Genomic DNA, 55,855 nt, shown 5'->3' on the forward strand with positions numbered 1-55,855 from the left:
GTACTGCACACGGGAGTGTGTGGGAGAGTAGGACACCGCCGGACACACATTGAAAGAAGAGCCGAGACAGTTGGATCAATGACGATTCAGCAGTCTCGGCTCTTCTGCATGCCCAAACGGTTCTCCGCAGCGCCCGGGGAGCCCAAGTATCCTAGTCCGGTGACGAATCGAGAAGGCCCTATGAATCAGCGCAGCTCCAGCGACCGTCCGCAGCGCGGACGCCCTGCCCGTGATCGTAACGCGTCAGAGCGTTCACCCCGTGGTGGGAGTCCTCGTGAGCGTGCGGGCAAGCCGGCACAGCGCGGTGGCTCCGAGTGGGACCGCTCAGGTCGGGACAGCGCCCCCCGTGGGCGTCCTGAGCGCAATCCCCGAGACCTTCGGCGGTCCAACCTTGAGGAGCGGGGTCGTTCGCCGGAGATCGACGAGGACGTCACCGGCAAGGAGCTCGATCGCGAAGCGGCGCGTCAGTTAGGCACGCTCAACGATACGAATCGGAAATGGGTGGCCAAGCATCTTGTCATGGCCGGCCGGCTGATTGATATTGAACCCAAGCTGGCCTTCGAGCATGCTCTAGCGGCCTCCCGTCGCGGAGGGCGTCTCGCGGTGGTGCGTGAGGCGGTGGGTTTGACCGCCTATGCCGCGGGTAACTACGACGAGGCGCTACGCGAACTGCGCACTTATCGCCGGATCAGCGGCGATCACACGCACTTGCCAGTGCAGGCGGACTGCCTCCGCGGACTGGGGAAGCCGGAGAAGGCGGTGGAGCTCGCAGAGGACGCCGAGGCAAAGAAGCTGACCGGTGCCGCTCGCGCGGAGATGGCCATGGTCGTAGCAGGAGCACATCAAGACCTTGGTGATCCAGCATCCGCAGCATCCGCACTGGAGATTCCTGAGCTGAGTCTTGAACGTGCCTTCAGCTTCTCTCCGCGTCTCTACGCGGCGTACGCCGGTGTCCTTGAACAACTGGGACGTACTGAGGAGGCACGGCGCTGGCAGGCACATGTGGCCGTTGCTGAGCGTGCGCTGGGCGTGGGCGCCTTCGAGGAGCCTGAGATCATGGACTTTGATGATGACGAGGACGGCGGCGAGCCGCTTCCCAAGGTCAAGGACGTGCTGTGACGTCTTCCGCCGCCCATTCCCCGATGCCCACTGTGCCGTTGGTCGAGGAACATGACGGTTTCCTCTTCGACCTCGATGGTGTCCTCTACGCCGGTCCAGCAGCTGTGCCCGGGGCTCCCGAAGCACTGAAGAGGTTGAAACAGCGTGGCTTTCCCGTGGCCTTCGTGACGAACAATGCCTCGCGTTCCCTCGCCGAGATCGCCTCGCACCTGCGGGAACTCGGCATCCCTGCCGAGGAGCATGAGGTCTACAGCTCCGTGTCAGCAGGGGTGACGCTGCTGGCCGAGCACGTCCCGGCTCCGGCAGCCGTGCTGGTGACGGGAAGTGAGTACCTGAAGGAGCAGGTCGCGGCCGCCGGCTACACCGTCGCGGCTAGCGCCAGCGACCAACCTGCGGCAGTCATCCAGGGGTTCGAGCCGACGCTGGGTTGGCCAGACCTTGCGGAGGCGTCCTACGCGGTCAATCAGGGGGCCCTCTGGTTCGCCACCAACCTCGATCACAGCGTGCCCCGGGATCGCGGCATCGCTCCGGGTAACGGTGCGCTCGTGGAGGCGGTTGGTCGCGCCACGGGGACTCGCCCCCTGGCGGCGGGGAAACCGCAGCCGGTCATGTTCGCCCAGGCGGCACAGGCACTGGACCTGAGATCTCCATTGGTCATCGGTGACCGGATCGATACCGACATTATCGGCGGCAATCGTGCTGGCTTTACCACTGCGCTGGTGCTCACCGGCATAGGCACCGCGCAGCAGGCGGCCGCGGCCACCGGGGAAGAGCGTCCGGAGTGGGTACTGAGAACCCTTGACGATCTCTTCAGCGGAGACCACCGGAGCCCAGCTGATGTCTGAACAGCCTGCGGCGGAAGGCCGTAAGGCCTCGGTGGAGCCGCCCGTGGAGCCCGAGCTGCTCACTCTCGAGGCACTGGAGGAGCAAGTGCGTGCGTCCGAGCAGTTGCACCGCGAGCTGAGCAGTCGTCTCGAGAAGACCGCGCGCGAGTAGGGCCCATGTCCGGACAGCGACTCGATAAGGAACTAGTCTCACGAGGCCTCGTCTCCAGCCGAACCCGGGCAGCCCAGCTGATCTCCGCGGGGCAGGTCCGTGTCAACGGCGCCGCAGTGACAAAGCCCTCCGCAAGCGTTTCTGCCGACGCACAGATCAGCGTGCAGGACCAGGACCCCTGGGTGAGTCGTGCTGCGCACAAACTGCTCGGCGCGTTGGAGGCTTTCGACGACGTCGTCGTCGCCGGACGGCGCTGCCTGGACGCGGGTGCCTCCACAGGGGGCTTTACTCAGGTGCTCCTGAGCGCAGGCGCGGCCGAGGTCACCGCCGTGGACGTCGGCCACGGGCAGCTCGTGGACTCGCTGCGGCAGGATCCTCGGGTCACCGACAGGGAGGGCCTGAACCTGCGCCATATTGCTCCTGGGGACCTGGGGGAGCCGTTCTCCCTGATCGTGGCCGATCTGTCCTTCATCTCCCTGCGGCTCGTGCTGGGGCCTCTGCGGGACCAGGCAGCTGCGAGTGCCGACCTGTTGCTCATGGTCAAGCCGCAGTTCGAGATCGGGCGAGAGAGACTCAGCCGCACCGGAGTCGTCACCAGTGCGCAGCTGCGCCAGGAGGCGGTGTTCGGCGTCGTCACCGAAGCACTGGACCTCGGTCTTGAATTCCGGGGCGCCGTCCGTTCCCCTCTGCCCGGTCAGGACGGCAACGCCGAGTTCTTCCTGCACCTGCGCGCTCCCGAGACCCCGCAGGCCGAGGCCGCGACACCCAGGCCTCGGGCAGCTGAGAAGAAGTCAGCCCTTCCGTCCCACGTGAGCGATAGGCTGGAGGCGGTCCGCTACGCAGACTGAGCCGGAGCGGCGGCACAATGTGCCTGCTGCGCCTCACCGTTCGACCTCGATTCGCACCACGACTGCCAAGGAGGCGCCGATGACACGGAAGGTTCTCGTGCTGGCCCATACCGGGCGCCGGGATGCTGTGGAGGCCGCGGTGACGGTGGCCGAGCGGCTGCACTCTGCAGGACTGCGACCGGTGATGCTGGCTCGTGATATCGCATCCATCGCTGCCGTTGACTCTGCACAGCTCGCTCACATCCCTGTGGCCGTCGCGGAGGACGAGGTGCCGCTGGAGGACTGCGAAGTCGGCATGGTCCTGGGCGGCGACGGCTCCATCCTGCGTGCGGCAGACCTTGTGCGCGAGGCAGATCTGCCCCTCATGGGCGTCAACCTCGGGCACGTCGGCTTCCTCGCCGAGTCCGAGCGCACAGAGCTCGATGCCTCTGTGCAGTGGGTCGTGGAGCAGAACTACATCGTGGAACGCCGCATGGCGCTGGACGTTCAGGTCTGGCAGGGAGCGCAGCACGTAGGCTCCAGCTGGGCGCTGAACGAGGCGAGCATCGAGAAGGACTCCCGTGAGCGCATGATCGAGCTCGTCATCGAGATCGACGGCGCCCCCGTGTCGACCTTCGGCTGCGACGGCGTGGTGATGGCCACCCCGACCGGGTCCACCGCCTATGCCTTCTCCGCCGGAGGGCCCGTCGTGTGGCCTGAAGTCCAGGCCCTGGTGATGGTGCCGATCTCTGCCCATGCGCTCTTTGCCCGACCGCTTGTGGTGGATCCGGACTCCATCATGGGCGTGGAAGTCCTCCAGCGCGACGACGAAGAAGGCGTCCTCTGGTGCGATGGACGCCGCTCCATGCAGCTTCCCGCCGGCTCCCGCGTGGAGGTCACCCGTTCCGACAGGCCAGTGCTGCTGGCCCGGGTCAACCAGACTCCTTTCTCCCAGCGCCTGGTCGACAAGTTCAACCTCCCCACCACCGGATGGCGAGGCCCCGTCGATGCCTCCAACCGTGTGCCGCAGCACCACAGCAGCGTGGGTCAGGAACTGGACCGCGGAGAGGAGGACGCATGATTGAGCATGTCACCATCAGTGACCTGGGCGTCATTGAGCGCGCTGACCTTGAACTGGCCTCCGGATTCAACGTGGTCACCGGTGAAACAGGTGCCGGCAAAACCATGGTCGTGACGGCGTTCGGGCTGCTGCTGGGAGCCCGCGCCGAGGCTTCTGCAATCCGAGCCGGTGCCTCCAAGGCCACCGTGGACGCGGAAGTGGCGGTGCGTCCCGGCCATCGGGCCCTGCGACTCGCCGAGGAGGCCGGCGCCCTCCTGGAGGACGAGCAGGAGAACGACGACGACGCCGAGGCCCCCGCCACCCTCTTGCTGGGCCGGGCTTTGAGCAGCAAGGGCCGCAGCCGTGCCAGCGTCTCTGGCCGCGCCGTGCCCGTCTCCGTGCTGGGCGGCATCGGTGCTGAACTGGTGACGGTTCACGGGCAGAGCGACCAGCTGAGGCTGAAGTCCGCCAGCGCCCAGCGCCGCGCGCTGGACTCCTACGCGGGGACGGAGTTTCGGCAGCGTTTGGACCGCTACCGTGAGCTCTTTGCGCAGTGGCAGCAGCTCTCCGCGGAGCTGCAGGAGATCACCACCAACGAGCGGGAGCGTCGCCGCGAAGCGGAGCAACTGCAGCAGGCCCTGGAGCAGATCGATGAGATCAGCCCCACCCCCGGTGAGGATGATCAGCTCAAGGCCGAGGCCCTGAAGCTGGAGAACATCGAAGCTCTGCGGGAGGCCGCGCGCACCGCCCAGTCCGCGCTGGCGGGGGCAGACGCCGCTGAGGTGGTCGAGCCCGGTCCTAATGCTGTGGAGCTTGCGGAGGCGGCGGCATCGGCGCTGAACGCTCAGACGGACCAGGATGAGGAGCTCGCCGCCATTGCGTCCCAGGTGGCGCAGGCCTCTACTCTGCTCAGCGACGCTGCTGGTCAGCTGGGTCTGTACGCGGCGGGACTTGACGAGTCGGGACCCGAGCGGCTGGCGCAGGTCCATCAGCGCCGCGCGGACATCGACCGGCTGCTCCGGCTCTATGGTCCTGATATCGACACTGTCCTGCGCTGGGCCGAAGACTCCCGGACTCGGCTGATGACGCTGCAGAGCGACGAGGACCGCATCGAAGAGCTCACCGGTCAGGTGCAGGCTCTGGAGTCCCAGCTTTGGGAGCAGGCCGATGAGCTGCGTGAGGCGCGGCTGGCGGCGGCCGAGCGGCTGGCCGAAGCGGTGGGGGAGGAGCTGGCTGCCCTGGCGATGCCCCATGCCCGGCTGGTCGTCGACGTCGTCGCCGCCTCGGAGTTGACCCGTCACGGGGCAGATGACGTCGCGTTCCTGCTGGCACCCCACGCGGGGGCGCAGCCGCTGCCGCTGGGGAAGGGTGCCTCAGGCGGTGAGCTCTCCCGCGTCATGCTCGCCCTGGAGGTCGTGCTGGCCGAGAAAGCTCCGGCGACCACGTTCATCTTCGACGAAGTGGATGCCGGGGTCGGCGGCAAGGCAGCGGTCCAGATCGGCCGCCGCCTGGCGATGCTGGCCCGTCACGCCCAGGTGATTGTGGTCACCCACCTTCCCCAGGTCGCCGCCTATGCTGATCAACACATTCGTGTCTACAAGAATTCTGACCAATCCGCCGCCGACGGGGCAGGCTTCACCGCCTCCGACGTGCGGCCCCTGACCCACCAGGAGCGCATCGGTGAACTGGCCCGTATGTTGGCCGGCCACGAGGACTCCGACACCGCCCGTGCCCACGCCGCCGAGCTCCTTGAGGCGGCGCGAGCAGAGACCCGCGAATGATAGGCTTGAACCCCGTGGTGCAGCGCAATTCATCCAGGAACCAGAACAGCCCCTTCACAACTCGACAGATCTTTGTCACAGGGGGTGTGGTCTCCTCGCTCGGCAAGGGTCTGACGGCCTCCTCTCTGGGGCACCTTCTGCGGTCCCGCGGACTCTCCGTGGTCATGCAGAAACTTGATCCCTACCTCAATGTGGACCCGGGGACCATGAACCCCTTCCAGCACGGTGAGGTCTTCGTCACCGAGGACGGCGCAGAGACCGATCTGGACATCGGTCACTACGAGCGCTTCCTTGACGAGAACCTCGACGGCGTCAATAACGTTACGACCGGTCAGATCTACTCCTCCGTCATCGAGAAGGAGCGGCGGGGAGACTACCTCGGCGACACCGTCCAGGTCATCCCTCACATCACCGATGAGATCAAGCGCCGCATGCGCCTGCCCGCAGAGTCAGCCGGTGGCACTCCGGATATCATCATCACCGAAATCGGCGGCACCGTCGGGGACATTGAGTCCCAGCCCTTCCTCGAGGCCGCTCGGCAGATCCGCCAGGACATCGGCCGTGAGAATGTCTTCTTCCTTCACGTCTCGCTGGTGCCCTACATCGGTCCCAGCCAGGAGTTGAAGACCAAGCCGACCCAGCACTCGGTAGCGGCCCTGCGTTCGATCGGCATCCAGCCCGACGGCATCGTGCTGCGCAGCGACCGGGAGCTCCCCGCGGACATCCGCGGCAAGATCTCCCGTATGTGCGACGTCGACGCCGACGCCGTCATCAACTGCGCCGATGCGCCGAGCATCTATGACATCCCGCGAATTCTGCACAAGCAGGCCATCGATGCCTATGTCGTCCAGGCACTGGACCTGAAGTTCAAGGACGTGGACTGGTCCAAGTGGAACCGTCTGCTCAACGTGGTGCACAACCCCGACCATGAGGTCGAGGTAGCGCTGGTCGGCAAGTACATCGATCTCCCCGACGCCTACCTCTCGGTCACCGAGGCGCTGCGCGCCGGCGGTTTCGCGCACAACGCCCGCACCAAGATCCGCTGGGTGGCCTCGGACCTGTGCTCCTCCGAGGAGGGCGCGGCCAAGGCCCTCGCCGGTGTCGATGCGATCTGCGTGCCCGGGGGCTTCGGAGTTCGCGGCCTTGACGGGAAAATCGGTGCCCTGCGCTATGCCCGCGAGAACGGCATCCCCACCCTGGGCCTGTGCCTGGGTCTGCAGACCATGGTGATGGAGTACGCCCGCAACGTACTCGGACTCGCAGAGGCGAACTCCACAGAGTTCGACCCCGAGACCAAGTTCCCCGTCATCGCGACGATGGCCGAGCAGAAGGACATCGTTTCCGGCGAGGGCGACCTGGGCGGCACCATGCGACTGGGCGCCTACGACGCTTCGCTGCTGGAAGGATCGGTGGTGGCCGAGGCCTACGGCTCCACCGCGATCTCCGAGCGGCACCGTCACCGCTACGAGGTCAACAACGCCTACCGCGAGCAGCTCTCGGAGGCGGGGCTCGTGTTCTCCGGAACCAGCCCCGACGGGAAACTGGTCGAGTTCGTGGAGCTTCCTCGTGACGTCCATCCCTACTACGTCTCCACCCAGGCGCATCCTGAGCTGAAGTCCCGGCCCACCAACCCGCACCCGCTGTTCGCCGGGCTCATCAAGGCAGGTCTGGACCGTCAAGAGGCTCGGTGAGCCTGACGTCGCTGGCGGGTGAGATCGGCTCCTACCTGGACCATCTGCGGGTTGAGCGGGGCTCCAGTCCCAACACGCTGGCGGCCTATCAGCGCGATCTGCGCCGCTATGAGCAGTATCTGGGCAGCAGGGGATTAACCTCACCCGCCGCGATTGAGACCGGACACATCGCTGACTTCCTCCGTCTGCTCAGTGACGGCAGTGACGGCAGCATCCCGCTTTCCGAACGGTCGGCGGCACGAGTGCTCGCCTCGGTGCGCGGCCTGCATCGCTATTGGGCACAGGAGGGCCGGACCACGCACGACCCGGCCCGGGAGCTCAGCGCCCCCAAACTGGCTCAGACGCTGCCCAAGGCACTCACCAGCCAGCAGGTCGCAGACCTGCTGGAGGCTCCGAGTCCCGCGACCCCCCTGGGGTTGCGGGACCGGGCTCTGCTGGAGTTCCTCTATGCCACCGGAGCCCGCATCAGCGAAGCGGTCTCCCTGGACGTGGACGATCTTCATGATCTCGCCGGCAACGACTCCGACGAGGAGGTGATGCTTGTCCGAGTCACCGGCAAGGGGAACAAGCAGCGCATGGTGCCGCTGGGCCGCTACGCGCGGCGGGCCGTCGGTGACTACCTCACCGCGGGCAGGCCGTCCCTTGCCGAGGCCGCCGCCCGAGGTGCCCGTACAGCCCGGCGCAGCAGCCCCGCGCTATTCCTGAACAAGCTCGGCGGAAGACTCTCACGCCAGTCGGCGTGGACCGTCCTTCAGAAGAGCGCAGCGGCAGCAGGGATTGAGACCGATGTTTCGCCCCATACGCTCAGGCACTCCTGTGCGACCCACATGCTCGAAGGCGGTGCGGATGTGCGCACGGTCCAGGAGATGCTGGGCCACGCCTCTGTGACCACCACACAGATCTATACGAAGGTGACGGCGGAAAGCCTGTGGGAGCAGTACCTCACTGCACATCCCCGCGCCCAGCATGCCTGATCAGCTGGTGCGCTCAGGCAGCGGCCGCGACCGGTGGCAGACTCCGCTCATCCGGGCCCCGATAGATGCTCAGCGGACGGATCAGTGAGTTCGCGCTCCGCTGCTCCATGATGTGGGCCGTCCACCCGGTGATCCGGGAGGCGATGAACAGCGGGGTGAACATCTCCGTGTCGAATCCCATCAGGTGATAGGTGGGGCCTGCCGGATAGTCGAGGTTCGGCTTGATGCCCTTAACCTCCTCCATCGCGTCCTGCAAGCCGTCATAGAGACCCATGATCTCCTGGCGGCCGTAATGGGCAACCATCGCATCCAGGGCGCGTTTCATGGAGGGTACCCGCGAGTCACCGTTCTTATAGACCCGGTGGCCGAAGCCCATGATCTTGCGGCGCTCTGCCAGCGCCTGCTCCAGCCACGCCCTGGCACGCGCGGCGGCCTCGGCAGCGGGTTCATCCTCGATGCCGATCTCTTCGAAGGTGTGCATCACGGCTTCGTTCGCTCCGCCGTGCAGGGGGCCTTTCAGCGCGCCGATCGCCGCCGTGACCGCCGAGTGCAGGTCAGACAGCGTGGAGGTGACTACACGGGCGGTGAAGGTCGACGCGTTGAAGGAATGCTCGGCGTAGAGCACCATGGATACGCGGAACGCGTCAACTACCTCGGGCGCCGCCTCTTCACCGAAGGTCATCCACAGAAAGTTCTGCGAATAGTCCAGATCCGACCGAGGGGGGACCGCATCCAGTCCACGCCGGCGTCGCTGGTCATAGGCGACGACGGCGGGAAACGCCGCGAAAAGCTCCTTCGCCTTGATCAGCTCCGCCTCGGGTGAGGAATCAGCCGCGAGAGGGTGGTTGGTGCCGATGACGGAGACCGCGGTGCGTCCCACGTCCATGGGATGGCAGTCGGTGGAGAGCAGGTCGATGGCGCTGCGGACGTTCTCGTCCAGATCCCGGTGCTCGCGTTCCAGTTGGAGGAATTCTTCACGCTCCTGGGGTGTCGGCAGCTGGCCTGTCCACAGCAGCAGGGCCACGTCCTCGAAGCTCAGCTGCTCGGCCAACTGCTGGACCGGGTAGCCGCGGTAGAGGAGCGAGTTGGTCTCAGGGTTGACTTTCGAGATGCTCGTGTAATCGGCGATGACGCCGGCGAGGCCTTTGCGGACTTCGTTGTCGTTCATGGCGGGCTCCTTCTCGGGTGGGTGTCTCCATTGACATCAGCGATAGGGCAACAGCGAGACCTTAGGGAACATCGAAGGTGAAGACCTCGTCGTCGAAGGCGGAATAACCGGCGTAGTCGACCACTTCATAGAGCCTGGCGCGGGTCATCATCTGATCGACCTGTGAGGCCTGGGTCCCGTCGGCCGCCAGGGCGTCAAGGGTGCGCTCCACCGCGCCCATGGCCGAACGCAGGGATGTCACCGGATAGATGATCAGCGCAACACCGGCCTCGGCCAGCTGCCGTCGCGTGAAAAGCTCGGACTTGCCGAACTCCGTCATGTTCGCCAGCACCGGCACATCCAGGGCGCGGCAGACAGTACGGAATTCCTCGAGGTCTTTCAGGGCCTCGGGGAAGATGGCATCCGCCCCGGCGGCCACCAGCATCCTGGCCCGGTCGATGGTCTCGTCCAAGCTGTAGGAACCACGCATATCGGTGCGCGCCATCAGCAGGAAATTCTCGTCCCTGCGTGCCTGGGCTGCGGCCCTGATACGTTTAGTCGCCGTCTCGGCGTCCACCACGCTCTTCCCATCGAGATGGCCGCAGCGTTTGGGGTTGAACTGGTCTTCGATGTGACAACCTGCCAGGCCCGCTCCTTCCAACTCCTGGACGGTGCGGGCCACGTTCATCGGCTCTCCAAAGCCGGTATCTGCATCCACGAGGGTGGGCAGGTTTGAGAGCCGGGCGATCTGCCCGGCCCGCTGCGCCACCTCGGAGAGCGTGGTCAGTCCAATGTCCGGCAGGCCCAGCTCGTTGGCCAGCACGGCCCCCGAGACGTAGAGCCCGTCGAAGCCCTTTTCCTCAATAAGCGGTGCGGACAGGGGAGTGAAGGTGCCGGGAAACTGGCGGCCCGCCCCGGGGACCAGGATCTCGCGCAGACGCTGACGCTTCTGCGCGGGCGTTGTGGTCGAGTAGAGCATCAGAACAGTCCCTTCGGTGCAGCAGCCAGGTCGATCACGCCGTCGGCGGCCACGAGGTCCAGGGCCCCGAGTTCACCGGGGCCAAGGGCTTCGAGGTTCTGCACGGCCGTCAGGAATCGATCGGCCTCCTCGTCGGTGATTAGCCCCTGGGAGAGGGTCCGGAACTTGGTGATGTACTGGTCCCGGGAGAAGGGGCGGGCACCCAGAGGGTGAGCATCGGCGACGGCGATCTCGTCGGTGATGACCTCTCCGCTGCGCAGGCGAATCTCCACTGACCCGCCGAAGGCCTTCTCCGAGATGTCCAGCGAGTGGTAGCGCCGGGTCCACTCGGGGTCCTCCTCGGTGGTGACCTTCTGCCACAGCGCCACGGTGTCAGGACGGGCTGCGCGCTGCGGCGCATAGGAGTCCACGTGGTGCCAGGTGCCGTCTTGGAGGGCCACGGTGAAGATATAGGGAATGGAATGGTCCAGGGTTTCCCGTGAGGCGCTGGGGTTGTACTTCTGAGGATCATTGGCGCCGGAGCCGATGACGAAGTGGGTGTGGTGGCTGGTGCGGATCCGCACCGATTCTACCTGGTCAGGGTCGGCGGCCTGGGGATGCTCGTGGTGCAGTCTGCGCGCCAGGTCGATCCAGGCCTGCGCCTGGTATTCCGCCGAGTGCTCCTTGGTATAGGTGTCCAGGATTGCTCGCTTCGGTTCGCCCTCTGCCGGCAGCGGCACGGTGTACTGGGCCTCGGGGCCGTCCAGCAGCCACGCGATGACTCCATCCTCGCCCTCATAGATCGGCACCGGCGACGTCTGGCCTCGCATAGCCCGATCCACTGCCTCGACTGCCATTTTCCCGGCGAATGCCGGGGCATGGGCCTTCCACGTAGAGATTTCACCCTTGCGGGACTGACGGGTCGCCGTCGTCGTGTGCAGGGCCTGTCCCACCGCCTGGAAGATTGTTTCGGTCTCCAGTCCCAGCAGCGTCCCCAGCCCGGCTGCCGCAGAGGGGCCCAGGTGGGCGACGTGGTCGATCTTGTGCTTGTGCAGGCAGATCCCCTTCACCAGATTGACCTGGATCTCATAGCCGGTGGCGATGCCGCGGATCAGGTCTGCCCCGGAGGCCTGGGTGTGCTGGGCCACAGCCAGGATCGCCGGGATATTGTCCCCGGGGTGGGAGTAGTCGGCCGCGAGGAACGTGTCGTGGAAGTCCAGCTCGCGCACCGCGACCCCATTGGCCCAGGCGGCCCACTCCGGGCTGGTGGGAGAGGCGACACCGAAGACCCCTGCACCCCTGCCGCCGGTGGAGACGGGGTGAGAGAGTGCCTGGGCGCGCGCGGCCACGATGGGAGCACGGTTCAGCGAGGCCACGGCCACTGCGGCGTTGTCGATGATCCGGTTGATCACCATCTGCGTGACGTCGGGCTCCACCGGCACCGGGTCCACGGCCACCTTGGCGATCTTATGGGCCAGCTGGTCCTCGCGGACCAGGTTCTCTTCGCTACGGTAGACCCGCACGGTGTGCTCGATCATGAGAGGTGCTTCTCCTTGTCCTCAACGGTGCCGCGGTTACCTGCGGTGTTCTTCGTGGTGATGTAGTTCAGGCTTCGCCGCAGATGCAGCCCCACTGCGGCCGCCGCCATCTCCGGATCGCCGGAGGCGATGGCCAGGCAGATCTGCCGATGCTCACCGGCTGAGTCCGCCAGGCGCGAGGGCTGACGCTTCGCCAGCCGGCGAGCCCGCACCAGATGCAGGCGCATCGTCTGCAGAGCCGCGCGCAGGTAGTCATTGCCTGCCGCCTCGTCGATGGCAGCATCCATACGGGCAGCCAGCCGATAGTGCTCTTCGGCGTCGGTGCTCGCGGAGACCGCAGCGAACTCCTCGGCCAGATGCAGAAAGGTCGCAGGCTCACCGCGTTCGGCGGCTAGTCGCGCGGCCTGGGTCTCCAAAGGGATCCGGAGCTCGAACAGGTGGTCAATGTCGGCGAGGGAAAGGCCGCTTACCACGGTGCCTCGGCCTTTTGCCTGCGCAGCCAGCCCCTCAGCGATCAGGCGCGAGAACGCTTCGCGCACCGGGGTGCGCGAGACACCGATCCGCTGAGCCTGCTCAACCTCTGCCAGCACTGTCCCTGCAGAGAGGTCTCCCTGAATGATCTCCTCACGGAGCCGGGTGTAGGCCAGATCACTTGCTCGCATGGCCTCAGTGTATACACAGAACTCGAAAACCGTCGATAGATCCCAGATGGCGTGGGGAATATTTGGTTGTGTGTATACACAACTCTTTACTTCATGTGATGCGCGTCATACCCTGAAGTCAGCAGCGCCTAGTGTCAGAGCGTTTATCAGGAGGTCGCTATGCGGTCCAGCACCACATCCAGTTCCGGGTATCGAAGGCTGTACGCGGACTCCTTGGAGGATCCGGAGACCTTCTGGTTACGCGCCGCTGAGTCCGTGGACTGGAGCAAGCCCCCGCAGCGGGCGCTGGACGATTCCGCAGCCCCCACGTATCGATGGTTCCCCGACGGAGAGCTGAACATCACCGTCAGTGCCTTGGACCGACATCTGGAGGCAGGGCGAGCACAGAAGCCCGCTCTGATCTACGACTCGGCGATGACCGGGCAACGCCGCACCTACACCTACGCCGAGCTCACCGAGGAAGTTGAACGGACTGCAGGCATGCTGGCCCAATGCGGGGTGGGCCGAGGAGACCGGGTCATCATCTACCTCCCGATGATCCCGCAGGCTCCCATCGCCATGCTGGCGTGTGCGCGCCTGGGCGCGGTGCATTCGGTGGTCTTCGGCGGGTTTGCGGCGCGCGAGATCGCCACGCGCATCGATGACGCCCAGCCGAAGGTGCTGCTCACCGCCTCCGGCGGGATTGAGCCCAGCCGGAGGGTCGAGTACCTTCCCGCAGTGGCCGAGGCGCTGAAGCTGGCAGAACATGCTGTGGCAGACGTCGTCGTGCTGGAACGGGAAGGTTTCAGCACCCGGCTGGGGGATCTGTCGGCGGAGCCGGAGATTTCCAGCCGATGGCATGACTGGCAGGACCTGCTCTCGCGCGCGCCGCGAGCAGGGGCGGTGACGGTGGCGGCCACCGATCCGCTCTATATCCTCTACACCTCTGGGACCACGGGAAAGCCCAAAGGAGTGTGGCGGGATCAGGGTGGCACCGCAGTCGCCCTGGCGTGGTCGATCTCTGCCATCTTCGACATCGGGCCCGGGGAGACGATCCTCACGGCCAGCGACGTCGGATGGGTGGTGGGACACTCCTATATCGTCTACGCACCGCTGCTGGCCGGTGCCACGACTGTGCTCTACGAGGGGAAGCCGGTGGGAACTCCTGACGCCGGGGCCTTCTGGCGCCTGGTGCAGGAGCACAGAATCAAGACCCTGTTCACCGCCCCGACAGCGCTGCGTGCCATCCGCCGTGCCGATCCACATGCCCGCCTGGTGGAGGACTACGACCTCAGTGAGCTGTGCTATCTCTTCGCCGCCGGGGAGCGGCTGGACCCCGAAACCCAGCGGTGGGCCGCACAGGCTCTGAAGGTGCCGGTGGTGGACAACTGGTGGCAGACCGAGACCGGCTGGCCCATCTGCGCGAACCCTGTGGGGATCGAGGAACTGCCCATCAAAGAGGGGTCGGCCACCCTGCCGGCCGCCGGCTACGACGTGCGGGTGCTCGATCCGCTCGGTCAGGAGCTGCCGGCGGGACGGGAGGGCAATCTGGCCATCAAGCTGCCTATGCCCCCGGGGACGCTCGCGGGGCTGTGGGGCAGCGAGCAGCAGTTCATCGACTCCTACCTCAGCGCCTTCGAGGGGTACTACTCCACCGGAGACTCCGGGTACATCGATGAGGACGGTTATGTCTTTGTCATGGGACGCACTGACGACATCATCAATATTGCCGGGCATCGGCTATCCACCGGCCAGATGGAGGCCGCGCTCGCCAAGCACCCCGCCGTTGCCGAATGCGCCGTCATCGGTCTGACCGACGAGCTCAAGGGTCAGAGGGCCGCCGGGTACGTGGTGCTGAAATCCGGAGATGCTCCTGATCACGACGAGCTTCGTCACCAGTTACGGGAGCTGGTGCGCCAGACCATCGGAGCGGTAGCCGACTTCAAGGACGTTGCCGTCGTCGAGGCCCTGCCCAAGACGCGCTCCGGCAAGATCCTGCGCAAGACCATGCGACAGATCGCCGCGGGGGAGGACTACCGCATCCCCTCCACCATTGAGGACGCCTCGGTCATCGAGGCGATCACGCCGGTGCTGCGGCCGTGAGCCAGGTGCTCAAGTACGGCTGAAACCTTCGCCTCTTGCCTGAAATCCCCGGCGGGGTAATCTGGTCGAGTTGTCCAACGACCACGTGCGAGAAAGGCAGAGGCCAGTGATTGAGCAGCCGAGGGAGCTCTTCACCATTCACGGTGATGCGATCATCGGCCCCACCGGCCGGCCGAAGCACGACTTCCCCGTACCGCCCCCGCTCGACTCCCACGGGCCCGCGCGCATCATCGCGATGGTCAATCAGAAGGGCGGCGTAGGCAAGACCACCAGCGCCATCAACTTGGGCGCGGCGCTCGCCGAGTACGGACGCCGTGTTCTCATGGTCGACTTCGACCCCCAGGGCGCGCTCTCGGCAGGTCTCGGGGCAAGCCCCCACGATCTGCATGTGACCGTCTACAACGTGCTCATGGAGCGGGACGTAACGGTTCACGACGCCGTCATCTCCACCCACGTGCCGGGCGTGGACCTCCTACCGGCGAACATTGACCTCTCCGCCGCCGAGGTGCAGTTGGTCACCGAGGTGGGGCGCGAGCAGGTCCTGGAACGGGCGCTGCGGCAGGTCCGCGACGAGTACGACGTCGTCATCATCGATTGCCAGCCCTCTCTGGGCCTGCTGACCGTCAACGCCCTGACCGCGGCCCACGGAGTGGTGATCCCGCTGGTGGCTGAGTTCTTCGCCCTGCGTGCGGTCGCCCTGCTGAAGGACACGATCGAAAAGGTTCAGGACCGAATTAATCCGGACCTGGAGATCGACGGAGTGCTGGTGACCATGGTGGATCTGCGCACCACCCACGCCAAAGAGGTGATCCAGCGCATCGTGGAGGCCTTCGGCGAGAAGGTGTTTGAGACCGTGGTGAAGCGCTCGGTGAAGTTCCCCGACGCCACAGTGGCAGCAGAGCCCATTACCAACTACGCCGAGAAGCACGATGGGGCCAAGGCCTATCGGCAGCTCGCCCGGGAGCTTATCGCCCGGGGAGGTGCGCCGTAGCAGTGGCCGCGGAGGCTGTCTCCGAGGTGGAGCCCGAGAGCAGCTCCGGGTTCCGCGTTTCCCTGGAGGGCTTCGACGGTCCCTTCGACCTGCTGCTGGGACTCATCGCCAAGCGCCGGATGGACGTCACCAAGGTGGCGTTGGCTGAAGTCACAGACGAGTTCCTCGCGTACGTGCGCACGCTGGAGCCCAGCCGCGCGCTGGACGAATCCTCCAACTTCGTCTTCGTGGCCGCCACTCTGCTGGACCTCAAGATCGCCCAGCTGCTGCCCGGCGCCGAAGTCGAGTCGGAGGAGGACATCGCAGCCCTCGAAGCACGGGACCTACTCTTCGCCCGGCTGCTCCAGTACCGCGCATTCAAGCAGATTGCCGAGCACATCGAGACTGCCGCCGCAGACAACGCTGGCAGGTTCCCCCGGCGAGCCGGTGAGCACCCCGACCTCGCAGGGCTGCTGCCCGAGCTGGTCTGGAACACGACCGCGGAGGACCTCAAGGCACTGGCCGAACGCGCGTTCCTGCGTCAGGAGATCGAGCCCGATCACGTCAAGCTGGAACACCTTCATGCCCATGCGGTCAATGTTCGGGAAGAGATGGTCGCCATGACCGCTCAGCTCCAAGCCAGTGGGAGGGCGAGCTTTGCGGAGCTGACGGCCCAGGCGCAGAACCGCCTGGTCGTCGTCGTGCGCTTCCTGGGGCTGCTGGAACTTTTCCGAGACCGACAGATCGACTTCACGCAAGAGAGTCCGCTGGGCGAGCTGACGGTGACATGGACCGGCGAAGCTCAGGGGGCCGACGCCGGAGCGGAGGCTGCCGCCCGACTTGAGGAGGATGACGCGACGTGAACCAGCAGGGGACCCCGGGCCGCCCGGAGGGGCAGCCCGAGCAGACGGAGCTGAACCAGGCCGGCGATGGACAGGAGCACTCCGCCGCGGGGACAAGCAGCGAGCTGGCCGCCGTGGAGGCGGTCCTGATGGTGGTCGAGGAGCCGGTGACCCCGGCCGAGCTGGCCGCGGCCGTCGACATTCCCGAGCACCGGGTGCAGGTGATCCTGGACGAGCTGAAAGCTGAGGCGGACGGGACTGCGGGCGGGCGCGAACGAGGTTATGAGCTGCGCGAGATCGCCGGAGGCTGGCGCTACTACTCGCGCCTGCGCTATGCGGAGCAGGTCTCGGCCTTTGTGCTGGGCGGACAGACCTCGCGCCTGTCCCAGGCTGCCTTGGAGACCCTCGCTGTCATCGCCTACCGCCAGCCCGTCTCGCGCTCAAGCGTTGCGGCGATTCGCGGAGTCAATGTGGACGGCGTCGTGCGTACCCTGGTCCAGCGAGGGCTGCTGGACACCGCGGGTACTGACCCCGTCACCGGCGCGACCCTCTACGTCACCACCGGTGAGTTCCTGGAACGGCTCGGACTGGACTCTCTGGAGGATCTGCCGAAGCTCTCGCCGCACCTGCCCGGCGTGGAGGACCTCGAGGAGAACGTAGAATCTTCTGCATGAGTTCTTCGGGAAAGCGCCGCGGGAAGCCTGCGGCGCCACGTGCTGCGCGTGCCGCCCGCACACCGAACCCCGGGCAGACGGGAGGTCCCTTCGCCTCGGAGAAGCCCGGGCGGCTCATCGCCGCCCAGCCCGTGCGAGCCAAGGTCCGGGCCGACGAGGCCGAGGCGAATTTCGAGGCAGTCCATCACCCGGAAGGGGTGCGCCTGCAGAAGGTCCTCGCCCAGGCGGGAGTCGCCTCCCGGCGAGTCTGCGAGGACCTCATCGCCGAAGGTCGTGTGGCCGTGGACGGCAAGGTCATTGTGGAACCCGGAGTGCGCGTGGACCCTCAGAGTGCCGTGATTCATGTGGACGGAGTGCGCGTCAACCTCGACGTCGCCCACCAGTACGTCATGCTGAACAAGCCCGCCAAGGTGATGTCCACCATGAGCGATCCAGAGGGCCGGAGGTGCCTGAGCGACTTCCTCACCGAGGACCAGCGCAGAGCACGCCTGGTCCATGTGGGACGGCTGGACTATGAGACCGAGGGCCTGCTGCTTCTGACCAACGACGGCGATCTCACCAATCGCCTCACCCACCCCTCCTACGAGGTGCCCAAAACTTACCTGGTGGAGGCCGCCGGAAACGTCAGCCGCCAGACGGTCAAGCAGCTGCTCGACGGCATCGAGCTCGAGGATGGTCCGATTGCGGCGGACACCTGCCGGATTCTCGGCACCGCACGTGGGCGCACCATGGTGGAGGTGACGCTGCACTCAGGGCGCAACCGCATCGTCCGTCGCATGTTCGACCACATCGGCCACCCCGTGAAACGACTGGTACGCACCGGAATCGGCCGCATCACCATAGGTGACCAGCCCCAGGGCACGGTCCGGGAGCTCGGCGCTCAGGAGATCGGACATCTGAAGGACCTCGCCGGAGGTGCTCCATGAGTGTGCTGTCCAACGGTCCGGTGCTGATCCGCGGCACCGGTCTGCTCGGGGCCAGCATCGGTCTGGGTCTGCGCGCTGCCGGTCACCACGTGCTGCTCTCGGATCCCTCCGGCACTGCCGAGGCCATCGCGCAGGACATCGGAGCCGGCACCAGGCTCACCGAGGACTCTCCGCATCCCGGTGTTGTGGTGGTTGCTGCGCCCCCGGAGGCTACGGCAACGGAGGTCGCCGCTGCACTGATTACCTATCCTCGGGCGGTGGTGCTGGACATCGCCTCGGTCAAAGCCCAGATTCTTCAGCAGCTGCTGGCTCAGACCGGCGACGCCCAGGCTCCGGCGGCTGCGGGACTGACTCGTGGGGACCTCACCCGGTACGTCGGCACGCACCCGATGGCCGGACGCGAGAAGTCCGGTCCTGTGGCGGCCCGCGGCGAGCTGTTCACCTCGATGCCGTGGGTTATCTGCCCAGCCACGGATCCCGAGACCGCCCAGCAGCTGAGCTCGGAGGAGGCGATCAGTACCGCCGTCGACCTGGCCCGCACTCTGGGCGCCAGCGTCCACCGTATGGATCCGGTGAAGCACGATGAGTCGGTCGCCCTGATCTCCCACTTGCCCCAGGTCGCGGCCTCTCTGGTCGCCTCGCGGCTGCAGGATGCGCCGGCCTCAGCACTGGCGCTCGCCGGCAACGGGCTGCGCGACGTCACCCGGATCGCCGCCAGCGACCCGGGTCTCTGGGTGCAGATCCTCTCGGCCAACTCGCGTCCGCTGGTGGAGATCCTCTATGAGCTGCGCGCGGATGTGGAGCGCCTGATCGGTACGCTGGAGGATCCGACCGCGCCGGGCGGACAAGCCGATATCGCTCAGCTCATCTCCGAGGGCAACAGCGGCGTGGCGCGTGTGCCGGGCAAGCACGGGGCGCCGCCGCAGTCCTTCGCGGTGGTCACCGTGATCGTCGATGACCGGCCGGGACAGATTGCCGCAGTCCTCAACGACGTCGAAAAGGCCGGCGTCAACGTCGAGGACCTGCGCATGGAGCACTCCGCCGGCCACCAGGTAGGTATGGTGGAAGTGTCCGTGCTGCCGGGTCGGCGCGACGAGCTGGCCCAAGCACTGACTGATATGGGATGGAAGGTAGTTCTTTCGTGAAAAACAGGCTGATCATTGCCGTGGACGGCCCCTCGGGCTCCGGCAAGTCCAGCGTCTGCCGCGCCGTGGCCACGCAGTTTGGGGCAGACTATCTGGACACCGGCGCCATGTACCGGGCCGCCACCTGGTACTGCCTGGACCAGCAGGTCGATCTCGACGACGAGGACGCCGTGGCGGTCGCCGTGGAAGAGCTTCCGCTGAACATCTCCACGGATCCTGAGCACCAGATCATCTGCGTCGACCAGACCGACGTGACCGAGGCCATCCGAGAGCCCCGTATCTCGGAGGCCGTCAGCGAGGTCGCTACCAACCGCAAGGCTCGGCAGCTGCTCATCAACGCCCAGCGCCGCATCATCGATGAATCCGGATTCATTGTGGCTGAAGGGCGCGACATCACCACGGTGGTGGCACCGGACGCCCAAGTGCGCGTGCTGCTCACCGCTTCCGCTGAGGCGCGCCTGCGCCGCCGCGGACTTCAGCTTGAGGCCGCCTCCGGGGCGGCAGAGACCCAGGAGGCCCTGCGCCGGCAGGTGCTCGAGCGTGACAAGAAGGACTCGAAGGCCTCCAACTTCACCGAGGCAGCAGACGGCGTCGCCGTGCTGGACTCCTCCGACCTGACTTTCGAGGAGACTGTGAACTCACTCATTACCCGCATCGACGACGTCCGCCAGGGCGCCGTGGCGCACACCCCCGCCGACGAGCACGTCACCGAGCGAGCCCTCTGATGGCCAGCGAGGAGGATTACACCCCCGCGGTGGAGGACGACAAGCTTGCCGAGCGCCTTGCCGCCATCTCTGAGGATGAGGCCGAGGCGCGCGCTGCCGCGCTGCGTGCCGGCCTGGAGGACTACGATCTGGATGACGAAGACGCCGCTCTCTTGAGTCTCCAGGACGACGACGACTTCGAGACTCCCTTTGTGCCCGCCCCACCCGCGCTGGCGATTGTGGGCCGGCCCAATGTGGGCAAGTCCACCCTGGTCAACCGCATTATCCGCTCACGCGAGGCCGTGGTGGAGGACGTTCCGGGCGTGACCCGCGACCGCGTCTCCTATGACGCCGAATGGAACGGCAAAGACTTCACGCTGGTGGACACCGGCGGTTGGGAAGCCGACGCCAAGGGAATCCACAAGAGGGTGGCCGAGCAGGCGGAGATCGCCGTGGATGAGGCTGACGCGGTGATCTTTGTGCTGGACGGTCTCGTGGGAGCAACCGCGGTGGATGAGGCCGTGGTCAAGATGCTGCGGCGCAAGAAGAAGCCCGTGCTGCTGGCGGCCAACAAGATCGACTCCTCGGCGCAGATGAGCGAGGTCTACCCCCTGTGGAACCTCGGACTGGGGGAGCCCTTCCCCATCTCAGCCCTGCACGGCACCGGCACCGGAGACCTGCTCGACGCCGCCATGAAGGCCCTGCCGGAAACCGCTCAGCATGGAGGCCTCATTCCGCTGGGCGGGCCCCGGCGTGTGGCGCTCGTGGGGCGTCCCAATGTGGGGAAGTCCTCGCTGCTGAACAAGCTCGCCGGGTCCGAACGCGTCGTCGTCGACAACGTCGCCGGTACCACGCGTGACCCCGTGGATGAGTTCATCGAACTCGGCGGAGAGCAGTGGCGCTTCGTGGACACCGCCGGCATTCGGCGTCGCCAGCACATGGCCTCGGGCTCCGAGTACTACGCCATGCTGCGTACCCAGCGCGCCCTGGACAAGGCGGAGGTCGCCGTCGTACTCCTGGCCGTGGACGAACCCGTCTCTGAGCAGGATGTCCGCATTATTCAGATGGCCGTGGACTCAGGTCGAGCCCTGGTGCTGGCCTACAACAAATGGGACCTGCTGGATGAGGAGCGCCGGTACTACCTGGAGCGTGAGATTGAACGCGATCTCGGTCATGTGGCCTGGGCGCCGCGGGTCAATGTCTCCGCGAAGACCGGCTGGCACAAGGACAAGCTCGCGCCGGCGCTGACGACCTCGCTCACCAACTGGGAGCAGCGTATCTCCACCGGGCGTCTTAACGCGTTCCTGGGCGAGCTCGTGGCAGCCCACCCGCACCCGGTGCGAGGAGGCAAGCAGCCCCGCATCCTCTTTGCGACCCAGCCCGCTTCGCGGCCGCCGAAGTTTGTTCTCTTCACCACCGGCTTCCTGGACCCGGGCTACCGCCGGTTCATCACTCGCCGGCTGCGCGAGACCTTCGACTTCACCGGTACGCCGATTGAGGTGCAGATGCGGGTGCGCGAGAAGCGCAAGCGCCGCAAATAAACCCGATACTGTCCGCACGGGCGGGGCGCAGTCACCAGACTGCGCCCCGCCCGTGCTTGTGCCGGCACAGTCCCCCGAGCCGACGGATCCCACCGGCAGAGGAACCCTGGTGACGGGGAACGCGCGCTAACCAACGCGGGGGATTAGCCGTCGCCAGGCGGGCGGAGTCCCTCAGACACGCCGGCCGGGCTGGCGACCCGGAGTGTGGGCCCGGTCGGAGTCGTCCTGCACCCGAGCGGCGGTGCGCCCGGGGATGAAGGCCACGACCAGGGCCAGAATGCCCACCACGAGGTGGAATCCGATGTCGAAGCCGGTGAACCCGGTGGGCAGGATGTCGAACAGCGTCTCGTCGGCAAAGGCGACGAGGGCCATGACCACGTACATCGCACCCACGATGCCGATGACGGCGCGCGTCGCGGCCACGGAGGCGGCGAACGCGACAATCAGCAGCGCAGCGGCGATGACCAGCCGGGTAATGTCCAGGGGCAGATCCACGTTCATGATGCCGAAGAGGTGGGCGGATTCTAGGAATCGTTGCAACAACGAGCGGTTTAACTGGTCGCCAGTATGTCTCGCATCTTCTCTGCTTCCACCCCAGAGTCTTCCTCGGCCGGCCGTTGAGCTCCTGGGCCACCAGTTCTAAGTCCTCCCGGCCATGGACGGAAAGATCGGTGCCCTTGGGGAAGTACTGGCGCAGCAGCCCGTTGGTGTTCTCATTCGAGCCCCTCTGCCACGGCGATGCCGGGTCACAGAAATAGATCGGAAGATCGGCCTCAACGCTGATCTTGTGATGCTGGGCCATCTCAACACCCTGGTCCCAGGTCAACGACCCACGCAGCTGCTGGGGCAACGTCTTCATCCGCTCAGTCAGTGCGGTCGCCACAGTCTCGGCAGTGTGGTCCCCAGGCAGGTGGCAGAGCATCACGAACGGGGTATGACGCTCCACCAGAGTCGCGATCGCTGAGGTATTGCCAGCGCCCATGATCAAGTCGCCTTCCCAGTGGCCGGGCACGGCTCGATCCTCGACCTCAGCAGGACGGTCACTGATCATGATCATCTGCTCACCCAGCACCCGGGGTCTGCGCTGCTCACCGGTGGGTCGGCGGCGGGCTCGGCCGGTGCGCAGCGCGGACTGGACTTCTCTTTTCAGCCCGCCGCGGGCCTGTAGGTAGAGAGCCTGGTAGATCGTCTCGTGGCACACACGCATCTCCTGATCAGCTGGGAAGTCCTCTGCCAGCATGGTGCTGATCTGTTCAGGCGACCAACGTATCCGAATCTTGTCCTGGACATAGTCGAAGAGCCTGGTGCCAGGGATGAGTTTCCGCGGCTTGGTCCTGGGCCGGCGGGCGATGGTTTTCTGATGCGCCCGATAGGGGCGATAGACCCCGCTGTGGCTGTTGCGAGCGATCTCACGAGTGATCGTGGAACGAGCCCGCCCCAGCTGGGCGGCGATCCTTGCTGGTGGTGTTCCTACAGCATGCTCATCAGCGATGAGCATGCGCTCGTCTAGGCTCAGGTACCGGCGATGGACCCCAGGAGCAGCCGAGTCAGCAATTTGCATCATTCTGCCTTTATAACCAGCAGAAGCGATTTCTTTCTCCCACCGCAACGAGGCTGCCATGCTCACCACTGCAGCTTCGGCGGCAACAGTGCGCGGCTTCCCCTGCAGGCGTAGCCGGTGATATTCCTCCCGGCCTGGATGAGCAGGCCGACCCGTGCTGGCATAGTCCAGGCCAGCATCTCTGGCCCATAGACGCAGAGTCTCACGCGAGATGCCCACCTCCTGACTGAGGTGAGTGCGGTTGGCCCCTGCGGCGAGGCGTTTGAGTACTTCGGTCTTCGCCTCGGACGAGTAGCCGCGGCCCTGTCCTCGTTCTCGTTCAAACACGTTGCAGCTCCTGAAATCATCAGGTTGTTGCAACGTTCACTAAAGCCCAAGGCACGTTTTCGCGCTCAAAGCGACCAAAACGCCAGAGTCACCCGGCATCTGGTCGCGGGCTGAGACCGACGGCCGCCCTCAGCGGGATCCCGCCGCAAGCTCCTGCCGGATGATCTCGGCGCCAGCGCTCAGGGCCTCCAACTTGCCCCGCGCGACCTCCCGGGCCAGCGGGGTCATGCCGCAGTTGGTGGAGGGCCAGAGCTTGTCGGCGTCGACGTACTGCAGTGCCGTGCGCAGCGTGGCGGCCACCTCCTCCGGGGTCTCGACGGCGGTGCTCGCCACGTCGATCGCCCCCACCATCAGCGTCTTACCGCGGACCAGCTCCATCAGCTCCGCGGGGACGTGGGAGTTGTGGCATTCCAGCGAGATGATGTCCAGGCTGGAGCGCTGCAGCTTGGGGAAGATCTCCTCATACTGGCGCCACTCCGAGCCCAGGGTCCTCTTCCAGCTTGTGTTGGCCTCGATGCCGTAGCCGTAGCAGATGTGTACCGCGGTCTCGCACTCCAGCCCTTCGGCGGCCCGCTCCAGGGCGGCGACGCCCCATTCCTTCACCTCGTCGAAGAAGACGTTGAAGGCAGGCTCGTCGAACTGGACGATGTCCACGCCCGCGGCAGCCAGCTCCTTGGCCTCCTGGTTGAGGATCTCGGCGAACTTCCAGGCGAGATCCGCCCGGCTGCCGTAGTGGTCGTCGTAGAGGGTGTCGACCATGGTCATCGGGCCGGGAAGCGCCCATTTGATGGGAGCGTCGGTGTGCTGACGCAGGTTCTCGGCATCGGCGACGAAGACCGGGCCCCTGCGCGTCACCTCGTCGACCACCACCGGCACGGAGGCGTCGTAGCGGTCGCGGATCCGCACCGTCTTCCGGTTCTCGAAGTCCACTCCGTCGAGGTGCTCGATGAAGGTGGTGACGAAGTGCTGCCGGGTCTGCTCACCGTCGCTGACCACGTCGATGCCGGCTTCCAGCTGATCCGCCAGGGAGAGGCGCAGAGCGTCCCTCCGGCCCTCTGCCAGCTCCTGACCTCCGAGCTTCCACGGGGACCAGAGGGTCTCAGGCTGCGCCAGCCAGGAGGGCTTGGGCAGGCTTCCGGCGGTGGAGGTGGGGAGCAGCTTGTTCATGAGGTCTCTCCCTGGGATGGGTGGTGGTGATCCGAGAAGCGGGCAGACCACTGCTCGAGCTTCTCATGGTGCGGCGCGATGAGCGCCTCCTGGGCGAATCTGCCCTGCTCCACGCCGAGGCGGGAGCGCTCCTCCCTGTCATAGACGATCCCGGTGGGCGTGTAGTCGGCATGGTCGAGGCTGGGCCGGTAGGACTGGCCGGCGGGAGTGTTCGCGCTGTAGATCTCCGGACGGTAGATCTTCTGGAAGGTCTCCATCGTGCTGATCGTGGCGATGAGCTCCAGATCGGTGTAGTCCTCGGTGAGGTCGCCCAGGAAGTAGAAGGCCAGCGGGGCGGCGCTGCCCGGCGGCATGAAGTACCGGACCCGCATCCCCATCTTCCCGAAGTACTCATCGGTCAGCGAGTAGTCGTCCTGCTGGTATTCGACGCCGAGGACGGGGTGGCTGTTCTCGGTCCGGTGGTAGGTCCTGCTGCTGGAGACGCTGATGCAGATGACCGGCGGCTTGCCGAAGTGCTGCGTGTAGCCCTCGGACTGCAGGAAGCCCTTGAAGAGGTTTCCGTGCAGCACCCCGAAGTCCTCGGGGAGGCCGGAGTCCGGGTGGTTCTGGGCGTGCTCGCGCAGCCGCATGCTGAAGTCGTAGTCCCGCACGTAGGAGGAGAAGTTGTTGCCCACGATGCCCTCGGTCCGCTGCCCAAGACGTCGGTCAACGATGCCGGTCTGCAGCATCTCGATTAGGGGGAAGGACTCCAGGCCGCCGTCGCCCTCGAGATCGATGTTCACCGAGATGATGTCGAGCTCGACCGAGCAGCGGCCGCCCTCCTCATCGCCGGCCAGCGCGTTGAAGCGATCGTCGATCATCTGCAGGGCCCGGCGCAGATTCTCCCGCCGGCCCTCACCCCGGGCGAGGTTGGCGAAGTTGGTGGTCAGGCGGGTGTCACCCAGAGGCTTGTAGTCTTCGTCGAACCGGGTCTTCTCGATGGAGAACGTCAGATCTGTCATCTGGACTCCACCAGCCGGACGGTGTGATCGTGCACGGACAAGCGTGCGCCCCTTTCCGAGATGATGAACAATCCGCGACGTGGCAGGATATCTTCACTTGAACGCTAATCGCCGGAGCAACCGCGCGCAAATCAGGGCGGGGACCTCGACGCCGGCGCCCCCTCAGAAGCAGGAACCAGATGGTCAACCGCTGCGGCTCGCCGTGGGAGATCGTGGACGTGGCCGCGCTCATGCTCGCGACCTTCATCGGTTGTGCGTGCCTGGCATGGACCCTGACCCGGCCCGGGGTCCACAACGCCGCCGTCGCCGCCCGGAACCTGGAGCAGCTGGAGGACCTGCTGGGCTGCTTCAGGCTGAGCCTGGCCGGGGAGGACCTCGCCCTCATCGACAGGGCCAGCCGTCCGGGTATCATCTACCCGCACTGGCATCAGGCGGATATGGCCGGCGAACGGCTCAGCCCCGCCGATGAGGACATCATCGGGACCATCCGCGACCAGGTAGCCGAGCGCTTCGGCGCCCGCTCCTGAGCGCCGCGGCCGGCGGGCGGGAGACTCCGGACGGTTAGACTCTCCGCGTGAACTCATGGGTCCCCGAGGCGCTGGCCGCCCTGCACGGCGCACTCTCCGGAGAGTCCCCGCCGCTGGAGTTCCTCCCTGCTGAGGAAGGCGCCCCCCCGCTGGACGGAGCGGACCGAGGTCCAGGCTCTCAGAGAGACCGCGCCCGCCGTCGTCGTGCGCACCTCCGGCTCCACCGGGACTCCGAAGGAGACGCTGCTCTCGGCCGGGAACCTGCAGTCCTCCGCTGAGGCCACGGCTGAGGCCCTCGGCGGGCACGGACAGTGGCTGCTGACCCTGCAGCCCAGCTACGTGGCGGGGCTGGCGGTGCTCAGCCGCTCCCTGCTGGCCGGGACGAGTCCGGCCGTCCTGCTGGAGCGGACCACCGATCCTGAAGCCTTCGCCGCGGCGGCCGAACAGCTGACCCATGAACGCCGCTACGTCTCTCTGGTGCCCACCCAGCTGCAGCGGCTGATCCAGCACGACGGCGCCCGCCTGCTCGCAGCCCTGCGCCGCTTCGACGCGATCCTGCTGGGCGGCGGGGCGACCTCCCCGGAGCTCTTCGGCCGGGCGCAGGAGTTGGGCCTGAAGGTCATCCGCACCTACGGCATGTCCGAGACCGCCGGGGGCTGCGTTTATGACGGCCGCCCGCTCGCCGGAGTCACCGTGGAGACCGATCAGACCGGCGCTGTGCTGATCTCCGGGCCCATGGTCGCCCAGGGATACCTGGACCCAGCGCTCACCGCCGACCGCTTCAGCACCGACGCCCAGGGCCGGCGCAGGTACCGCACCGACGACCTCGGCCGGCTCGGTCCCGGCGGCACCCTCTCCATCACCGGCCGCGCCGATGACGTCATCAACACCGGCGGGATCAAAGTCTCCGCGGAGAGGGTCCGCCAGGTCCTGGAGGCCGACCCGCAGGTGGACGAGGCCTTCGTGGCCGGCGTCGGGCACCCCGAATGGGGGCAGCAGGTGGTGGCCGCCGTCGTCGTCTCCGGGGGCGATGGTCCCGGGTCGTTGGATGCCGAGCAGCTCCGGGGCAGGGTGCGCGCCGAGCTGGGGCCGGCCGCGGTCCCGAAACGGATCACCACGCTGCCCGCACTCCCCCGGTTGACCAACGGCAAGCCGGACCGGCAGAGGCTCCTGACCCTCCTTCGGCGTTGACTCCGGCGTTCTGGTCGTTATGACGCAGTTTTTCTGCTCGTCTTCGATGAACAGCCCAACGATGCCGAGCAGTCCGACGAACGCACCGAGGATGATGGCGATCAGGCGGTGCAGATGCATGAGCAGCTTCCTTCCGTGAGAGGCCTTCTTCATGACACGACCGGTCGGCCGATGGGGTCACCAAACGGTCCGCTCGCCCGTGCGGTCTACCCCTCAGGTGCCGAAAAACCCCAGGTCAGACCCGTGTTCGTGAATGGGGGTGTGATCCCCGGAAACTCTCAAGGAAGCCTCTGTTTCTTATCAGAAGACCACCAGGTAGTGCTCGTATTCTTCGTCCGGACACTGCCGGTTCGCCGATTACGGGTTTCGGTCAGGATTCATGTAGACTTTTCTGGTGCTTCCGCCGGGGTTCCGGTTCGGCAGCACGACAACGGGCTATAGCGCAGCTTGGTAGCGCGCTCGTCTGGGGGACGAGAGGTCGTGGGTTCAAATCCCGCTAGCCCGACCACGACTCGATTACTCAAACAGGAGACTGAACGGTCTCGAGTCACGGGGGTCACCGCTGAGTGCTTAGACACACGAAACCCGCCAGATCCAATGGATCCGGCGGGTTTTTCGATTCTCGGGCCGGAGGCCGTGAGGTCGCTTGTTCCCTGGGGTTCCTCGGCAGTGCCTTCTGTAACCTGCGTGGTGGTGGTTTCGCTGACGATGTCTCGCGCTTCGTCGCTGAAGATGATGTCCATCGGTGGCTCGAGTTGGTACTCGATGCTGTGGTTTCCGATCTCGTCCTCGTGGACGATGATTCGGCTGAAGAACAGCATATTCAGTTCACGCTTCAGCTTGTCTGGCGCGTAACGGTAAGCCTGGCCCGCATTCTCTGCGAGGTCCATTGCCAGCCGGATCAGTTCCTCACCCTGCTCGAAGTCCGCACTGATTGCCTCGAGCCGTTGCTTGGTTGAGGTGTGCTCGCGCTGGAGGCGCTTCTGCTCCTCGCGCAGGATGTCTACAGGCGACTCGTCGTCGTAGTGCATCTCCAGCAACTTGCGTTGCTTGCGCTCGATGTCGCTGATCTTTCGGGCCAGCTGTTCACGTTCTTCGTGGGTGTCCTTCTGGATCTCTCGCAGCCCGTCCTGAAGCACTGTCTCCATTGACTGCCGATATTCATGGCTGAACCGGATGCGTTCGTGGAGTCGGGTGATTTCATCTTCTAGCCAGTCGACGGGGACAAAGCGCATCTTGCAGTCATTGCGCTTACCGTGCCGCCCAGCGCAGGCAAAGTAGTCATAAGGCACCCCACGGCCGTTCTTCACCTTCTGCAGGATGAGCCGCTCACCGCACTGGCAGAACACGACCGACTTCAGGTGGTGGTCATGGACCCGGTCACGCTGGCCGACTCTGTCCCGGGTCTCCAGGATGCGCTGGACCTCTTCGAAGGTCTCGTCGTCGATCAGCGGCTCGTGGTTGCCCGGATAGGTGATGCCGTTGTAATTGACTCTCCCGGTGTAATACGGGTTCTTCAGCATGCTCTGGAAGGTGGTCAACCCCAGGGCCTGGGAGGGACGCTGCTTGGTGGGCCTGGTGGTGAACCCGCGGTCGGTCATCTCCTTCAGCAACGCAGTGGTGGTCCAGCGTCCGGTGGCGAATTCCTTGAACGAGGCGGTGACGTAGTGTGCCCGGTCGGGGTCCACGATGACAGTGGCTTCCTCGTAGCCTCCGCGGATGATTCGCTGGTTGAGGTAGCCGATGGGCGCGATTGTGGGTGTGCCGCCCTGTTCGACTTTTTGCTTCATGCCCTTGATGACCTCGTTAGCGAGGTTGCGGCTGTAGAACTCAGCGATTGAGCTCATGATGCCGTGCAGCAGCATGCCGCCTGGGGTCTGGTCGATGTTCTCGCTGGTGGAGATGAGCCGGACGCCGAGTTCTTCGAATCGGGCGTTGAGGATGGCGTCGTCTCGGCGTGATCGGGCGAGACGGTCTACTTTGTGCACGATGACGTAGTCGATCTGCTGGGCCTCTTCTTCGAGGTATTTGAGCATCTCCTGGAGTGCGGGTCGTTTGGTGCTGGTGCCGGAGACGCCGCGTTCGACGAACTCCTTGACGACCTCAGCACCGAGGCTGCGAGCCTTCTTCTTATTGGCATCCCTCTGCGCCGGGATGGAGAAGCCTTCTTCACGTCCTCCGCGTTGGGCCTGTTCCCGGGTTGAAACGCGCAGATAGGATACGGCCCGCTTCGGAGTGAGCCCCTGTGCCAGTGCGGCAAAAGGATCCACCGGGGCCTGTGGTTGGGTATGTAGGTTGCTCATACTTCCATTGACGCTCACTTGCCCCGAAGAGTCGAGCGTTTTCAGGTTTTCCTCAGCGGACTTATCCACAGCCTCCCCGGTAGGTGGGTGCCGCTCGTTGTGCTGGCTACCCATAGCGGCCTCCGGTGCTGTCGGGGATGAACAGATAGATCTGTCCATCGCTGTGCCAGATGACCTCGTAGATGGTCTCGATGTGCTCCCATAGGTCAGCCTCGCTGTGTTTTTCCAGGTGCTCGGGGCTGAGGATGGACTCAATGGCCTCACGTTTGCTCTGGTAGGTGCCGTAGTAGCGGGCCAGGAAGTCATTGACCATCTCGTCCACATGCTGCTGCGGATCCATCTCATCCAGGTAGGCCTCGAACGCCTCACCCTGGTCAGATACTGCCGCCTCGAGCCCATCGTGCATGGTGCACAGGTAATCCAGCAGCGGATCTTGCTCCTCGAAGCCTGTCTGGTATTCGTAGTTACTTGGCATGGCGGTCCTCCCATTCCCCGGTGCTGTTGCGGCCGACTTCTCCAGTGGCCGCTTCATGGCGCAAGAAGAGGTGGACAGCGCGTCCGGCCCACACCATCTCGTAGAGCTCCGCCATCTCCTGGCGCAACAGCGGATCGTCCCGGTCATAGCCTCGGTACGCAGCGATCTCATGAATAAACTGGTGCGGATGCGGCCTGCTACCGATGTACTCAGCATCCATGCGCTTCCGGTAATCATCCGCTAGGACATCAACACTTGGGCGGCGTAGGTGTGCCGAGGCGACGTAGAAGCGCTCGTCCAACAGCTCGGCTGCCCGGTTCGCCGCGAGTTCTGCTATCTCTTCGGCGTCTTCTCCGGGTTCAGGTGTGCGGTAGTGACAGGCAAGCGCTGGAACACCGCGGGACGGGTTCTGCGTAATGACGTGGTCCATGTCATCGAAGCTGTTGCGGACTCTCGGGAGGAAGTCGGCGTAGCCTTCTTCTGCCAGGATCCAGTTGCCCAACCAGTTGGCAGCCTCCCGAGTCTCCGGGTAGATGTTCCTGCGGTCCAGTACGTAGCAGAGTTCCTCGCGTACTGACCCCGGCAACAGTCCTCGGTTATGGGCCAGATCCGCCAGACGGGACTCATGGTCTGCCACGGCGGTGCTGAGTAGCTGCGCGATGGCCTTAGCGTCATCATCTGCCAGGGGTCGAGCCTCCTGATGGGCTTGGAGGCAGACGCCCATCATGGTCCGGACAATGTCGATAGATCCCTGGTCGGGTTTCTCGTCGCTGACTGGCCCCATGTGCTCGACGACCTGAGCGCGGATGCGCTGGGCCTTCTCCGTCCGGTGCCACGGGGTCGGTGGACGTTCGTGGTTATGTGGCCGTTCCATTACCGCACCTCCTCGCTCTGACCGTCACTGTCAGCCAGCGCTTCGGCATCGGCCTGGGCCGTGTGAGTAGGCGTTTCGAAGGCGTGGACGCGTCCATCCAGCGGGATCAGCTCGGTATCGGCCAGCAGGTCATTTTTGACGGCCTCTTCGTCGAGCTTCACCCAGTCCTCGGGGATGCGTAGTTCCAGGGCCAGGTTGTCCAGGTGGGCGCGCAGATCGATGTTGCCCAGCCGGTAGTCAATGAAGTGCTCGACATCGTCGAAGCTGCCCTCGTACTGGCTGAGGAAGCCCGGCTCCCAGGCGTCAGGATCGTCCCCGCTGTCAGGGTGCAGGATCCAGGCCAGCATTGGGGTGCCGTACTGCTGGTGTAGCAGCTTGGCGTGCTCCCGGGCAGCCTCGTCCTGGATGACGTCGAACAGCGTCTCGGGGATGCGGCCGGGGTCGGTTAGTTCGTGTTGCTCCTCGGGTTCGAGGTGTTGGTTGCAGGTGAGTTTCTCGTACATGGTTTTTCCTCCTTTCAGGGTTATTTCTCGTAGACGTGCCATTGGCGGACTCCGGGCACGATGTCCCAGGTCTCGGTGATGTGCTGCCAGATGCGGCGACGGTCGACCTTGACCAGCACCGCCCGGCCTAGTGCGGGGTTATCGGCGATGGTCCCGTCAATGGCTTGTTGCAGTTCTGCGATGCCGCCAAGGGTCTGGAGTACTTCTTCGCGGGAGTTGTAGCTGGTGATGTAGTGCTCGCGGAAGCGGTTCTCAATGGCAGGGTCGTTGGCGTCGACGTCTGGCAGGCTGGCGTAGGCGGAGAACGCTTCGCCGTAGCTGGCGATGAGCTCATCCAGGTACGGGGCTTCTTCTTCGGACAGGTCGCTGCCGCGGACCTCGAGTCGGTGTTCTAGTTCCGGTTCAGGGTGCGGCTGCCAGTCCGGCAGGTCCTCGCCGGGCTCCCGTGGTGCGGTGTAGCCGGAGCCGTTTTGCTGCTCAGGCGGATCCGCTGGGATAGCGGTGCGGGGATCCCGCTGACCGTGGTGGTCGTAGCTGCTATTTGGTTGGTGTTCGTGGTGGCGCATAGGTCACCTCCTTTCACGGTTATTTGGTGTATTGGTGCAGGCGGCCGTCGAGCTCGACGATGTCCCACCCTTCAGTGATGAGTCCGTTGACGGCCTGGTAGTCCCAGTGCAGGAATCCGGGTGGGATGGCTTCAGCGTGGATGAGGCGGTCGAGTTCTTCCTGCCAGCCCAGGGCCTGGATATGTGCTCGGGCGAGCTGGTCGTAGTCGTTGAAGCTGCCGAGATAGCAAGACAGGAATTGCTGTTCCAGATCGATGCCGCCACCGGTCAGGTCGACGTCGTCGAGGGTCAGGAAGGCGGCGAAGGCGGTGCCGTACTTGGCGTGCAGGTCGTGGATCTCGTCCTGGACCTCGGAATTATAGGTCGACTGAGCTGTTCGCTCTGCGATCTCGCTGGTGCGGGTCTCGTCCAGTAGCTCGTAGATATCCGGGGTCTCGAGTTCAGGGTTGAACTGCTCGATGGTCAGCAGTGCATCTATGTCCAACTCGGGGTCGGCGTACCGGCTGTAGCCCTCGGGCTGCTGGGGTTGGTGTTCGTGATGGTGCATAGGTCACCTCCTTTCATGTGGTGGTTGTTATTGACGCTTGCCTTTGGGCGGTGGGGCGAGTCCGGTGCGGATTGTGTCCGGCAGATCGCCCATGGTGGTGACCAAGAACATCTCGGCGATCAGCTTCTGGTCATTGCCCTTGGCGGCGGGAGCGGTGTGCTCTCCCAAGTAGCGCAGGAGTTGGTCGGCGCGTTTGGCGTTGGGGCAGATCCAGATCACGACTGGAAACACTCCGACACTCTGCTGCTCAAGTCCAGAGCGGTAGTAGGCGTCGTAGCGCCAGCACTGCCGGATGATCCGCCCAGGGTTCTCGGTGGCCCGGTCGACCTCCAGGAAGGCGTAATACTCCCGTTCTCTGGCCCGTGCGTAGAGGTGCAGGTCTGGTTTTAGGGTGACCTTCTGCCCGTAGGGGCCGAGGTGGTCACGCCAGGCTGCCGGTTCGCCGGTGAGCTCCAAGGCATGGAGCCCGTCCTGGCGAGCGAGCTCGGTCAGGAGGACGCGGGTCTCGGTGACAGCCAGCGTGTGGGCGATGAATTCGGCTGAGCGTTCGGTCTTACGCGGTCGTTTACGCTTGCCGGTGACCGCACTATTGCCTTTGGATGTCGCGGTCCAGATCTTTGGACCGGAGCCGCGTTTACGCCCGCCAATGACCTGGGGCATCTGGAGCAGGTAGCCGTGCTCGACCAGGCGGTTCAAATGAATTGGTGTCCGTCGCGTGGCGGTGGCCAGGTTCTTGTACCTGCGTGCTGTCAGCCGAGCCAGCTGGTTGGTTGTTGCGAACTGATTCTCGACGATTCTCTTCAATAATTCGCCGTAGAGCGGATAGCCCAGCGGGTCCGGAAGCTGCTGCGTGTTCGGGGCAGTCATGACCGGGTCTCCAGGGATCTGCTGCTTGCCGGGTGGGCCGAGCGCGGGGCTGGATGATCACCCCTGTAAAGGGGGTGAGTCATCGGCAGGTCTCTGCCAAAGTGCCCATGTTTACGCCGATGTGGGCAGGTGTTCATGATCTCGGGATGACTGCCGAGATGACTTGCCCACATCTGGAGGCTGTGGCATTTCTGGCGTCGAATCAGGCAGGTCATGAGGCGGCCCTCCCGCCAAACCCAGCCTCCGTTTTCGTATTTCGACGCGCCTTCGTCTTGCTCCCTGTGCGCTGCTTCTGCGCGGCGGACACCTCATCTACTGGGACGGCGTAGTTCTCCTGCGCGGTGGCGGCGACCTCAGCTGGGTCTGAGACAGATTGTGGGGCTGGACTGAGTTGGATGGTCATCCAGGGGGTTTGGCGGCCGCGGTGCATCAGCTGGGCTTGGGCGTGGTAGGCCGGTAACTGCTCGTAGTCGGCTGGTTCCAGTCCACCGAAGGTCTTGGCTATCGTGCGGGCGTCTTTGCCCGAGAGCGGCAGATAGATACGGTTGCGGGCATTGGAGAGCACGGCTTCGGCAACCTTGGGTGTGAACTGGTTCAGGTGCTGATTCGCCAGGTGCATGGCGACGCCGAGGCTGCGGGCTTGGGCGAGGATGTCGGTGAGGTCGCTGGCTGCACCGAGTCCGGAGATGAAGTCGTGGGCTTCATCGATATGCAAGCTGATGACGTGGCGGCGTTCCCGGGGCAGTTTTTGCCGGGTCAGGGTGTGCTGCCAGAGCATCCCGATCAGCAGGTTGCCCAGTAGCCGGGCAGGCTCTGCCCCGATGACCCCTTTGTTGAGGTTCACGATGAGGATCTTCCGGCTGGTGAAGACCTCTCGCAGATCGAACCGCGGTTCAGACTGGCCGAGAATCGCTCGTAGGGAGGGGCGTAGCTGAATCGGGTGCAGGCGACGTAGTACTGGGGCAATAGCCTCTTGTTGTTTGGCCGGAGTCATGGCTTCGAACTGCTGCCAGAACTCCAGCCCGGAGTCGTCTGCGACCTGGGTCAAAATCTGGCGGCGGAAACCGGGGTCGGTCAATAGTGGGATGACATCTAGCAGCGTGGAGCCAGGTACCCGGACCAGGGTGTGGATGGCCGTACTGAGGGTTTGCCGTACCCCCACGCCCCAGGGGCGGGCATCCAGACCTTCAAACACGGCCAGGAGATGATCTGCGGTCTGGGCTTCCATACCGCGCGGAGCCTGTAATGGATTGAGCCCGACGACGGTGTCAGCCGTGGCATCCAGGACCACCACATCCGAGTGTCGGTCTGCGGGGATGTGGGCCAGGATGTCATCGGCCAAGTCGCCCTTGGGGTCCAGGACGACCACGCTGGCTCCTACGGCCATGTCGTGAGCGATGAGGTTGAGCATGGCAGTGCTCTTACCGACACCGGTTGGGCCAAGCAGGTGCGAGTGGTACGCCGCGTCCTGGAGGCTGTAGCCGATCTTCACCTTCTCGAATCCAGGCGCGGCAGAGACTCCGAGCGTGCGCTCTGTTGGCGGGAGCGTAGCCGATGGTGGGGCCAGTTGCGGGTGTCCGCTGCCATATACCGGGAGCTCTCCGTCACCGACCGGCCAGCCCGCCACGGAGGCGGCTTCGCCGCTGGAAAGGCGCAGGGGCCAGCGCCACCCTCGGCGCAGGGTCAGAATGCGTTTCGGCGGTAGGTTCTTCAGTCGCAAGGTGGTGCTGGCGGTTTCGAGGACTTTCAGGGCGTCGCGGACCTGGGAGATCAGGTGCCGGGCGCGGCTGATTGTCGAGGCACTCGCCCCGATGCGCAGACTGGAATCGAAGCCGTGCTGTTCGCGCCGGTGGCGCAGATTCGGTGACTTCTCCCGGCCAGAGGGTCGTTCTGGGTGCATGAGCACGCGGAAGAACTCCGCCCAGGTATCCGGAAATGGGATCGGTGGCGAGTGCCGGTGACCCAGCAGTAATTGGATGGTGAGCTCATCCTCGGCGCGGAGGGTGCCGAGCACGGTATAGAGGTTCTTGGCTGCCTGTTCGATCCGGGATGGATCCAGGTGTGCTCGGGTGCCACGGAGTCGGACGGACACCGCCAGCTGTGGCTCCCGGCGCACCCGTGACCGAGCGCGGGTCTGTACTGGTAGGTGCGCCCGAACCAGGCTGTCGAGGTCGGCGATGCGCGGCTTACCAGCAGCCATGTACCAGCGCAGCGACGGTGTGGCTTCTTTCTCGCCCCGGGCGCGGATCTCAAAGCCGATCTGTCCGAGGTTTGAGGACGAGGCCAAGTGCTCCATGCAGCTGCCTGCCTGCAGCGGTGTGACCGCTTGGGTGAAGATCATCTCCCGTAATACCGGGACACCGGGACTTGGAGGCTTGATCGATGACGACTTCGTGGTCGACTTCGCAGCGGAGTGCTGTTTTGGGTTAGATGCTGGGCTCTTCGTCATAGTCGCCTCCTTTCTCGGTGTCCTTCGGCGTTGAATCGGTGGTGTGCTCCAGGTGGTGCATCGCGATGCGCAGTAGCGTCATGGCGTGCCGGTCCTGGTCGATCTGTCTGTGCCACACCGGGGTTACTCGGTGCTTCGGCTGGGCTCGTCCTGGTGGTCGTCCGCGTGGACGACCTGCCGGTTTACGCGGGCTCATGATCGGCCTCCTGTACGGTGGCCTGCGGTGGTGTTCACCAGGTGCTTCTGGCTCTGTGCCAGGCCACCAGCGCCCATACGAGGGCGACGATGAGGGCGGCTGCGGTGATCCAGATCCAGTAGGTCTTGATCAGCTCGATGGCCAGCACGATGGCGATCGCGGCGACGAGCACGCGTAGGCAGGCGTTCAGCAGCCTCGAGGTCACGGAGGATGGCTTGTCGGTCATGGGCTCTCCACCTACTCATCGCTGTTCTCCTGGCCCGCTGGCAGCAGGCGCTGCCCGGTGGGCTGGTCATCAAAATCAGACGGCACCGGGTAGCCGAACCGGGCCAGTGAAATCGTGCTCTGGCATTCCAGACCCCATATGTCCCAATGGGCCGTGGTCGGGGCCTCTCGCCTGGCGAAGAGCTCCAAGCGCGGAATATCCGGATCCCCAAGATTGCGATCGCACACCAGATGCATTTCCTCAGGCTTGTGGCTGTGATCCTGACGGGGCCAGAATGCCCAGTTCGGCTGGCTCCGGAATGCAGGCTTCGGCTTACCGCGTTTGCCGACAATGCACCATTCGGCCGCCGTGCGTGGGAAGTCACCCATACCCATCTGGCTGCGCACCCAGCTAAAGGGGCGGTGCCAGCGGAAACCCCAGGCAGGCAGAACTTCCTGGATGGCCAGCGGAATGGCCGCATCCGTCACCCAGAGCATCAGCCAGGCGTCATCGGCGGCAATGTGTTTTACGGCGTCACCCATGGCCACGATCTGCTCGTTGTCCATGAGGGGGTAGTGCGTAGCGGCAGACAGGCGACTGGTGCCCTGTCCGGGCTTCCACGGCGGATCCGCCAGGATCAGCCGAAACGTGCCGGGCTTCGGCGTTCCATCTGGTTCGTTGTGCTGGTGGTGGTTGTGCTGCATTTTGGCAAACTCCTTCTAAGGTCATGAGGGTTGGTATCTAAATCCCCAGGTCAGCGGCAGATAGGCCGGGTCGGGTCTTGCCTCTTAGTAAGACGGAACTGGTCAAGAATTCCTAGAGCACTTGAGCCAGATGGGCCGGTCGAAACGTCTCGGGCTACCAGAGGTAGAGGCCGAAAAATGTGTCGCGGTCTACCTGTAGCGTCAAAAACACAACATTCGAGGGGAAGAAGAAGCGCCGCCTCATTCGGCGACGTTCCTCCACCCTTGTCCAGCGGCCTCGTGCATGGCCATCCGGGTCTGGCGGTGGATCTTGTCTTGCTCGGCCTTGGCGGCCAAGTACTCCGCTACCAGACGCTGCTTGGAGGTCATGACCGGGACTTCCGGGCGTGGGCGACGGTGCTGGATCCAGTCCAGTGAATCCTCGACCACCACCTCGGACTCCGTGGGGGCCGGGGCCTCCGGGCTGAAGTGCTGACGAAGGTACTCCAGCAGCATCCTCAGCCCGGAGGCGGCACCGATCACCAGCACCGTGGCCAGCACGGCGATGATGAACAAATCAGCGGCAGTCATGACCGGCTACTCTCCGAACCGCATAATGCCGCGCCGGAACTTCTCGGCCGCCGCCATCTCGATCTCCGCCAGCACGGGGGCAAGCTCCGGATTCTGCTGCTGATGGTGGAGCCGGGTTTTGTCGATATCTGCCATCAGGTCCATGCCGTTGACGGCTAAGGCGGCAGTGGCGTCCTGTTCCAGTTTGGCCAGGCGGGCTTCGTGTTTGACCCGGTCAACGGCCTGGTCGTATTTCCGCGATTCCTGGCTCCGGGAGAGCGCCCGTCCGCTACTGCTCCACTTCTCAAGCTCACTCATGGTGATCACCTCCCTCCGCGGCGTTACTGGAGGGGTGACGCTGCATATCCTCGCGGCGCTTGGCCTGATGGCGGCGCAACCGATCCAGAATCTCATTGCAGACTGGCACCACATCCTGGCGGATAAAGCGGTCGAGTTCTTCGCGGGCGTCCCGGGTGGCGCTGGAGAACTCCACGGTGGCCACTTCGTTGACGTCTGCCATGCGGGAGATGAGCTTGTTGTAGCTCTCCTCGAAGTCGGCGTGGGCCTCCAGCAGATCCGTCAGACGCTGGAACCCAAGGTGGGCGTATCCCGCCTCATGGGGATCGCCGGTGTACGGACTCTCAGGTGTATACATGGTGCTGCTCCTTGAAGCATCGATTTGATCTGACACTTCAAGCCTGAAGTCCCCGGTTCAGGAGCACTACGACAATCTCTCCGCACCGTTGCGGAAGATTTGCGGGACCACGCCCAGGGCTGTCCCTGGCATAGGATCAGGATCAGCACCCAGAGGAGGCCGGATCCGTGAACCCGACGCGTGAGCAGATCATCCGCGACCTCAACGTGCTCTCGACAGGTCCTGGACTCAACGAAGACCACATGATCGGCCAAGCTCGGCACATCCCCTATATGGACCAGGTCGAGCACCAAATGCAGGTTGAGGGTGTTGGAGAGGATGAGCGCGGTCGCGTGGCCGAAGAATTCGTCATCTGCACAATCGACACAGCTCCACGCATTCCCGATGATGATCGCGAGATCCTCCGCATAGTGCTCAATATTGGACACCGAGGGCGGACCAAAAATGAGCGCAAAGAGATGCTGGCGAGCTTTCTCAACCTCTCCGTGCGAACTCTGGAGAGGCGCGGTGACATACGAGTTGCCTTTGGTCGCCTTGCCCGTGCGCTCAAAATGATGAGCCACTGGCCATGTGGTAGCAATCCCTATACTGACGAGCTACGCGAGAAAACACTCAACGTGAGCTATCGGCAAGTGGATCTGGCCGTGCAGAATGCATCTGCGCATATGTCGGAGACTGAGGCCGCCCAGTGGTTCATCGAGCACCTACAGGAGCGGTATGTGAAGGCGCTGCGCGAGTTCGCAGCCAACTTCGGCTCTACTCCAGATGCTCTACGTTCTGCGCTTGAGGCGATATTGGATAGCGGTGAGTACTCGCGCTTGATCAAGCAGTACGACATTCGCGAGCCTGTGTTGAACGAGTTCTACACCCATCAGCTCGTCAGAGCAATTACCGGGCATCGCTACTGGCTCCGGCGCAGCTTCCTGGACTACCTCGAAGAGTCGATACAGCTCAATCGAGAGCATATCCTCATGGATGCTTGGCGGGCTCATGATGTCCAAAAGCGGTGGCAGGATGCTGAGCGCACGTTCCGGAACACCGTGGCAATCCTTCTAGATATCGCAGACCAGATCGAGAGCGATGACCGCTGGCCCGACGTCAAGGCATCTGCGGAAACGGAGGCTACTGACGACGATGGCGATGCAGAAGCAGTGACGGATTCCGAATAACCGCGCCCTCGATGCGGAACATCACCTTTTATGCTTGTTGAATAAAAGTGCGTAAATCCGCTTGACTCGGTTTATTAGGTATATATAATCATAAGCAGAATATGAATACAATAGAATATAGAAAAGCAGGCGTACGCCGACATCTCCGCACTCTCGTAGGTGGGGGTATGAATCGCCCCGGGTTTGTTAGAGGCTCGCAAGTGCCGCGTCGGCGGGTGCCGGTGCGGGGTGGTTGTGATGGTAGGTGTCCTCGAGCTCGACGGGCGGGATCATGCCGATCTCGCCGTGAAGTCGCCGGTGATTGAACCAGTCGATGTATTCCGCGGTCGCGATCTCGAGGTCGTCGATGTTCTTCCAGGGCCCGCGGTTGCGGACCAGTTCAGCCTTGAACAGCGAGTTGAAGGCCTCGGCCAGGGCATTGACGCTCCTATATCTGTCAAATAGCCACTCGGGATACCTCCGCGGTCTCGGGGCGTGCTTTGATGAGGTGGTAGACCTCTCGGATGACGTAGCGTTTCAGGCAGCGGATGATGTCGCGTTTGGACTTGCCTTCAGCGGTGCGGCGGGCCACATAGGCCTTGGTGGGCTCGTGGTGCTGCATGCGTACGATGACTGTCCTGTAGATCGCGGAGTTCAGCTGTCGGTGTCCGCCGTGGTTGATCCTGTGCTTACCGCTGGTCATCCCTGATCCGGTGGGCACCGGGCTGATGCCGGCGAGTTTCGCGAACGCGGCCTCGCTCTTGATGCGCTCCGGGTTGTCTCCAGCGACGATGAGGATCTCGGCGGCGGTGTCGATGCCGATACCGAATCGCTCCAACAGTGCAGGGCACTGAGCCGTGACCAGTCCGGCGATCATCTCTGCGACTTCTTTAATCTCGGAGTTCATAGTCAGCCACCGCTTGGCCAGGGTGCGCAGGCAGTGCCGCAGAGCATCTTCCGGGGTGGATAGGCTCCGGGGACGCAGTGCAGCCAGGTGTCGGGCCAGCTTGATCTGGGTCATCCGGTTAGTGGTGGCCCGCAGTTCGTCATCGCCGTGGACGAGCATTCCTTTGAGGATCACCATAGCTGCTGAGCGGTCACGCACCGCGGTGTCATGGACGACCTTCAGCTGCCGGATCATCTCCACGACGCCATCAGCGGTCTTCGGGGTCGCTGTGGCCAACCCTGAGAGTGCCGCTCGTGCGGCATTCTCGGCATCGAGGGTGTCGGATTTGCCGTTCATCCGGCGCATCCGCCGATCTGGCCTTCCGGCCTCGACGACTGTGTGCCCGTTCCGGCGCAGGAACGAAGTCAGAGTGGCCCCGTAAGAGCCGGTGCCTTCGATGCCGAAGACCAGGACCTTCCCGAAGGATTCTGCCCAGGTCAGTAACTGCTTGAACCCGCCGGTATCGGTGCTGATGGTCAACGTCGCGAGAATCCCGGCGATGGAGTCCATCACTGCGGCGACGTGGATGTGTTTGTGGGTATCGACGCCGATGACGACGTACCCGGATCTGATTTCAGACTCTGTGCCCATAGTGCTGGTGCTCCTTGCCGGCATAGTGTGAACGTTGCACACTGTCGTCGGCCAGGCGGACAGGACTGTCACGAGGACGCTTCGTTGACTTGCTTGGCTCCAGGCTCCTATTAGGTCACTCCTGGTCGGCGGCAGCGTGTTCTTGCCTGCCCGGCCGGAAGCTCGACAGTACAACGCCAAGGCACCATCAGGGGCCAATCATAAGCAAGGGTCAGAACACTCCGACCGGGACTCCCCGATTCTTGCGGAACCCGGTAGAAATAGACTGACAGTCATACGAGTCGCCGGTGGAGCCGACCGAGGCGGCCGCGCCGGCCTCAGCAAGACGCTCGGTGTAGCGGATGGCGACGTACTGAACTCCCTTATCGCTGTGGTGCGTGAGCCCGGAGACGGCCTGGCCTGCGTGATCGCGGGTCCAGATGCCCATCTCGAGCGCGTCCAACGCGAGGTCCGTCCGCAGCGACTTCGACAGCTGCCAGCCGACCACGCGGCGGGAGAACACATCGATGACGAACGCGGCATACACCCAGCCGGCGAAGGTGCGGCAGTAGGTGATGTCCGCGACCCACAACTGGTTCGGAGCGGTCGCGGTGAAGTCACGTTCGACCAGGTCAGGACGATTATCCGGGCCACGACCGGAGATCGTGGTGCGCGGGCCCTTGGCCCGGCTGACCCCTCGCAACCCCGCGCCGCGCATGAGCCGCTCGGCCGTGCAACGCGCGATGACGACGCCCTCGCGGCGCAGCTGGGCATGGACCTTCTTCGCCCCGTAGACGCCGAAGTTCGCCGCATGGACGCGGTGGATCTCGACCAGCAGTTCCTCGTCGCGTAGTGCTCGCTTCGAGGGTGGGCGGGTCTTGAAGGCGTAGTAGGTGCTCGGCGCGATCTGCGTGCCTGCTGCGGTGAGCGTGCGGCAGATCGGCTCGACGCCGAACTCATGCCTGTACTGGTCGATGTACTCCACGATCAACGCTGTGGGCGGTCGAGCTCCGCCGCGAACAAAGCCGAGGCCGACCGCAAGATCGAGTTCGCCCGGCGCAGCTCACGCACTTCCTTCTCCAGCTCGACCAGGCGCTGGGACTCGCTGGTCGTGGTCCCGGGACGGTGCCCCTCGTCAACCTCGGCCTGCACGACCCAGTTCCTCAGAGTCTCAGGATTGATCCCGAGCTGCTCGCCCACACGGCGAAACGTTCCCGACCTCGTCGATGGATCGCGCCGTGACTGAACTGCCATCCTCGTGGCTCTCTCCCGAAGCTCGTCGGGGTACTTCCTCGGTGCTGCCATGCTCCTCATCCTTCCGTGGATTCAGAGCCTCCACCAGACCCGGGGCGATTCAGTGAGCGCCGCGAAGCGGCGCGAGCCACACACATCTTTGCGCGCCTCGCGTAGGAGCGGCACTATGAGGCGGCTTCAGCGGGATGGATTTACCATTATAGAGTTGCTAATCGTCATTGTCGTGATTGCGATCCTGGCAGCAATCACTGTTGTGGCTTACAACGGCATGCAGCAACGGGCGCGGATCTCGGCGATTGGGCAAGAAGCCGCTGCATGGGATAAGACGATCCGCATGTATCAGGCGGCCACGGGCGAGTGGCCCAGTCATGAGACCAGAGGCGGCGTCTGTCTGAATAGTCATGACGAGACTGAGGACTACTGCGTTGCCGGTGGCCACGTAGGCGCACAGCATGAGCCCGCCTTTATCGACCGCTTGTCGGAGTATGCCCAGGTGAGCGGATCAGTTGAGCCACACGTCGCCTGCCGAGCGCGTGGAGCAGCTAACGATCTATTTGCCTGCTATGCAGGATTCGTCTATTCAAATCACCGTGATCCTGCGTTCATGGCGTATGCAATCCCGGGTGATACCTGCCCAGTGGGTTCTCCCGAACCTCCACAGGGCAACGAGGGCGAGTGGCCAATCGAAGCTTTCAGTGTAAGTGTCAGCGAGGGCCCCACCAGCTGGGAGAACCCGGACTTGGATTCACGGATCTGCTCGGTGGTGTATCGATAGCATCCCTGACGATGTTCTAGAGATCAGTTCATCGCTTATCCAGGCTATTCGCGCGGCTTGCGGCCCTCCGTGCTCGTTCAGAAGACGGCCCCTACTCATCTGGAGTTGTTGCTGGTCTACCTCGAGCTCCTGCAGGTGCCCCTCGTAGAGCTTGCTGAGTCAGTTGTCCGGAGACGCCCCATGTCGGTGCTCCCGCATAGCCTTATATACATGAGCGATGCACAGCAGATTGAAGTTCAGCTTCCCGGCGAGGAGGCCACCCTGGGCGCGGAACTGGTGTTCCAGGAGAAGGAGTACTTAGTTCAGCTGAAGCCATACGAGTTTCTGGGGCAGCCGTCACAGGTTGATGTCCAGCAAATCAAGGGTGGTGGCATCGCGTGCTCCATGGGCAACCCCAGTGGTATTGCCAAGGACTACCGCCCACGCACTGTGTGGGCACACATTGACGGCGAGCCCGTGACGCTACTGGATGCTCGCACCACCATTGACTTCGGTGGCAACTTTCCCTGGGGAGGTTTGGTCCAAAAGCTGGCCGGGCACCGGATGGTCTACGGCGCTCACTTGCAGTCGGAAGATCACACTGTCGATGGCGTGCGCTTCGTACTGGATGTTAAGCGGTCTAAGGGGTGGGGATCCTCAGCTGCCGCATCGTTTCCCGGAGGATCACTACTGTTGCGCGAGCACGGGGAGGGCCTGGTGGGAATCGAGGCTACTCTCGATGATCCGTTGCCAGTGTGGGAGGCAACCAATCGCCTGACCGCCCCAATTCGGACGCTGTTCGCTCTGTGGCTCTGGCGAGACGTCGAGCACGGGCATATCGAGGTGCATGATCCGACACATGGGTGGCTGACCCTGCATGAGTTTTCGCCACTTCATGTCGAAAAGCTGACGCGAAGCAAACTCCTGCCCCTCGAAGAGTTGACCGCCGAAGTGGTGGCGAAATGGTTCAGCCTGGCGGGAACACTCGGACCGATCCCGTACATGGCAGCACAGGACATTAGCGTGCTTCAGACGAACGCCTTGGTGAAGTCCACAGCACTAGAGGGTTGTCACCGACGTCTGGTGAACCCGAAACGTGGCCCGGAATACAAGGAGCGCGTCAAAGACATCGCCCAAGAACTAGAAGATCTCATTCCTGGAATGTTTGGGCCGAATCTAGACGACTGGGTCGGCCAGATGACGATTATGCGCAACGAGCAGAGCCACCTATTTACCAATGTCGACGATTTCGGCGATGCCCATGTAACGCGCTATTTCGTCATGGCAACATCGGCCGACTGGACGCTGCGCCTAACTCTACTGCTTCAGGTAGCCGACCGCGAGATGGTCAGAAAAGCGCTCCGTGACTGCAACCGGCTACACATGGCACTGGCCAACATGGACAATCCCGGGTTCTGGGAGGACTACTCGCACGCCGAAACCTTCAGGAAGACTGTGCGGGACAGAAAGCCCAATAAATAGATATCAATATGACAATAAAAGCTTGACCATAATGCAATTATGTGCTAATATATAAACAAGCTCGAAGCAGCGAAGCAGCAGAGCTCCCGGAAGCCGGTAGAGCCGCCATCGAGCAGTACATTACATTATTAGGGTGGGCAGGCAGGACTCCAGTTCCTCCAGCCTGACACGTACCGCTGACAATTCCGCGCACCTGGTCTGATCTAACGCCAGTTGAGCGCAACATCGATACCACACACATCCACATGGCTCTACGGACGAGTCCTGCCACATCCCTTTATTCATACAGCTAGCTTCACGAGCTCCGTTCGCGAATCTCGCTGTCCGCCGCTCCCTGCATAGGTCGCAGCGACGGATGCATATTTACAACCAAGTGTCAGAACCTAACGGCTAGCCGTGTGACTACACCAGACGTAGTACCGACCAATCTAGGGACGAACCCCCTCGCCTCTAGTTTGGTCGGCGCTACAGATGGCGCATACCCCGTTTGGTGACCGGATGTCGCCTCTTTGCGCTAATTTGCGCAGAAAGGAGGTGGCCACATGGTCACCATCATCACCATCATCGCCATCGTCATCACTGCCGCAGCAATGGCTGCGGCCGCAGCATCCTGGGCGGAGGGAAGCCACGAGCCATCCCTCCTAGATTATGTAGGAGGGGCCCTGATGGGAGCTATATGTATATCGCCCGTCATTTTGGGGCTAGTAGGCGCGCTATATGTATAAAGCTCCGCACAGCCGCAGGTCTGGCACCTGTAAAGTCGGCTCATCAGCGACCCATCTGATGAACCCCGGACTTTGAACTCCTGCCTTTTGGCAGTCTGAGATCAGTCCGGGGCTACTACCAAGCTTCATGAGCAACCCCGCTCGTGGAACTCGGTAGCCGCCACTCCCAACAAGGTCGAGTGACGGTTACGTACCTTTCCAGCATGAATCCAAGAACACACACATGCCTTTTGTGCTGTTCGCGGTCGGCACCCTTTAGGCCATCCATTGACCTATGGCGTGCTGACCGTGACCGCTCTCAATCCCGAGGACGGCACACAACACGAAAGGAGGTCAGCAATGTCTAACTACCCAGTGGTCGTCTTTAACACCGGAATCCTGACGGATTTCGGGAGCTACGACTTCGTCGAGCTTACGCTCGACGAAGCTCGAGACCTAGTCCGCCAACCCGAGGGGTTCGTCAGCGCGGTTGGACACCAGTCCAGCGCTGACGTCCTGACGGAGATCTTGGGGGTGGAGGTCCCGGAGAACCGGGCCTTCTACACCCAGAAAACAGGGCAGGTCGCCCTGGTGTTCCGCTTGAAGAAGCGGCCGCCAGAAGGTGTCGTCCTTGATGCCGAGAGCATCAAGGAGGTGGGCTTCACATTTGGGAAGCTCACCAAACTGTCCTAACCTACCCCGCCACACCTACACCCTAGAAGGAGGTGAAACATGAGCAAAATTGCTCTGACCCTGGCAGTGGCTAGCGCCACTGTTGTGGGACTGGACGCATATTCACGCGTTCTGACCCACGGTCTCGTGCGGGCTCCGAGGACATACCTACGGAGCCTGCCTGGGGCGTACCTGGTGCGCCACTGAGAGATCAGGGATAAAGCGGACGGGCGGTAATCCCGGAGTGCTGGCTACCCCCAGTGCGCGCTGCTAGCAACAGCTAAAGGCGATAGCATCGGGAACCAATACTCCGGCCCGCGAATCGTCATTGCAACCACTTCATGGGCATTCTGCCCGCGCTATCGACAGCGGTTCTGAGCTCCAACAAGCTCCCCATCGATAGTTCTTGGATTCATCTAGCCCCTCCACCCGAAACTCCGCCGTTCTTGGCGTCGCAGATTCAGGTGGAGGGCAATCCACCAAGCTTCAGGATCGTCTGATCGTGGCCCTTGGTGGATGCCGCTCGGCAGGCTCTTTCCTCGTCTAGGGCGTTGTAAAAACTACTATTTATATTTCTCTTGGTTTGTGCATAAATAAAGGTAAGCACAGTCAATATAAACAGGACAACTACATATGGCCAACCCAGGACACGAACACGCAACATCTAACAGACATGAACTGGAACAGGGAAAAGATCAGAACCCGGAGCTGACAGCGTTGCTCGAGAAACTGCAATCGACGGGCGATGCCGAGCTCATTGAGAAGCTTCACAAGGCAATCGAAGAGCATGCTGCCGATAAAGCAGTTGCGGCAGCGGAAGCAGTAGACGCCGCCGGTGCACTCGAGGCAACCGGTGAGCGCGAAAGTGACCTGCCAGGCGGAGAGAACCCAATTGAAGCTGAAGTCCAGGCCGGGCACCAGACAGAACTAGAAGCAGGTGTGGATGAGCTGGCGACCAAGGACGAGGTACTAGCGGCGGAGGCGCAGGGTGTCATTGACCAGTCGCACTCGGCAGGACGAGAAACCGAGGAGAACCACGAACGTCTGAAGTCGGTTTACTCCTACGCGCAGTTGGATCCACGACCTATCCCAGCGGCCCAAGAAGCCAATGAGCGTGCGTTGTCTGGAGGCAACGTATTCGGCCTCGAAGTGACGGTCCCTGCCCTGATTGAGAAATGTGACCTTGGGAATATCGACCCGCAGCACACCGACGGTGATGCCGGTACAGCGGCCGTAGAAGTTGCTCTTACTGCTGAATTGCCGCCAGAGGGTGCCAAGCTCGTCACTGTGCGTCCTGACACAGACAGCGTCGGTTCAATGGCGATTCTGGAAATGCGCGCCCGTGGTGAAGAGATCACGCCCGAAGCACTAGAGCGTATTCAATCTATTGCCGAAGCAGACAAGTTTGCTATGGGCGAATGGCCTGGGGTGCGACTCCTACCGAGCAAGGAAAACCCGTGGCCAGCAGAAGCTGCTGGCGCTGAGGATCGTGAGGACCAGGCGGCAATCGCAGCCGCAGTGGCGGACTTCCGTAAGCCTATGGAAGAGCGTGTAGCAGCTATAGAGCAATGGATTAAGACAGGCGAGGACCTTCCTGAGTACCGCCAGCAAGTAGAGGCCGCGCGTCAAGACATGATCCAGGCGATTGAAAGCGGAGAGATCAGTATCGACACCGTGGCGGATGGTCGTATCGCTGTTGTGGAATCCACGCACAAGGCTGGAACTATGCTGGGGTATGCCAAGGCCCCAGTTGTAGTGGCGGCTAACCCGGCTTTTCGTGTCCAAGGTGGAGAGCCGCATCTAAAGTACACAATTTGCGCGTACACGGAAGAGGATGCAGATATCAGCGGTGCTCTGGCCGAACTGCGAGAGCTTGAACCTGGCTGGGGCGGGAGTCCGACCATCGGAGGCTCTCCGCAGGGAGAAGGCTCTCAGCTACACCGTGACCAAGTCGTAAGGGTCGTGAGCAAATACGTAAACGACAAAAAGTTTTTGGAGCGGAGGCGAATTGCACTCGCACGATCAGGGGTTTATGAAAACTGGCCTGATTGGCGCGGCATCTAGACGGGCGGCAACCCCGTCCACAGGATGCAAACCACATCTACTTTCCGCTGACGGATAGCCGTACCGCGTTTGACGAGCTTGCTCGGAAGAGGCTTTCAAGCGTTTCGGAGTTCGTGCTGAGCCGCATGCAGGGAGAGAGGATGTGCCAAGCAGCACCTAAGAGAAGGCGAGGTCAGGCGTCGTTCTTATTAGACAGGTGTCTGTACCGCCTCATCCCTGCTTCGAGCAGCGTGTATGCGGCGACAGTTACCGCCAAGACACTCTCCAGTTTGGTACGCACATGAAAGGTCGCTCCGTGCTCGTGCTCGGAGCCGACTTGCGGTATGAGCTCTTGTGCGGTGCTAGCTGCCCATAGCTTGCCATGAGCGAATCCGCTGCTGAGTTGCCACGCAGATAGCCAGGGCATGTCGTGCTCAGTTTCCGGTACGCGGTACTGCTCCAAGTAGTTCAGTGTTGCAGTCATGCTGGGGAGCTTGTCCGCTTTCTGCCCCTTGATCTTTGGTCCGTTAGGGCCGCTAGGGTTCCATTTCTTCAGACCAGCTTGGGCTGCGTATTTATCAATATTCGTGCGTTTTGCATTCAGGTGCGCCACCGAATCCCCCATGCTGAGGGCAAAGCTCTCGTAGTTTCGAATCTCGTCCAAGTGCAGGAGTAGCATCCGGCGGATTCGGTCCTTGGAGTTGTCAGGCTCCAGGAGCCACAAAGATGTGGCTCCGCACTCCAGAGCATTTCGTAGCAACGCGTAACCGCCATGGGTGTAGACGGTGACATGCAGTTCCTGTCCTTCCCGTTTCAGGCCGAGCCAACGTCTCAGGCTGAGTAAACACCCGTATCCCGCTGAGAGGAGGTAGTGGGCTTTTTGCTTGGTGGGGAGTTTTGGAACTGCAGCCTCATCCTCTGCGAATGGTGAGCCCGGTAGAGCTTCGCTGGGCTTTAGCTCATCGTCATAAGACGCGGCCTGCTTTAGGTAGTGATACAGGCCAAGTGAGGCCCGCTGTTCGGACTTAGAGACATCCGGATAGGGAATATTGGACATCGGCCGGACTCACTTTCTGGACCGTACGGGCTGGTCTCACAAGATCATACGGAGTTGTTCGGACACGCCTGCGACCGGCTGATGTGCCCGGATGTCAAGTTGAATGTCGGACCTCCCCGGTAGTGTGGATTCCAAGACAAGGCAACACGTGGCACGCGATAGCCAGCAGCACATGCAGGAAACAGTGCTATGACTGTGTAGAGGACCGGGAGACGGACGCGAGGATCCTCCGGAGGCTTGACCATCAACAGGCAGCTACACTGCGCTCGAAGACGTTGATGATCCAGCCTGTCAGAGGCTCTCTTGAACTGGCGCTCATCCAGTTAGCAAGCCCTCCAGCGCGCCTACGGGAGCTCCCGACGAGAGAAAGGCATAATAGGCTCGATGCAACAGCTAGCCCAGGTTATCCCCCTTCCTCCTAGTAGGGCTTCGGTCGAGGGAAAGGCCCTCAAGCCGACGCCGGCTAATAGGGCGCTGAACCCCATTGCTACGCCCCAGACCTTTTTTACAGAGGGTGAGCTTCCGGAAGCGGCGCATTATGCCGACGACCGATCGATGATCTTCAAGGGTGAGGTGCTTTCCGAGCTCCAACGTCTCATCGACTCCGGCATCCAAGTCGACACAATTGTGACGTCACCGCCTTACTACGGCCAACGCGATTACGGAGAGAGCGACCAGATTGGCCTTGAAGAACACCCGCGTCAGTTCATAGACAGACTTACCGAGGTGTTCGATCTCTGCCGTCAGGTCCTTAAGGACACCGGCTCGCTATGGATCAACATTGGTGACACATACTGGAGTGGAAAAGGAGCGCACAAGAGCGCCGAACGCAAGCAGGGCGCACGTCGATTTGGGATCCGACCACAGGATCGACCGGGGGATGGAGTTTGGACGCGTCCGAAGCAGTTGCTCCTTGTTCCCCACCGTCTTGCCATCGCATTGCAGGATGACGGCTGGCTGGTTCGCAACGACAACGTATGGGTCAAGCCGAATCCGATCCCAGACCAGGTTCGTGACCGCTCATCCGTGTCGCATGAGTATGTGTTCCATCTGACCAAGAATCGGTGGTACTACTACGACAGGCATCCGGTTGGTCGTCAGATGCCGTCTGGAAGTATTCTGCCGCCGTTGGACACTTGGACTGCCAATCCGGCGCGCGGGCGTTCCTCTCACAGGGCTGCCTTCTCCGAGGATCTCGTGAGAACACCGATTTTGGCGACCACTCCGCCTGGAGGAGTGGTCCTTGATCCGTTCAATGGCTCAGGTACCACTATGGCATTCGCCCGCCGTCATGGCTTCCGATCCATCGGCATCGATATCAGTGAAGAGTACTGTGACTATGCTGCTGATAGGCTGAAAGCGATCAAGGAGCGCGACGACGAGGAGGCCTAAGTGGCTTCATACTTGGCTGCAGACCTCATTAAGCCAGCCGTTGATCGCCTGCGTGCTTCACGTGCTCAGACGCGACTTCTTGAGTACCTCATCTTCCGTCGTGCGCTCGCACTCTCGGGTGGCTCAGGTAGTCAGGTCGTGACTGGAATGGCCTCAAAGCCGTTTCAGCAAGCAATTCAGGAGTGGGCACGTATTCGTCCTGACGACGAGCCTTCGCCTCATTTTTTCAACCCATTCGGTACCAGTAAGGTTAAGGATGGCGGGTTTCGCACTGACAAGTTCCCCTCAAACGGAGCATCGGACACTGTTGCTGGATGGGGAAGTTCGATGACTGAGCCTCCTTTTGTGCGCGTGCCGGGATCGAAGCCGATGGCCTTTGAATTTAAGTCCGTTGCTAGTGCTGAGCTAGAGAAAGCATTCCTGCGAGCCGAGAGCGCTGATCCCAAAAAGAACCAGAAACCTCGGCTCTCGGATACAGCAATTTGGTGGTTGCGGGCGCGGGATCTCGACGCGCTCGGCATCGACGACCAGTCTGGTCTGTCCAACCTTGTCGATATTCTGCGACGCGAGATTGACCTGACTGCTACTGAAGAGTCAGCCCTCTTCAACCCCGCACTTTCTTAGGCCACGGAAACGGAGATTACAGAATGAGTCTGTCCCTTGTGCCCGACGTGGCTGACGTTGAGGACTATCTGCCTGCTGCCCCAGCCGCAGCGGCTCCGGTTCCGCAGCCTGGGCCAGCACCAGCGCCAAGCCAGGCAACAACGACCAAGATTGACCTCGATGCTGTCCTCGAGTTTATCGACTCGCGAGGCTTCCACTTCGATCCATGGCAGGTCGCGGCTTACATCACCGCGATCAGAACGAAGCCGTTTGTGATTCTTGCTGGTGTTTCAGGTACGGGCAAGAGTGCGTTGCCTCGTCTGGTCGCTGAGGCGACCGGTGCTATTGCCACGACAGTGCCTGTACGCCCTGACTGGAACGACAGCAGTGAATTACTTGGCTACAAGACACTTACGGGTAAGTTCGAACCCGGTCATCTGCTTAGGTTTGCGCGGGAAGCAGCCGAGAATCCAGACAAGCAATATTTCTTCCTCCTGGACGAGATGAACATTGCTCGCCCGGAGTACTATTTCGCCGAGGTGCTGTCCCGCATTGAAGAGGCAGGTGTTCTAGGCGTAGGGGCTGCCGCTACACCGCTCAAAGAGGATGCAGGAGACGATTGGGATTCTGTCAGCATCCCGAGCAACCTGGCGATCGTGGGCTCGGTCAACATGGATGAGACGACGTTTGGCTTTTCCCGCAAGGTACTGGATCGAGCGTTCGTGATCGAGTTTTCTGACGTGGATCTGAGCTTGGTAGATGGCGCGGGGGCTAACGCCTCTCCTCATGACGCGCACTCCGATGCTTGGCGACGTGAAAGTACGACGCTGGCGGGTCACCCGCGCAGAGCAGAGCCGAGCGTGGTACGTGTGATCGAAACGCTCACTGAGTTGAACTCGCTTCTGCAGCCTGCGCAGTTGCATTTTGGCTATCGCGTCCGAGACGAGATCGCCATGTTTGTGCTGGCCGCAGAGCAGGAGCCCGACCAGTTCGAGTCGACCGAGGGCGGACAGATCGATCCACTCGATCTTGCAATCTCGATGAAGGTACTTCCACGCATCCAAGGTTCCGGCGCAACTATCACAAACTTACTCAAGCAACTCAGTGAGTGGGCACAGCCCGGGAGTGGCGACGCTTTGGCTTTCCCAGTGTCTGCGCAGCGCATCGAGTTAATGCAGCGCAGACTTATTGAGACCGGATTCACGAACTACTGGACGTAGGGACTGTGGCGCAGCTCGGACGCATCGAGACAGAGTCGCTGATTCTCGAGATCAACGGCACCCCTGATTTTCCTGCCGCGCTACTGTCTCGCGAAGATGTGAGGATCGCTCCGTACTTCGCCGCAACGCTGAATGGTCTGCCAGTCGACACGCCACCGGTTCCGGCTCTCTTTGAGGAGCGAAATTACGAGCTCATTGTGCGGAGCAAACTCCCCGGTCTACAGCCGACGAGCACATTCCGCGACCCCACAGTCATCGTCCAGCGAACAGTCGTATTAGAAGCGAACCTTGTCGCCCTGACGGTGCGCTTTCGCGGGCAAGTAGGGCGAACTTCATTCTCGTTCAACGTTGGGCACGACGTCCTCCGTGTGGAGACTGAGATATTCCCATCAAAGATCGACTACGTTGAGGACTACGAAGATCTGGTAGCAGATGTTGCGGCCGTGAAGCGTACGCTCATCCTCGAGTACCTGCGAGGAACATACCGTCAGGCGCAGATAAACCGCGACGAAGTCGGCTCTGGCATTGAGTGGCTGACCTTGCTTCGTGGCCACCTGAGACAGCTCAACTCCGCAATCCAGTTCATCAACTCAGCTGCTCGACGTACGCTCGTTCGCGAAGACGCCGTTACCCCAATCCACCGCGTGCGAGGCTCTAGCGCAGGCGTAGTTCGAGCTGTCTCTCGAGGGACAGGTTCGGGCGATTTCAGTAACGTGCCTGGGGTCGGCCCGGTACGCTCAAACATTCAAGTGGCCCGTGCCTTCGAATCCCTTGACACTATTGAGCACCGTTGGATTCGGTCACGACTCAAATTCGTACACGCCCGTCTGCTCGAACTTGAAGCTGAGCAGCAGTCGCGAGTGTGGCGCGCCCTCGAGCGTACAGGCAAGAAGCCGCCTCGGCTGGCGGCTGAGCTTACAGAGATTACTGAGCTTCAAGAGATGGTCGGACAGTTCCTAGCGTCGCCAGTCATTTCTGCCGCGACGGTCGACGTCCCCGCTTCAGTGACGTCACTCCAGCTACAGAGTGGGGTCGGCTACGCGCAGGCCTATCAGATACTCAGTTTGTTGAGTGCAGCCCTTGCTGGCGGCGACGGATCGGAACAATACTCAACCTCCGACCTCAACGAGCTCTACGAGACCTGGTGTTTCCTCAAAGTCGCGCAGGTTGCGGCAGAAATGCTCGGTACCACCGTGGACTTCTCTGAGCTCATTCCGAGCGACGCTACTGGACTCCGTTTCTCGCTCAGAAAAGGAGCCTCTCGATCCATCAAGCTGGAGGGAAAATTCGTCCAGGCAGCACTTTCTTACAATCCCAGGTTTGATGTCCCCACGGGCATCCAGATGCCGGATGTTGTACTTCGGGTTGTAGCTTCTGGCGGGGTTGACGTGATGATTGCACTCGACGCAAAGTATCGAATCGACGGCTCCGCAGCGTATGTACAGCAGTTTGGAGGAGCCGGCGCACCTATCGATGCGGTGAACCAGCTCCATCGATATCGCGACGCGATTCAGGTGCTCAACGAAAAGGATGAGCCGATTCGGCCAGTGGTAGCTGGAGCTGCGCTCTTTCCCTGGCCGACGCCTGCTGAGGGTTATCGACTTCGTGATGCCGCTGACGAGGTCGGTATTGGCGCTTTGCCGATATTGCCGGACAACGAATCCGACCTGCGCGCATGGTTAAAGAATCTCTTCCAATCGCTTGGGCTCACCGTGGTCGGAAGAGATGGACGACATCTACACCTGGTGGAGTAGTCGCACCAGGGATGGGCTATCTTCGCGCAGTACTCGCCTCGAACGCTGCAACCAGCAGCGCAAGATAATCCTGATGAGCCGCGATGAAGTCGTTTGCTTCAGGCTCGTCACTAGAAAGAGGGGTGCGAACGAGCTCCCCGTTTATGAGGGAAACCCGGCTGAGCGGCTGCGGTGCAATGTCATCGTCGTTTCCGGAAGACTCCACAAGGTCGTAGTGCAATCCATGAAGTCCAACCATCTGCGTTTCATACTCGCGTGTCGCACCAACGGAGCTGGCGAACACGTAGTCGGAGAAGTCCTCAAAGATCGCACCGACAGTCTCCTGGAGTGTCCGGACACGCGTAGTCCCATCCCACGTGAGTCTGCCGCCAATAACGCCGTGTCGTGGGCCGTCCCGCCACTCGATGAGTACCTGTGGCATGTAGGCGGGGCTCCTATATCGGACAATTGCCTCCAAGCTGCGCAGGATGTCGGCAGGTGCATAAGCCGTGATCGAGAGTTGAGCATTGGGGCGAAATTCAAGCTCATCTAGGAGCGCTGCGATGGAGTCGGGCCATCCCCCACACCCCTCGACTAACCCGTCCAGAGTTCGTCGCATCCGCTGCCACGCGGGCCGGTTGGCAACCGCTACCGTCCGACGAAACGATGCTGATAACGCTTCGCCATCCGCTTCCACGACGGCTTTCAGCTGAGCCTCGGGCCATACGACACTGTCGGCGTACCTTCCATGCCCTACGAGGCCGGATAGCTCCCATTTTGCGTAAGCCTCGGAGTCACTCGGCAGGAGCACACGAGATTCACCCGTCTCTCCAGCCGCTACCACCTCAGACTGCACGACCTGCTCGTGCCACCACAGGCTAGCCGGCTCATCATCGCAGAGCTCCGGGAACAGCGATCGAATGTGATCACGCATAGCTTCCGAGAAGGTGGCGAGCACCAAAGCTGTTCCGTGGGGATAGAGGACATGATCCTCGGGTACGCCGAGATCGAGGTTGAAGGTGATGAAATCTTCGACGCTGATACGCTCGAGTGCGTCCGGAATGACTCTGGCGAACTCATCCCGTTGTTCCCGGGTTTCATAGAGTAGATGTAGCTGAAATGGGCAGGTTTCAAGCCCAGTCGTCAACGTCGGGAGCTCTACGACTTCACTCGCGACTGGCCTCCTGTCGGAACCAATAACGAGGCGACGACCGACAACATAGAAATCGACGTGTTTGACGAAACGCGCGAACGGCACCAGCAGCTCTCGCCACTCCGTGGAAAGCAGAATACAGCGCATACGATCCACGCGAATGCCTCGATCGGCGGTGAGCAAGGCGACGTACTTCTCGAGTTCATGCAGCGCCTGGCGTGCAGACTGATCCGACCGCTTCAGCTCGATCACGACGAGATCTCCCGAAGCATCCCGCGCCAGAATGTCGACGAATCCGCCCGACCCATGCTGATTCTGCAGCGGATATTCCTCGGCGACCAGAGTCATTCCCGGCTCGATGAGATCGAGGTGGGCTGCCACGAATCTGCGTAACTCGGTTTCCCGGAAGGGTGGAGTCTGTACCATTCACAACACCGTTGTTACTTCATCTACCTGCTGTTGGGTCAGGGGATGGCGGCGTCTGGTTCGTGTGGTATTGGCCTTCTCGAGATGTTCAAGCCACAGTGCTTCACTCGCTGCATGATCCAGATAACGAAGCTGGAGGCTGTGCACCGTATCCGCGTCTACATCGGTGGGTGCGCTTGAAAGTGCGGCATGGAGTACATGGTCCAGCCCAACATGCACTGCCCGTGTCGCGTCCTCCAAACGACTTCGGTATCGGTTGAGAACCGTAGGGGCAGTCACATCATCCGGATGGCTGATAAGCAGGAGCGTCGCGGGGGTCCACACTCGTTCATCGACCTGGAGGATGCGGGTGCCGAGGGCATGACAGCGGAGCAGCTGCCCTACCTCTTGATCA

Annotated in this window: 56 protein-coding genes, 1 tRNA gene, 3 pseudogenes and 1 other annotated feature (1 of these 61 cut by a window edge); of the genes and pseudogenes, 31 read left to right on the forward strand and 29 right to left on the reverse strand. The window is 62.8% G+C overall.

The annotated features are described in order from the left end of the window. Window positions 1-180: 180 nt before the first annotated feature. The 8 genes from RH857_RS07660 (at window position 181) to xerD (ending at window position 8,448) form a co-directional block, all read left to right on the forward strand. The gene (locus RH857_RS07660; RefSeq protein WP_310537385.1) at window positions 181-1,119 is read left to right on the forward strand and encodes a tetratricopeptide repeat protein; all 939 of its coding nucleotides are present in this window, start codon (window positions 181-183) and stop codon (window positions 1,117-1,119) included. After that, the gene (locus RH857_RS07665; RefSeq protein ID WP_310537386.1) at window positions 1,116-1,964 is read left to right on the forward strand and encodes an HAD-IIA family hydrolase; all 849 of its coding nucleotides are present in this window, start codon (window positions 1,116-1,118) and stop codon (window positions 1,962-1,964) included. Before RH857_RS07660 ends, RH857_RS07665 begins: the two co-directional genes overlap by 4 nt. After that, entirely contained in the window at window positions 1,957-2,115 is a 159-nt protein-coding gene (locus RH857_RS07670; protein WP_310537387.1) for a hypothetical protein, read from the forward strand. The genes RH857_RS07665 and RH857_RS07670 overlap by 8 nt, the downstream gene beginning before the upstream one ends. A 5-nt stretch (window positions 2,116-2,120) precedes the next feature. After that, window positions 2,121-2,963, forward strand: a complete 843-nt coding sequence (locus RH857_RS07675; protein ID WP_310537388.1) for a TlyA family RNA methyltransferase — start codon at window positions 2,121-2,123, stop codon at window positions 2,961-2,963. A gap of 79 nt (window positions 2,964-3,042) precedes the next feature. Further along, complete coding sequence (locus RH857_RS07680) at window positions 3,043-4,023, forward strand: NAD kinase (RefSeq protein WP_310537389.1); 981 nt, start codon at window positions 3,043-3,045, stop codon at window positions 4,021-4,023. Beyond that, on the forward strand, window positions 4,020-5,783 hold the full coding sequence (gene recN, locus RH857_RS07685; RefSeq protein WP_310537390.1) for a DNA repair protein RecN: 1,764 nt from the start codon (window positions 4,020-4,022) through the stop codon (window positions 5,781-5,783). The genes RH857_RS07680 and recN overlap by 4 nt, the downstream gene beginning before the upstream one ends. Continuing rightward, window positions 5,780-7,474, forward strand: a complete 1,695-nt coding sequence (gene pyrG, locus RH857_RS07690) for a CTP synthase (RefSeq protein WP_310537391.1) — start codon at window positions 5,780-5,782, stop codon at window positions 7,472-7,474. The genes recN and pyrG overlap by 4 nt, the downstream gene beginning before the upstream one ends. After that, window positions 7,471-8,448, forward strand: coding sequence for a site-specific tyrosine recombinase XerD (gene xerD / locus RH857_RS07695; RefSeq protein WP_310537392.1), 978 nt, complete (start codon window positions 7,471-7,473; stop codon window positions 8,446-8,448). The genes pyrG and xerD overlap by 4 nt, the downstream gene beginning before the upstream one ends. Window positions 8,449-8,461: 13 nt before the next feature. Here the strand turns inward: xerD and RH857_RS07700 are convergent, their stop codons facing one another. From RH857_RS07700 to RH857_RS07715, 4 genes are all read right to left on the reverse strand, one after another. Continuing rightward, entirely contained in the window at window positions 8,462-9,616 is a 1,155-nt protein-coding gene (locus RH857_RS07700; RefSeq protein ID WP_310537393.1) for a bifunctional 2-methylcitrate synthase/citrate synthase, read from the reverse strand. Window positions 9,617-9,677: 61 nt separating this feature from the next. Next, complete coding sequence (gene prpB, locus RH857_RS07705) at window positions 9,678-10,574, reverse strand: methylisocitrate lyase (RefSeq protein ID WP_310537394.1); 897 nt, start codon at window positions 10,572-10,574, stop codon at window positions 9,678-9,680. Beyond that, window positions 10,574-12,091, reverse strand: coding sequence for an MmgE/PrpD family protein (locus tag RH857_RS07710; RefSeq protein WP_310537395.1), 1,518 nt, complete (start codon window positions 12,089-12,091; stop codon window positions 10,574-10,576). The genes prpB and RH857_RS07710 overlap by 1 nt, the downstream gene beginning before the upstream one ends. After that, on the reverse strand, window positions 12,088-12,753 hold the full coding sequence (locus RH857_RS07715) for a GntR family transcriptional regulator (RefSeq protein WP_310537396.1): 666 nt from the start codon (window positions 12,751-12,753) through the stop codon (window positions 12,088-12,090). The genes RH857_RS07710 and RH857_RS07715 overlap by 4 nt, the downstream gene beginning before the upstream one ends. A 159-nt stretch (window positions 12,754-12,912) precedes the next feature. On the opposite strand from RH857_RS07715, the gene RH857_RS07720 reads away from it, so the two are divergent. The 8 genes from RH857_RS07720 to der all read left to right on the forward strand — a co-directional run bounded on the left by RH857_RS07720 (window position 12,913) and on the right by der (window position 21,637). Beyond that, window positions 12,913-14,835 (forward strand): AMP-binding protein, encoded by a 1,923-nt coding sequence (locus RH857_RS07720; RefSeq protein ID WP_310537397.1) that lies wholly within the window; start codon window positions 12,913-12,915, stop codon window positions 14,833-14,835. Window positions 14,836-14,941: 106 nt separating this feature from the next. Further along, the gene (locus RH857_RS07725; RefSeq protein WP_310537398.1) at window positions 14,942-15,826 is read left to right on the forward strand and encodes a ParA family protein; all 885 of its coding nucleotides are present in this window, start codon (window positions 14,942-14,944) and stop codon (window positions 15,824-15,826) included. A 2-nt stretch (window positions 15,827-15,828) separates the two neighbouring features. After that, on the forward strand, window positions 15,829-16,668 hold the full coding sequence (locus RH857_RS07730) for a segregation and condensation protein A (RefSeq protein WP_310537399.1): 840 nt from the start codon (window positions 15,829-15,831) through the stop codon (window positions 16,666-16,668). Beyond that, window positions 16,665-17,321, forward strand: a complete 657-nt coding sequence (gene scpB / locus RH857_RS07735) for an SMC-Scp complex subunit ScpB (RefSeq protein ID WP_374761135.1) — start codon at window positions 16,665-16,667, stop codon at window positions 17,319-17,321. The genes RH857_RS07730 and scpB overlap by 4 nt, the downstream gene beginning before the upstream one ends. Continuing rightward, window positions 17,318-18,247 (forward strand): pseudouridine synthase, encoded by a 930-nt coding sequence (locus RH857_RS07740; protein ID WP_310537400.1) that lies wholly within the window; start codon window positions 17,318-17,320, stop codon window positions 18,245-18,247. Before scpB ends, RH857_RS07740 begins: the two co-directional genes overlap by 4 nt. Further along, window positions 18,244-19,392, forward strand: coding sequence for a prephenate dehydrogenase (locus tag RH857_RS07745; protein WP_310537401.1), 1,149 nt, complete (start codon window positions 18,244-18,246; stop codon window positions 19,390-19,392). The genes RH857_RS07740 and RH857_RS07745 overlap by 4 nt, the downstream gene beginning before the upstream one ends. Continuing rightward, entirely contained in the window at window positions 19,371-20,117 is a 747-nt protein-coding gene (cmk, locus tag RH857_RS07750; RefSeq protein WP_374761136.1) for a (d)CMP kinase, read from the forward strand. Before RH857_RS07745 ends, cmk begins: the two co-directional genes overlap by 22 nt. Beyond that, on the forward strand, window positions 20,117-21,637 hold the full coding sequence (gene der / locus RH857_RS07755; protein ID WP_310537403.1) for a ribosome biogenesis GTPase Der: 1,521 nt from the start codon (window positions 20,117-20,119) through the stop codon (window positions 21,635-21,637). The genes cmk and der overlap by 1 nt, the downstream gene beginning before the upstream one ends. 171 nt (window positions 21,638-21,808) lie before the next feature. Here the strand turns inward: der and RH857_RS07760 are convergent, their stop codons facing one another. The 4 genes and pseudogenes from RH857_RS07760 to RH857_RS07775 form a co-directional block, all read right to left on the reverse strand. Further along, a complete protein-coding gene (locus RH857_RS07760; protein WP_310537404.1) occupies window positions 21,809-22,180 on the reverse strand; it encodes a DUF4383 domain-containing protein in 372 nt (123 codons plus the stop codon). A gap of 46 nt (window positions 22,181-22,226) precedes the next feature. After that, window positions 22,227-23,258: pseudogene (locus RH857_RS07765) on the reverse strand (IS30 family transposase); the annotation flags it as partial. Window positions 23,259-23,654: 396 nt separating this feature from the next. Beyond that, window positions 23,655-24,692 carry a methionine synthase gene (locus RH857_RS07770; RefSeq protein WP_310537405.1) on the reverse strand — a complete coding sequence of 346 codons (1,038 nt, stop codon included), beginning with the start codon at window positions 24,690-24,692 and terminating at the stop codon, window positions 23,655-23,657. After that, window positions 24,689-25,693, reverse strand: coding sequence for a putative oxygenase MesX (locus tag RH857_RS07775; RefSeq protein WP_310537406.1), 1,005 nt, complete (start codon window positions 25,691-25,693; stop codon window positions 24,689-24,691). Before RH857_RS07775 ends, RH857_RS07770 begins: the two co-directional genes overlap by 4 nt. 179 nt (window positions 25,694-25,872) lie before the next feature. On the opposite strand from RH857_RS07775, the gene RH857_RS07780 reads away from it, so the two are divergent. The 5 genes from RH857_RS07780 (at window position 25,873) to RH857_RS07800 (ending at window position 28,562) form a co-directional block, all read left to right on the forward strand. Next, window positions 25,873-26,220: a hypothetical protein gene (locus RH857_RS07780; protein WP_310537407.1), complete on the forward strand. Its 348-nt coding sequence runs from the start codon at window positions 25,873-25,875 to the stop codon at window positions 26,218-26,220. Window positions 26,221-26,424: 204 nt separating this feature from the next. Beyond that, on the forward strand, window positions 26,425-27,411 hold the full coding sequence (locus tag RH857_RS07785) for an AMP-binding protein (protein WP_310537408.1): 987 nt from the start codon (window positions 26,425-26,427) through the stop codon (window positions 27,409-27,411). A 431-nt stretch (window positions 27,412-27,842) separates the two neighbouring features. Then, window positions 27,843-27,919: transfer RNA gene (locus RH857_RS07790), tRNA-Pro, on the forward strand. A 58-nt stretch (window positions 27,920-27,977) separates the two neighbouring features. Further along, a complete protein-coding gene (locus RH857_RS07795) occupies window positions 27,978-28,370 on the forward strand; it encodes a hypothetical protein (RefSeq protein WP_310537409.1) in 393 nt (130 codons plus the stop codon). A 3-nt stretch (window positions 28,371-28,373) separates the two neighbouring features. Continuing rightward, window positions 28,374-28,562, forward strand: coding sequence for a hypothetical protein (locus tag RH857_RS07800; RefSeq protein WP_310537410.1), 189 nt, complete (start codon window positions 28,374-28,376; stop codon window positions 28,560-28,562). A 102-nt stretch (window positions 28,563-28,664) separates the two neighbouring features. Here the strand turns inward: RH857_RS07800 and RH857_RS13675 are convergent. The 14 genes and pseudogenes from RH857_RS13675 to RH857_RS07875 form a co-directional block, all read right to left on the reverse strand. Then, window positions 28,665-29,873 (reverse strand): annotated as a pseudogene (locus RH857_RS13675) (recombinase family protein); the annotation flags it as partial. Then, on the reverse strand, window positions 29,821-30,189 hold the full coding sequence (locus RH857_RS07815; protein ID WP_310537413.1) for a hypothetical protein: 369 nt from the start codon (window positions 30,187-30,189) through the stop codon (window positions 29,821-29,823). The pseudogene RH857_RS13675 and the gene RH857_RS07815, both read right to left, overlap by 53 nt. Continuing rightward, on the reverse strand, window positions 30,179-31,063 hold the full coding sequence (locus RH857_RS07820) for a hypothetical protein (protein WP_310537414.1): 885 nt from the start codon (window positions 31,061-31,063) through the stop codon (window positions 30,179-30,181). The genes RH857_RS07815 and RH857_RS07820 overlap by 11 nt, the downstream gene beginning before the upstream one ends. Next, window positions 31,063-31,566, reverse strand: coding sequence for a hypothetical protein (locus tag RH857_RS07825; RefSeq protein WP_310537415.1), 504 nt, complete (start codon window positions 31,564-31,566; stop codon window positions 31,063-31,065). Before RH857_RS07825 ends, RH857_RS07820 begins: the two co-directional genes overlap by 1 nt. A gap of 20 nt (window positions 31,567-31,586) precedes the next feature. Beyond that, complete coding sequence (locus RH857_RS07830; RefSeq protein ID WP_310537416.1) at window positions 31,587-32,132, reverse strand: hypothetical protein; 546 nt, start codon at window positions 32,130-32,132, stop codon at window positions 31,587-31,589. A gap of 19 nt (window positions 32,133-32,151) precedes the next feature. Then, complete coding sequence (locus RH857_RS07835; RefSeq protein ID WP_310537417.1) at window positions 32,152-32,679, reverse strand: hypothetical protein; 528 nt, start codon at window positions 32,677-32,679, stop codon at window positions 32,152-32,154. 27 nt (window positions 32,680-32,706) lie between these two features. Continuing rightward, window positions 32,707-33,546 carry a replication-relaxation family protein gene (locus tag RH857_RS07840; protein ID WP_310537418.1) on the reverse strand — a complete coding sequence of 280 codons (840 nt, stop codon included), beginning with the start codon at window positions 33,544-33,546 and terminating at the stop codon, window positions 32,707-32,709. 211 nt (window positions 33,547-33,757) lie between these two features. Further along, window positions 33,758-35,887, reverse strand: a complete 2,130-nt coding sequence (locus RH857_RS07845) for a type IV secretory system conjugative DNA transfer family protein (protein ID WP_310537419.1) — start codon at window positions 35,885-35,887, stop codon at window positions 33,758-33,760. 85 nt (window positions 35,888-35,972) lie between these two features. After that, window positions 35,973-36,191, reverse strand: coding sequence for a hypothetical protein (locus RH857_RS07850; RefSeq protein ID WP_310537420.1), 219 nt, complete (start codon window positions 36,189-36,191; stop codon window positions 35,973-35,975). A gap of 34 nt (window positions 36,192-36,225) precedes the next feature. Then, window positions 36,226-36,417, reverse strand: coding sequence for a hypothetical protein (locus tag RH857_RS07855; RefSeq protein WP_310537421.1), 192 nt, complete (start codon window positions 36,415-36,417; stop codon window positions 36,226-36,228). A gap of 11 nt (window positions 36,418-36,428) precedes the next feature. Beyond that, the gene (locus tag RH857_RS07860; RefSeq protein WP_310537422.1) at window positions 36,429-37,100 is read right to left on the reverse strand and encodes an MT-A70 family methyltransferase; all 672 of its coding nucleotides are present in this window, start codon (window positions 37,098-37,100) and stop codon (window positions 36,429-36,431) included. A 240-nt stretch (window positions 37,101-37,340) separates the two neighbouring features. Continuing rightward, the gene (locus RH857_RS07865; protein WP_310537423.1) at window positions 37,341-37,670 is read right to left on the reverse strand and encodes a hypothetical protein; all 330 of its coding nucleotides are present in this window, start codon (window positions 37,668-37,670) and stop codon (window positions 37,341-37,343) included. 6 nt (window positions 37,671-37,676) lie between these two features. Continuing rightward, window positions 37,677-37,967 (reverse strand): hypothetical protein, encoded by a 291-nt coding sequence (locus RH857_RS07870; RefSeq protein ID WP_310537424.1) that lies wholly within the window; start codon window positions 37,965-37,967, stop codon window positions 37,677-37,679. Beyond that, on the reverse strand, window positions 37,960-38,304 hold the full coding sequence (locus tag RH857_RS07875) for a hypothetical protein (protein WP_310537425.1): 345 nt from the start codon (window positions 38,302-38,304) through the stop codon (window positions 37,960-37,962). Before RH857_RS07875 ends, RH857_RS07870 begins: the two co-directional genes overlap by 8 nt. A gap of 167 nt (window positions 38,305-38,471) precedes the next feature. Between RH857_RS07875 and RH857_RS07880 the strand changes: the two genes are divergently transcribed. Continuing rightward, a complete protein-coding gene (locus RH857_RS07880; protein ID WP_310537426.1) occupies window positions 38,472-39,473 on the forward strand; it encodes a hypothetical protein in 1,002 nt (333 codons plus the stop codon). 186 nt (window positions 39,474-39,659) lie between these two features. On the opposite strand, the gene RH857_RS07885 is transcribed toward RH857_RS07880, so the two are convergent. From RH857_RS07885 to RH857_RS07900, 4 genes and pseudogenes are all read right to left on the reverse strand, one after another. After that, window positions 39,660-39,887, reverse strand: coding sequence for an IS3 family transposase (locus RH857_RS07885; RefSeq protein ID WP_374761138.1), 228 nt, complete (start codon window positions 39,885-39,887; stop codon window positions 39,660-39,662). Window positions 39,888-39,909: 22 nt separating this feature from the next. Continuing rightward, window positions 39,910-40,989, reverse strand: a complete 1,080-nt coding sequence (locus tag RH857_RS07890) for an IS110 family RNA-guided transposase (RefSeq protein WP_310537427.1) — start codon at window positions 40,987-40,989, stop codon at window positions 39,910-39,912. 271 nt (window positions 40,990-41,260) lie between these two features. Continuing rightward, window positions 41,261-41,953, reverse strand: a pseudogene (locus RH857_RS07895) (IS3 family transposase); the annotation flags it as partial. Next, window positions 41,867-41,995 (reverse strand) — a sequence feature (AL1L pseudoknot). (Overlaps the previous pseudogene by 87 nt.) Beyond that, window positions 41,956-42,282 (reverse strand): transposase, encoded by a 327-nt coding sequence (locus RH857_RS07900; RefSeq protein ID WP_310537429.1) that lies wholly within the window; start codon window positions 42,280-42,282, stop codon window positions 41,956-41,958. It overlaps the preceding feature by 40 nt. A gap of 106 nt (window positions 42,283-42,388) precedes the next feature. On the opposite strand from RH857_RS07900, the gene RH857_RS07905 reads away from it, so the two are divergent. The 5 genes from RH857_RS07905 to RH857_RS07925 all read left to right on the forward strand — a co-directional run bounded on the left by RH857_RS07905 (window position 42,389) and on the right by RH857_RS07925 (window position 47,898). After that, a complete protein-coding gene (locus tag RH857_RS07905; protein WP_310537430.1) occupies window positions 42,389-42,997 on the forward strand; it encodes a type II secretion system protein in 609 nt (202 codons plus the stop codon). Between the two features lie 210 nt (window positions 42,998-43,207). Then, a complete protein-coding gene (locus RH857_RS07910) occupies window positions 43,208-44,458 on the forward strand; it encodes a hypothetical protein (RefSeq protein WP_310537431.1) in 1,251 nt (416 codons plus the stop codon). A gap of 542 nt (window positions 44,459-45,000) precedes the next feature. Then, the gene (locus RH857_RS07915; RefSeq protein WP_310537432.1) at window positions 45,001-45,183 is read left to right on the forward strand and encodes a hypothetical protein; all 183 of its coding nucleotides are present in this window, start codon (window positions 45,001-45,003) and stop codon (window positions 45,181-45,183) included. Window positions 45,184-45,462: 279 nt separating this feature from the next. After that, entirely contained in the window at window positions 45,463-45,855 is a 393-nt protein-coding gene (locus RH857_RS07920; protein WP_310537433.1) for an STIV orfB116 family protein, read from the forward strand. Window positions 45,856-46,467: 612 nt separating this feature from the next. Then, complete coding sequence (locus RH857_RS07925; protein ID WP_310537434.1) at window positions 46,468-47,898, forward strand: hypothetical protein; 1,431 nt, start codon at window positions 46,468-46,470, stop codon at window positions 47,896-47,898. Between the two features lie 172 nt (window positions 47,899-48,070). On the opposite strand, the gene RH857_RS07930 is transcribed toward RH857_RS07925, so the two are convergent. Next, window positions 48,071-48,934, reverse strand: a complete 864-nt coding sequence (locus RH857_RS07930) for a hypothetical protein (protein ID WP_310537435.1) — start codon at window positions 48,932-48,934, stop codon at window positions 48,071-48,073. 384 nt (window positions 48,935-49,318) lie between these two features. Between RH857_RS07930 and RH857_RS07935 the strand changes: the two genes are divergently transcribed. From RH857_RS07935 to RH857_RS07950, 4 genes are read left to right on the forward strand one after another with little or no spacing between them, the layout of a single operon-like run. Then, window positions 49,319-50,326 (forward strand): DNA-methyltransferase, encoded by a 1,008-nt coding sequence (locus RH857_RS07935; protein WP_310537436.1) that lies wholly within the window; start codon window positions 49,319-49,321, stop codon window positions 50,324-50,326. Further along, window positions 50,327-50,950 carry a hypothetical protein gene (locus RH857_RS07940; RefSeq protein ID WP_310537437.1) on the forward strand — a complete coding sequence of 208 codons (624 nt, stop codon included), beginning with the start codon at window positions 50,327-50,329 and terminating at the stop codon, window positions 50,948-50,950. A 23-nt stretch (window positions 50,951-50,973) separates the two neighbouring features. Further along, window positions 50,974-52,149: an McrB family protein gene (locus tag RH857_RS07945; protein WP_310537438.1), complete on the forward strand. Its 1,176-nt coding sequence runs from the start codon at window positions 50,974-50,976 to the stop codon at window positions 52,147-52,149. Window positions 52,150-52,154: 5 nt separating this feature from the next. Next, entirely contained in the window at window positions 52,155-53,903 is a 1,749-nt protein-coding gene (locus RH857_RS07950; RefSeq protein ID WP_310537439.1) for a DUF2357 domain-containing protein, read from the forward strand. A 16-nt stretch (window positions 53,904-53,919) separates the two neighbouring features. Here RH857_RS07950 and RH857_RS07955 read toward each other — a convergent pair whose 3' ends face one another. Next, window positions 53,920-55,461, reverse strand: coding sequence for an endonuclease NucS domain-containing protein (locus tag RH857_RS07955; protein WP_310537440.1), 1,542 nt, complete (start codon window positions 55,459-55,461; stop codon window positions 53,920-53,922). After that, window positions 55,462-55,855, reverse strand: the end of a protein-coding gene (locus tag RH857_RS07960; protein WP_344040528.1) for a PGN_0703 family putative restriction endonuclease. It continues 626 nt past the right edge of the window; 394 of the gene's 1,020 nt are visible here — the last part of the coding sequence; its start codon lies beyond the right edge, outside the window; the stop codon is at window positions 55,462-55,464.

Origin of the sequence: Nesterenkonia flava, assembly GCF_031432335.1 — a bacterium.
Taxonomy (GTDB): domain Bacteria; phylum Actinomycetota; class Actinomycetes; order Actinomycetales; family Micrococcaceae; genus Nesterenkonia; species Nesterenkonia flava.

What these genes read in the sequence shown, in the direction of transcription:
- RH857_RS07660 (WP_310537385.1), top strand. Translation starts at nt 181, where the DNA reads ATGAATCAGCGCAGCTCCAGCGACCGTCCGCAGCGCGGACGCCCTGCC.
- RH857_RS07670 (WP_310537387.1), top strand. Translation starts at nt 1,957, where the DNA reads ATGTCTGAACAGCCTGCGGCGGAAGGCCGTAAGGCCTCGGTGGAGCCG.
- RH857_RS07675 (WP_310537388.1), top strand. Translation starts at nt 2,121, where the DNA reads ATGTCCGGACAGCGACTCGATAAGGAACTAGTCTCACGAGGCCTCGTC.
- RH857_RS07680 (WP_310537389.1), top strand. Translation starts at nt 3,043, where the DNA reads ATGACACGGAAGGTTCTCGTGCTGGCCCATACCGGGCGCCGGGATGCT.
- recN (WP_310537390.1), top strand. Translation starts at nt 4,020, where the DNA reads ATGATTGAGCATGTCACCATCAGTGACCTGGGCGTCATTGAGCGCGCT.
- pyrG (WP_310537391.1), top strand. Translation starts at nt 5,780, where the DNA reads ATGATAGGCTTGAACCCCGTGGTGCAGCGCAATTCATCCAGGAACCAG.
- RH857_RS07700 (WP_310537393.1), bottom strand. Translation starts at nt 9,616, where the DNA reads ATGAACGACAACGAAGTCCGCAAAGGCCTCGCCGGCGTCATCGCCGAT.
- prpB (WP_310537394.1), bottom strand. Translation starts at nt 10,574, where the DNA reads ATGCTCTACTCGACCACAACGCCCGCGCAGAAGCGTCAGCGTCTGCGC.
- RH857_RS07710 (WP_310537395.1), bottom strand. Translation starts at nt 12,091, where the DNA reads ATGATCGAGCACACCGTGCGGGTCTACCGTAGCGAAGAGAACCTGGTC.
- RH857_RS07715 (WP_310537396.1), bottom strand. Translation starts at nt 12,753, where the DNA reads ATGCGAGCAAGTGATCTGGCCTACACCCGGCTCCGTGAGGAGATCATT.
- RH857_RS07720 (WP_310537397.1), top strand. Translation starts at nt 12,913, where the DNA reads ATGCGGTCCAGCACCACATCCAGTTCCGGGTATCGAAGGCTGTACGCG.
- RH857_RS07740 (WP_310537400.1), top strand. Translation starts at nt 17,318, where the DNA reads ATGAGTTCTTCGGGAAAGCGCCGCGGGAAGCCTGCGGCGCCACGTGCT.
- RH857_RS07745 (WP_310537401.1), top strand. Translation starts at nt 18,244, where the DNA reads ATGAGTGTGCTGTCCAACGGTCCGGTGCTGATCCGCGGCACCGGTCTG.
- cmk (WP_374761136.1), top strand. Translation starts at nt 19,371, where the DNA reads ATGGAAGGTAGTTCTTTCGTGAAAAACAGGCTGATCATTGCCGTGGAC.
- der (WP_310537403.1), top strand. Translation starts at nt 20,117, where the DNA reads ATGGCCAGCGAGGAGGATTACACCCCCGCGGTGGAGGACGACAAGCTT.
- RH857_RS07770 (WP_310537405.1), bottom strand. Translation starts at nt 24,692, where the DNA reads ATGAACAAGCTGCTCCCCACCTCCACCGCCGGAAGCCTGCCCAAGCCC.
- RH857_RS07775 (WP_310537406.1), bottom strand. Translation starts at nt 25,693, where the DNA reads ATGACAGATCTGACGTTCTCCATCGAGAAGACCCGGTTCGACGAAGAC.
- RH857_RS07780 (WP_310537407.1), top strand. Translation starts at nt 25,873, where the DNA reads ATGGTCAACCGCTGCGGCTCGCCGTGGGAGATCGTGGACGTGGCCGCG.
- RH857_RS07815 (WP_310537413.1), bottom strand. Translation starts at nt 30,189, where the DNA reads ATGCCAAGTAACTACGAATACCAGACAGGCTTCGAGGAGCAAGATCCG.
- RH857_RS07820 (WP_310537414.1), bottom strand. Translation starts at nt 31,063, where the DNA reads ATGGAACGGCCACATAACCACGAACGTCCACCGACCCCGTGGCACCGG.
- RH857_RS07825 (WP_310537415.1), bottom strand. Translation starts at nt 31,566, where the DNA reads ATGTACGAGAAACTCACCTGCAACCAACACCTCGAACCCGAGGAGCAA.
- RH857_RS07830 (WP_310537416.1), bottom strand. Translation starts at nt 32,132, where the DNA reads ATGCGCCACCACGAACACCAACCAAATAGCAGCTACGACCACCACGGT.
- RH857_RS07835 (WP_310537417.1), bottom strand. Translation starts at nt 32,679, where the DNA reads ATGCACCATCACGAACACCAACCCCAGCAGCCCGAGGGCTACAGCCGG.
- RH857_RS07840 (WP_310537418.1), bottom strand. Translation starts at nt 33,546, where the DNA reads ATGACTGCCCCGAACACGCAGCAGCTTCCGGACCCGCTGGGCTATCCG.
- RH857_RS07845 (WP_310537419.1), bottom strand. Translation starts at nt 35,887, where the DNA reads ATGATCTTCACCCAAGCGGTCACACCGCTGCAGGCAGGCAGCTGCATG.
- RH857_RS07850 (WP_310537420.1), bottom strand. Translation starts at nt 36,191, where the DNA reads ATGAGCCCGCGTAAACCGGCAGGTCGTCCACGCGGACGACCACCAGGA.
- RH857_RS07855 (WP_310537421.1), bottom strand. Translation starts at nt 36,417, where the DNA reads ATGACCGACAAGCCATCCTCCGTGACCTCGAGGCTGCTGAACGCCTGC.
- RH857_RS07860 (WP_310537422.1), bottom strand. Translation starts at nt 37,100, where the DNA reads ATGCAGCACAACCACCACCAGCACAACGAACCAGATGGAACGCCGAAG.
- RH857_RS07865 (WP_310537423.1), bottom strand. Translation starts at nt 37,670, where the DNA reads ATGACTGCCGCTGATTTGTTCATCATCGCCGTGCTGGCCACGGTGCTG.
- RH857_RS07870 (WP_310537424.1), bottom strand. Translation starts at nt 37,967, where the DNA reads ATGAGTGAGCTTGAGAAGTGGAGCAGTAGCGGACGGGCGCTCTCCCGG.
- RH857_RS07875 (WP_310537425.1), bottom strand. Translation starts at nt 38,304, where the DNA reads ATGTATACACCTGAGAGTCCGTACACCGGCGATCCCCATGAGGCGGGA.
- RH857_RS07890 (WP_310537427.1), bottom strand. Translation starts at nt 40,989, where the DNA reads ATGGGCACAGAGTCTGAAATCAGATCCGGGTACGTCGTCATCGGCGTC.
- RH857_RS07900 (WP_310537429.1), bottom strand. Translation starts at nt 42,282, where the DNA reads ATGAGGAGCATGGCAGCACCGAGGAAGTACCCCGACGAGCTTCGGGAG.
- RH857_RS07905 (WP_310537430.1), top strand. Translation starts at nt 42,389, where the DNA reads ATGAGGCGGCTTCAGCGGGATGGATTTACCATTATAGAGTTGCTAATC.
- RH857_RS07910 (WP_310537431.1), top strand. Translation starts at nt 43,208, where the DNA reads ATGAGCGATGCACAGCAGATTGAAGTTCAGCTTCCCGGCGAGGAGGCC.
- RH857_RS07915 (WP_310537432.1), top strand. Translation starts at nt 45,001, where the DNA reads ATGGTCACCATCATCACCATCATCGCCATCGTCATCACTGCCGCAGCA.
- RH857_RS07925 (WP_310537434.1), top strand. Translation starts at nt 46,468, where the DNA reads ATGGCCAACCCAGGACACGAACACGCAACATCTAACAGACATGAACTG.
- RH857_RS07930 (WP_310537435.1), bottom strand. Translation starts at nt 48,934, where the DNA reads ATGTCCAATATTCCCTATCCGGATGTCTCTAAGTCCGAACAGCGGGCC.
- RH857_RS07935 (WP_310537436.1), top strand. Translation starts at nt 49,319, where the DNA reads ATGCAACAGCTAGCCCAGGTTATCCCCCTTCCTCCTAGTAGGGCTTCG.
- RH857_RS07945 (WP_310537438.1), top strand. Translation starts at nt 50,974, where the DNA reads ATGAGTCTGTCCCTTGTGCCCGACGTGGCTGACGTTGAGGACTATCTG.
- RH857_RS07955 (WP_310537440.1), bottom strand. Translation starts at nt 55,461, where the DNA reads ATGGTACAGACTCCACCCTTCCGGGAAACCGAGTTACGCAGATTCGTG.